A 57,671-nucleotide genomic window follows, 5' to 3' on the forward strand; every position below is an offset into this window, starting at 1 on the left:
CTGACCTGCACGCGGAACATCGCGAACGGGCGGACGGCGGCTGGGGCGACGGCGACGCTCATGCGCCCACCCTAGAGGAAGGTTTGCCTTACCTATCTTCGGGGGGCACGGGGGCTGTCCATCCGGTCTCCGCCGCCCACGCCCGGGCGCGCAGCAGCGCCGCTGCGATCCACGGCTCCTTGGCGTCGGTGTAGTCCTTCCGTGTGGCACCGTCTGCGCCGGGGTGCTGCCGCGCCATCTCGGCCTTCATCGCCGCGTACGCGTCCCGCTCGCCGGCGTTCGCCCGCCACCAGTCGCGCAGCAGCAGCGCGGTCCGGGCGCCCTCGGACGCCGCCGCCCGCACGTGGACGTTGACGACACGTCCGGGGTCCGCGCTGCCGAAGAAGACCTTGCGCCACTGCTCAGGGTCGGGCGCGAACGGATGGACCGTGTCGGTCTCGGGGCCGCGCCGGCCGGTGAAGCCCGCGGCGAGCAGACCGGCGGCGAAGTCGTCGGTCAGCGCGTCGTCCAGCGCCCGCACCCCCACCTGCAGATCGATGACGTCCTTGGCCGCAAGCCCCGGCACGCTCGTCGACCCGATGTGGTCGACCGCCACGACCCGGTCGCCGAGACCGGCCCGCGCGAGCTGGGTCTCGATGCGGCCGACCAGTCGCGCGCCCGTGACCGCCCAGGACGGGTCGGGACCCGTGAGTGAGACGTGGTCCGGGCGGCGCACCCGGCGCTCGGCCGCGAGGTTGTCCGCGTACGGCCGGATCCGGTTGCGCCACAACGCGTCGACGCGCTCCTGCAGCGCCTCGACCGACTCGACGTTGGGCAGCAGCACGTCCGCCGCCGCCCGTCGCTGCTCGTCGGACGCCTGCGCCGCGATGCGCGACCGCGCGTCCTCCTGCGACATGCCACGGTCCGTGACGAGCCGCTGCAGCCGGACGTCCTCCGGTGCGTCGACGATGACGACGAGGTGGTAGTCCACGGTCCGGCCCAGCTCGACCAGGAGCGGGATGTCGTGCAGCACGACCGAGCCCGTCGCGGCCCGGTCCATCTGGCGCTGGGTCTCGGCGAGCACCAACGGGTGCACGATCGCGTTCAGTGCCTCCCGCGCGCCGGTGTCACCGAAGACGAGGCGGCCGAGCGCGGGGCGGTCCAGCTCGCCGCTCGCGGTCAGGACGTCCCGACCGAACCGGTCGACCACCTGCGCGAGCCCGGGCGTGCCGAGGGCGACGACCTCCCGAGCGATCACGTCGGAGTCGATCAGCACCGCTCCTCGCTCGACGAGCCGGCGCGCTGCCGTCGACTTGCCCGAACCGATCCCACCCGAGAGCCCGACGCGCAGCATACGAAGACCTTACGGGCGCTGGACTCTCAGTCGACGAGGCGGGCCGGGAAGCCGCCGGTGGCCACCGGCGACCAGCGGGTCGGCGTCACCCGCAGGATCGACTTGCCCTGGTCGAGCATCGCCTGCCGGTACTCCTCCCAGTCCGGGTGCTCGCCCGAGATGCTGCGGAAGTACTCGACCAGCGGCTCGACCGAGTCGGGCACGTCGATCACCTCGCAGTCGCCGTCGACCTGCACCCACGCGCCGTTGAAGTCGTCCGAGAGCACCAGCACGCTCACCCGCGTGTCGCGGCGGGCGTTGGCGACCTTGGCGCGCTCGGGATAGCTGGAGATCACCAGCCGACCCTCGCCGTCGACGCCCCCGGTGACGGGAGAGGACTGCGGCCGGCCGTCCGACCGGGTGGTGATGAGCACCATGTGGTGCCGGTCGCGGATGAAGTCGAGCAGCTCGCCGCGCTCGACCGCGGTCGTCGTGGCCATCGTCCTGGGCATGAGCCCATGGTCACATGAGCCGGGCACCCTCGGCCGGTCTAGCGTGACCGTCATGTCACGACGCATCGTCATCACCGGAGGCGGCAGCGGCATCGGCCGTGCCGTCGCTCACCGACTCCTCGTCGAAGAACCCCAGCTCGTGCTCGTGGGCCGGCGCGCCGAGGTCCTGGACCGCACCGCCCAGGAGCTGCGCGACGTCGACGAGCTCGCCGACGTCACCACCCACTCGTGCGACCTCACCGATCCCGACGCGGTCCAGCGCCTCGCCGACGACCTGACGGCCGGACCGCCGATCGACGTGCTCGTCGCGAACGCCGGCGGGAACTACGGCCTCGGTGCCGACACGCTCGCCGAGACGGCCCAGGGCTGGCGGCGCGACTTCGACGGCAACGTCCTCACCGCCGTCCTGATCACCCAGGCCCTCCTCCCCCACCTGTCCCGACCCGGTGGCCGCGTGGTGGCCATGAGCTCGATCGCCGCACTGCGCGGCTCCGGCTCGTACGGAGCGGCGAAGGCGGCCGTCAACGCCTGGGTGCTCTCCCTCGCGACCGAGCTGGCGCCGGACGGCATCACGGTCAACGCGGTGGCGCCCGGCTTCGTACCGGACACCGAGTTCTGGGAGGAGCGGCTGCGCGAGAACCCTGGCCTCGAGCAGAGCCGGGTGGCCACGATCCCGATGGGCCGTCCCGGCACGCCGGACGAGGTCGCCGAGGCCGTCGCGCACCTCGCCTCTCCCGACGCCGGCTGGACCACCGGCCAGATCCTGCAGGTCAACGGCGGGACCCTGCTCGGCCGGGGCTGACCACCGACGGCGGCCCATCCAGCCGCAGGCACGACGACGGCCCCGGACCAGCAGGTCCGGGGCCGTCGTCTCGTGCGGCGTGTCAGGCGAGGATCAGTTGCCCGTCAGCTTCTCGCGGAGCGCAGCCAGCGCCTCGTCCGAGGCCAGCGTGCCCTCGGCCGGGGCCGAGGAGCTGCTGCTGGAGGACGAGGAGGAGCCGCCGCCGCCGCCACCGTTGTCGCTCGAGCCCGAGGAGTACGAGGTCGGCGTCGCGTCGCCGGAGGCCACAGCCTCGGCGTCGTCCTTCTTCGCCTGCTCGATCTGGGCCTGGTGCGCCTCGTAGCGGGCGTGCGCGTCGGCGTACTGCTTCTCCCACTTCTCACGCTGCGCCTCGAAGCCCTCGAGCCACTCGTTGGTCTCGGGGTCGAAGCCCTCGGGGTACTTGTAGTTGCCCTGCTCGTCGTACTCCGCGGACATGCCGTAGAGCGTCGGGTCGAACTCGGCAGCACCGGCCGCGGCGTCGTTGGCCTGCTTGAGGCTCAGCGAGATGCGGCGACGCTCGAGGTCGATGTCGATGACCTTGACGAACAGCTCCTGGCCGACCGTGACGACCTGCTCCGGCAGCTCCACGTGGCGCTCGGCCAGCTCGGAGATGTGGACCAGACCCTCGATGCCGTCGTCCACGCGGACGAACGCACCGAACGGGACCAGCTTGGTGACCTTGCCCGGCACGACCTGACCGATCGCGTGGGTGCGGGCGAAGTGCTGCCATGGGTCCTCCTGCGTCGCCTTCAGCGACAGGGAGACACGCTCGCGGTCCATGTCCACGTCGAGCACCTCGACGGTGACCTCCTGGCCCACCTCGACGACCTCGCTCGGGTGGTCGATGTGCTTCCAGGACAGCTCCGAGACGTGCACCAGACCGTCCACGCCACCGAGGTCGACGAACGCACCGAAGTTGACGATGCTGCTGACGACACCGCTGCGGACCTGACCCTTCTGCAGCTCCTTGAGGAACGTCGTACGCACCTCGGACTGCGTCTGCTCCAGCCACGCGCGGCGGGACAGGACCACGTTGTTGCGGTTCTTGTCCAGCTCGATGATCTTGGCCTCGATCTCCTTGCCGACGTACGGCTGGAGGTCGCGGACACGACGCATCTCCACCAGCGAGGCGGGCAGGAAGCCGCGCAGGCCGATGTCCAGGATGAGGCCACCCTTGACGACCTCGATGACGGTGCCGGTGACGACGCCGTCCTCCTCCTTGATCTTCTCGATCGTGCCCCAGGCGCGCTCGTACTGCGCACGCTTCTTGGACAGGATCAGGCGACCTTCCTTGTCCTCCTTCTGGAGGACCAGGGCCTCGACCTCATCGCCCACGGAAACGACCTCACCCGGGTCGACGTCGTGCTTGATGGAGAGCTCGCGGGAGGGGATGACACCCTCGGTCTTGTAGCCGATGTCGAGCAGGACCTCGTCCCGGTCGACCTTGACGATGACACCTTCGACGATGTCTCCGTCATTGAAGTGCTTGATCGTCGCGTCGATCGCGGCGAGCAGCTCCTCCTCAGATCCGATGTCGTTGACAGCGATCTGCGAGGTGGTGGTGGCAGTCATGTAGTGGGTAACTTTCGGTGGACAGTGATGGTCAGGGGATCAGCCCGGGCTCAGACCGCCGGCGGCCTGTTCGGACGACCCACCCGAGGTGGACAGGTAGGACACGTTGTACAGATCTCGCGTGCACACGTCTCGCATGCACACACGGAGCAGACGTCCGCGCTCGTATACCCTACCCAGCCGCCCACAACCGGGTCAAAGCGGGATTCCGGCGTGAGCGACGTGGAGTCCGACCTCTCCTACGGCGTGACCCGCCGGGCCCTCGACCAGGCCGACACCGCCTCGGCCAACCGCCGCTGGTGGGACGAGGAGGCGCACGCCTACTACCTCGAGCACGGCGACTTCCTCGGCGACGACGACCTGGTGTGGGGGCCGGAGGGTCTGCGGGAGGCGGAGCTGGGTCTGCTCGGCGACCCGCGCGGCCGTCGGGTCCTGGAGATCGGCTGCGGCGCGGCGCAGGGCGGACGCTACCTGCGCTCCCAGGGAGCCGACGTCGTGTCGACTGACCTGTCCGCGGCCATGCTGCGTCAGGGCCGGACTCTGAACGCCCGCTCCGCGCACGGCGTCCCGCTGCTGCAGTGCGATGCGATCGCCCTCCCGTTCGCGGCCGCGTCGTTCGACCTGGTGGTCACGGCGTACGGCGCCGTGCCGTTCGTCGCCGACTCCGCCGGGCTGATGCGTGAGGCGGCGCGGGTCCTGCGGCCGGAGGGCCGGCTGGTGTTCTCCACCACCCACCCGATGCGCTGGGCCTTCGCCGACGCGCCCGGGCCGGAGGGCCTGGTCGTGCACCAGTCGTACTTCGACCGCACCCCCTATGTCGAGCAGGACGACTCGGGGCGCGCGACGTACGCCGAGCACCACCGCACGGTCGGCGACCGGGTCCGCGAGATCACCGGCGCCGGACTCGTCCTGGAGGACCTCGTCGAGCCGGAGTGGCCGGAGCGCAACGCCCAGGTGTGGGGCGGATGGAGCCCGCTGCGCGGCCGGCTCATCCCCGGCACGGCCGTCTTCGTGGCCCGACGGCCGTCGGCCGGCTGAGGATCAGCCGGCCGACGAGCGATGGTCGGTCAGACCTCCGAGCGAACCTCCGAACGACGCCGCATCGGCATCGTCGGGTCGTCCTCGGTCGAACGCTCCTCCTGCGAGCGCCGGGACCGCGCGGCGATCGAGACGAACACGCCAGCGATCAGCAGGATCACGCCGAGCGCGCCCAGCGCCAGGGGCGCCCAGAAGCGCAGGATCTTCAGCAGCGTGGCCTTGGAGGCGTACTCGTCGACGTTGTCCTGCACCGTCTTGTCGGTGAAGACGCTGGTGGTCGTCAGCGCGTTGACGGGCTTGGCACCCGGCTCGTCGATCTGCAGCTCCTGGTGCTGCTTCTCCTGCAGCTTGATGATCACGCCGGTCTCGGGCTCGACCCACAGCGTCCGGGTGTTCTGGTAGGAGCGCTTGGCGACCACGCCGCCGGTGTCGGGCAGGCCGAAGATCCCCCGCGGGACCTCCTGGGTGCGGTACTGCTCCAGCGGCAGGACGCCCTCGAACTTGTACGTCTGCAGACCCTTGATGGTCTCGGTGCTGACGTACTTCATCGCCATGGTGCGGTCGGCCGTGCCGTCCCAGTAGTCGTAGGTGCGCCGGGTGGTCTGGAACGGGAACTTGATGAGCTGACCCTTGAACTGGGCGGGCTTGCCGTTCGAGGCCGTGCCGCAGCAGTTGACCGCCACGCCGGTGTGCCGGTCGACGACGATCTTGTCCGTCGAGCCGTCCATCGGCGGGGCCTGGTCGTTGTTGTCGGAGGTCTGGCCCTTGTTGATGACGACCAGGTCCCTGCCCTGCTGCTTCGAGGCGGCCTTGCTCGCGTCCGGGTCGCCGATCACGGTCGCGACCGTGGTCAGCTTGCCCGCACCGGGCGCCACCTTGTCGGCGTCGAAGAAGGTGGCGTGGTCGTCCACCACGGTCTGCCGGGTGTTCTGGTCGAGCGGGATGACCGCGAGCCGGTCGTAGGCGTAGAACTTCAGCATCAGCGCCATGGTGAGGAAGAACGCACCAAGGCCGATGACCACGGATGCCTTGCGCATCGCGGACCTCCAGGTGTGAGCAGGGTGAACCCGCGGGCGACGCGAGCGTCGTCGGCGGTGGGGGTGAGCGGTGGGTCTAACGGTTGTCCGAACCGCCCAGGATCTCCTGGGTGGCTGCCGCGGACAGCGGCTGGGTGCCGATCGGCCGGTCGCGGAACCAGCCGATCGTCCACTTGAGGGCGTCCTCGATCGGGATGCGGGGTTCCCACCCGAGCAAGGTCGACGCCAGTGTGGTGTCCGGACGACGCACGGTGGGGTCGTCGATCGGACGCTCGATGAAGGTGATCGGCGAGCTGGAGGCGGTGAGCCGCACGATCCAGTCCGCCAGGTCCTTCATCGAGATCTCGTGGGGGTTGCCGATGTTCACCGGGCCCGAGTGGTCGCTGTCCATCATCCGCAGGATCGCCTCGACGAGGTCGTCGACGTAGCAGATGGACCGCGTCTGCGATCCGTCACCGCTCACCGTCACGGGGTCGCCGGCCAGCGCCTGACGCACGAAGTTGGGGATCGCGCGACCGTCGTTCGGCCGCATCCGCGGACCGAAGGTGTTGAAGATGCGCACGATGCCGGTGTTGACGCCCCGGGACTGGCGGTACGCCAGGGTGAGCGCCTCGGCGAACCGCTTCGCCTCGTCGTACACACCGCGGGGGCCGACCGGGTTGACGTTGCCCCAGTACGACTCGGGCTGCGGGTGGATCTCCGGGTCGCCGTACACCTCGGAGGTCGAGGCGAGCACCAGGCGCGCTCCCCTGGCCTCGGCGAGGTCGAGCGCGTTCTGCGTACCGGCCGAACCGACCCGCAGGGTCTCGATGGGCATCCGCAGGTAGTCCACCGGGGACGCCGGGCTGGCGAAGTGCAGCACGGCGTCGACCGGGCCGTCGACGGTGAACGGCTCGGAGACGTCCAGGCGGCGCAGCTCGAAGCCGTCCTCGTGGGCCAGGTGGGCGACGTTGGCGGGATCGCCGGTGCAGAAGTTGTCGACCGCGACGACCTCGTCGCCGCGCGCGAGCAGCTTCTCGCACAGGTGCGATCCCAGGAAACCGGCTCCGCCGGTGACGACGACACGCATGATCAGGCCTGACCTCCGGCGGCGCGGCCGCGCCGGGTCTGCAGCACGTCGTCGACGTCGGCGAAGCCCTGCTCATCGGTCCGCTCGGAGCCGCGCCGACCGCCGGCGGCCGACAGGGCCAGCCCGCCGAGGATGAGCAGCACCCCGAGGATGCCCAGGGCCAGCGGCGCCCAGAAGCGCAGGATCTTCAGCTGGGTCGCCTTGTCCTTGTAGTCGTCGACGTTGGTGCTGACGGTCTTGTCGTCGAACGTGCTCGTCGTGGTGATCGCGTTCACCGGCTCCGCGCCGGCGAGCTCCAGGGTGTCGTGCCGCTTCTCCTGGACCTTCACGATCACGCCCGTCTCCGGCTCGACCCAGATGGTCCGGTCGTTGGTGTAGAAGCGCCCCGCGACGACGCCGCCGGTGTCCGGCTGACCGAACACGCCGCGCGGCACCTCCTGGTCGGCGTACTTGGTCTTCGCCACGGTGTCGTGGAAGCGGTAGACCTTCAGGCCCTTGATGGTGTCGGTGCCCTCGTACTTCACGGGCACGGCCTTGGAGAGCCGGTTGTCCCAGAACGGGTAGGTCTTCTGCTGCGTCTGGAACGGGAACTTCACGGTCAGTCCCGAGGGGTGGGCCGACTTGTCGTCCAGACGGTCGCCGTCCCAGCGGACGGCCTGGCCGGTGTGCCGGTCGATGGCGAACCGGTCCTTGTACGCCTCCATGGGCGGGGGCTCGTTGTTGTTGTCGGTGTACCGGCCGAAGTCCAGGACGACGACGTCCTTGCCCGTGGCGTCACTGGCCGACTCGCTCGCCTTCTTGTCCGCGATCGCGGTCAGGCGGGTGGCGATGGGCCCGGAGCCGGGCTTGACGTGGTCGGCGTCGAAGAAGGTCGCCTGCTGGTCACGGGCCACCTGCTGCGTGTTCTGGTCCAGCGGGACCACGGCGAGCCTGTCGTACGCGTAGAACTTCAGCAGGAGCGCCATCGTCAGGAAGAACGCGCCGAGCCCGATGACAATTGCGGCTTTCCGCACGAGCAAAACCTCCAAGGTGGCCAGAAACTTACCGGACCGTAGCATCCGCAGCACGGGCCACGGCAGACATCAACCCCAAGACCTGAGATTCGTGTCACAACTGTGTCAGATGGTGGTCATGAGCAGGGAGTGCACAACCTCTCCGATGCCGCGAGCCGGTCGCGTGACCTGCTCCGCGCGCATGCCGAGCAGCCGGGCCGGCTCCAGGTCGCTGGGCTGGTCGCCGACCATGACGCACCGCTCGGCCTCGGCCCAGGGAGCGCGGTCGAGCGCTCGCCGGAACATGCCCGGCAGTGGCTTGCGGCAGCCGCACTCCCCCGCGTCGTGCGGGCAGACCTCGATGGCGTCCAGCCACGCGCCGGCACGGGCGAGAGCGTCCACGAGGCCCTGGTGGACGCTCGCGAGCTCGTCCTCCCGCAGGGCGCCCGTCGCCAGCCCTCGCTGGTTCGTCACGAGCACCACGCGGCAGCCCGCGTCGTTGAGCCGGCGGACGGCTGCGGGTGCGTCGGCGAGCACGTCCAGGTCCTGCGCACGCGAGACGTACCCGGGGCGGTGCCGGTTGAGCGTGCCGTCCCGGTCCAGGAAGACGATGTCGTACGGCGCCGACGGCTCGGCCGGCCGGATCGGTGCGTCGTCCAGCCCCAGCAGCAGTCGTCGCCGTTCCTGCGTCGAGGTCACCGGCACAGCACGTCGACCGCCTCGCACCACGCGTGGGCCCACAGCATGTGGACCTCCTGGATGCGCGGCGTCTCCTGCGAGGGCACGACCAGGACGTGGTCGGCACGACCACGCAGACCCGCGCCGCGCGCCCCGGTCAGAGCGACGGTGAGGATGCCCCGCTCCCGGGCGGCGTCCAGCGCCGCGAGGACGTTCGGGCTGCTGCCGCTGGTGCTCATGGCCAGCAGCACGTCCCCCGGGCGGCCGAGCGCGGCGAGACCGCGGGTGAAGACGTGCTCGTAGCCGTAGTCGTTGCCGACGGCCGTGATGGACGAGAGCGACTCCGCGAGCGAGACCGCCGGTAGCGGGTCCCGGTCGTGGATGCACTTGCCGATGAACTCGGCCGCGACGTGACTCGCGATGGCGGCGCTGCCGCCGTTCCCGGCCACCAGCAGGGTGCCGCCGTCGACCATGGCCTGCACGAGCGCGGCGCCGGCGGCGTCCACCTCGGCGACGAGCCCCGGCTCCGCCAGCCGTTGCGCCAGTGCGGCCCACGAGGCCACCCCGGCGGCGTGCTGCCCCCGGACGGCTGCCTGCAGTGCCTCGGGCCCAGTGGCCCGCAGCGGGTGCGCGGCGGCCATCAGCCCTGAGCCCTCCACGTCACCACCCCTTCCTTGCTGAACGTGAACTCCGAGACGGTCAGCCCGAGCCGGATGAGCTCCTCGGCGACCACGTGCCGCCGCTCGAACTCGCACACGAAGATCAGGTGGCCGCCACCACCGGCGCCGGTGACCTTGCCACCGAGTGCGCCGAGCTCCAGCGACCGCGCGATGGCCGTGTCGATCAGGGGCGTGGTGATGCGGGAGGACATCTTCCGCTTCTCCGACCAGGCCTGCCCGAGGAGGCGCCCGATCGTGTCGACCTCACCGCGCACCAGCGCGATCTTCATCTGCTCCGCGAGCTCCTTCTGCGCGCGCAGACCCTCCAGTGCGTCGGCGTTGCCGGTCTCGTACCGGCTCACCTGGTCCTCGATGATGTGGTCGCTCACCCGGGTGCGACCGGTGAAGGCGAGGAGCATGTTGTGCTCGAGCTCGTGGACGGTCGCGTCGCGGACCCGCAGCGGGTTGACCACGACCTGGTCCTTGAGGAACTCGATGAAGTTGAACCCGCCGAACGCCGCGGCGTACTGGTCCTGCGACCCGCCGGGGATGCCGAGGTCCTCTCGCTCCAGGCGGTAGGCCAGCTCGGCGACCTCGTACGGCGTGAGGTCCAGCCCGCAGTGCTGGGCGACCAGGCCGATGACCGAGACCATCACCGCGCTGGAGGAGCCGAGGCCGGAGCCGGGCGGGGCGTTGGTGTGCAGGAACAGGTCGAACCCGGTCACCGGCAGCGCGCCGTCGATCTCGCGGATCCGGGCGATCGCGGCCTTCGGCAGGTCCAGGTGGCCGTTCAGCTCGACGTCGTCGTCGACACCGAAGCCGATCGAGGTGCCGTAGTCCAAGGACTGGACGGTGATGCGGCCGTCGGAGCGGGGTCGGAGCGTGGAGTAGCAGTAGCTGGAGATGGTCGCCGACAGCACGGCGCCGCCCTCCCGCTGCGGGAACGGCGCGACGTCGGTACCGCCGCCGGCGAAGGAGATGCGCAGGGGGGCGCGGGCCCGCAGGACGGGTCGCCGGTAGTCGAACCGCGGGGGCTCGGCGGGCGCCTCCTGCGGGCGGGCGGACTGCGGGCGCAGCTGTTCGGTCATGGGCGCACTAGCCTCCAGATCGACGTACGGCGCGTGGAACCTACTAGATAGTAGGTGTGAACTGGAGCACAGATGAAACGGATCCGCCTGATCGACGGCCTGCGGGCCGTCGCGGCCCTGCTCGTGCTGCTCTCGCACGTGGCGTTCTGGACCGGAGCCTCGGGCCAGGACGTGGTCGGCCGGCTGCTCGCCCGCGGTGACAGCGGGGTCGCGATCTTCTTCGCGCTCTCGGCGTTCCTGCTGCTGCGTCCATGGTTCCGGCACGGCCTGCTGGACACGCCCCGACCACGGCCGCGGACGTACGCCGTACGGCGGCTGGCCCGGATCCTGCCGGCGTACTGGCTCGCCCTGGTCGCGGTGCTCGTCGTCGCCGCGCTCGCCTCGTCGACCGGCGGGACCGGCTCGTGGCCGAAGGTGTTCGCGCACGTCCTGGTCCTGCAGGGCCTGACGGGCCAGACCTACCAGTCGTTCACCCAGACCTGGAGCCTCACCACCGAGCTGACGTTCTACCTCGCCGTGCCCTTCCTCGGCGCGGCGGCGTCGCGGGCCCTGCGCTCGGCCGGCGGCGTCCGGACGATCCTCGCCCGGTGCGGCGGGCTCGCGGTCGTCGGCCTGGCGCTGCAGGGCGTCGCGATGGCCTGGACCGGCGCAGGATCGCAGCGCGGGGCCGGTGTGCTGGCCACGAGCATCGTCGGCCACGGGGCGTGGTTCGCGGTCGGAGCGGCGATCGCGGTCACGGCCACGGCTCGGGACGCCGGCCGGCTGCCCTGGCGACCGGACGGCCGAGTCATGGCCTGGCTGAGGTTGCTGCGCTCCGCCGGCACCTGCCTGCTGGCCGCGCTCGCGGTGTACGTCCTCGCGGCCTCGCCACTCGCCGGACCGGTGGACCTCACGGCGCCCACCGTCGCCGAGGGGGTCGCCAAGGAGCTGCTCTACGCGCTGCTGGCCGGACTGCTCCTGGCGGCGGCCCTCGTCCCCACGCCCGCCGGGAGCGTGGCCGAGGCGGTCGGCCGGCACCCGGCGACGCACTGGGCCGGCGACATCTCCTACGGCGTCTTCCTCTGGCACGTGCTCGTGCTGCAGGTGATCTACCTGGCGACCGGGCGGCCGTTGTTCTCCGGCGCCTTCTGGTGGGTGCTGCTCCCGGTGCTGGGCCTCACGACCGCGGTGGCGTCGCTGTCGGCGCAGCTGGTCGAGCAGCCGGTGCTGCGCCGGGCGCACCGCCGCCCAGCGCCCGTGCCAGCAGCGCGAGAGTGAGCGTGCCCAGCAGCTGACCCGCCACGGCACCGACACTCTGCTGCTCGACCACCCCGAGCGTCGCCATCGTGACGCCGGCCAAGGCCATCGCGACGGCTGCGGCGGGGGCGACCCATCGTCGCGGCGTCACCGAGGCGAGGACGCCGACCAGCAGACCCGCCGGGCCGGCGACGACGCCGCCCACCAGGACCGCAGCGACAGCTCCCACCCACCGGGGCCGCGACGCCTCCGCCCGGGGTCCGCCCACAGGCTGTGCCAGCTCGCGAGGGGTACGGCCACGGGTGAGGATCGCCACGACGGCGAGCAGCAGGACGGCGAGCGCGCCCGCCACCAGACCCGCCCGATGCGTCGAGGTCGGCGCGAACTCGATGCGCACACCGGTCGCACGAGGGTCGTCCAGCCGGAACCCCTGCCGCCACCCGTCCACGGTCACCGGCCGCAGCACGGACCCGTCGTCCGTGGTCGCCCGCCAGCCGTCGTTGGCGCCCTCGGTGAGGGCCAGGACGGCCGGAGCACCGGACGCCACCCGGACCGAATGAAGGCCGGGCGCCTGCCGTACCTCGTCGACGCGTCGTGGGGTGTGAGCGGCGGGCTGGGTCGCCGCGCTCGGACGCAGCAGCACGGACTCGGTGCGGACGCCGGTGCCGGGCCCGGCGTCGACGGGCACCCGGCCGGCGGCCACCGTCACCTCCCTGGCCCCGCAGGGCCGCGCCGGCACCGACGCGCCGGTCAGCAGCGCGCTGCGCTCAGCACGAGCGGCCAGGGGTACCGACCGCGGGCCGACCGCCAGCGTGCCGGCGCTTCCGCACGGCAGGTCCACGGCCCCCGAGGTGGGGACGGTCACCCCGTCCAGCACGAGGTCCGGCGCGGTCCAGGTGCCGCGGTGCGCCCCCTTCACCAGCTGGACGGTCAGCCGGTCGCCCCGGACACGTGTCGCGCCGCCGTCGGGGCCGAGCCGCTGGACGGTCCGGCCGGTGAGCACGCGGACGGCCCGCACGGGGTCGCCGCCGGAGACCCGGATTCCCTCGACCCGGGCATCGCGCGGGAGCGTGACGGTGAGGGTGGGCAGCTCGTCGCCGGGGTCGGGTACCCACCGCGTCGACGGGTCGGCGTCCAGGGCCGCGCCGGGGCGGGCCGTCGGGTCGAGGTCACGCCGCGAGCTGCCCCGGACGGGAGTGCCGCCGTCCAGCAGGGCGTCCAGGGCCGGGCCCCACACCGGTCGCACGGAGACGGTCGGCGTCAGCACTCCGCCGGCTGCCACGTCCACGACCCGGCGCAGCGCCGCGGGGTCCTCGCCGTCACGTCCCTGCGCCGAGCGCTCACGCGGGTCCCGGCGCAGCAGCACCGCGTCGCGGGTGGCATCGACACGTCCGGGGAGGCGGAGCCGGGTGCCGAGCTCGGGCACCGCGGACAGGGTGACGTCGGTGATCCCGACCTGGCGGTCGTCGGCGCCCGCGTCGAGGCCGATCGTCACCGAGCGGGCCGCCGTCCGCACGTCGAGCTGCGCGACGCCGTCGCGGACCCGAACGGACTGCCGGGCGCCGTCCACGCTGACGTCGACCGCACCGGGGGTCGTGAGACCCGGACCGGTGGCGAGCCGGATCCGGAGGGTGCCGACCGCACGCGGCCGGGCGAGCCCCAGCGCAAGGGTGGCCGAGCTGCCCTGGTCCGAGACCCACGCCGTCGCCGGGTCGCCGTCCACGGCCGACGCCGGACCGGCTCCCGGCCCGAGGTACCCGCGGGCGAAGGGGTCGGCGGCCGACGAGGAGGCGGTCAGCGAGGCCAGCCCGACCAGCTCGCGGGTCGTCTCGTGCGCCGCGTCCCCGGCCGGGGGCAGGTCGCGAGCACCCACCCGGGTCGGTGCCGGGTCGGAGGCGAGCAGGGTCGGTCCGTATGCGTCGGCGGTCGGCCGACCGTTGTTGTACGCCCTGCGCCGCAGGGAGTCGGTCACGACGCCCGGACCGGCCGCGCTCGCGTCGACGTCGGCCCACTCCGAGCGCCCGAGCAGACCGTCCGCCGTCACGTCGAACAGGCTCTCCGGACCGCCCCTGACCGTGACCCGGTCGCGCGCGTCGTACGCCGTCACGCCGCCCGCCGGAGCTGCGACGCGCCAGATGCTGGTGCTCGGCCCGACGGCCGGCAGCCGGGTGAAGCCCGGTGAGGCGCCGAGGGTGCGTTCGACCAGCCGCCAGGTCTCGGCGTCCACGGACGCGGCGAGGTCGTGCCGGACCACCACCCGGTCGACCCCCGTCCGGGCCAGACCCGCGGCGAGGCCGGGCTGCGACACGCCCGACGCCGCGAGCTGGTCGGCGGTGTCCAGCAGCCGGGTGGACGCGGGCGCGCCGAGCGGCGCCGAGGCGCGGACCACGACCGGTGACTGCGCGAGGGCGGAGAGCGGCTCGTCGGTCGCACTCCCCCACGTGTAGTGCGCGTTGCGCGACGCGGGCAGCAGAAGGGTGGAGCCACCGCGCTCCTGCGCCAGCCGGTCCACCGTGGTCGCGACCCGGTGCCACTCCGCCGGCACCCGCTCGTACCCCTGGGCGTCCGCGGTCCGCCCGACCCACAGCGTGGTCATCGAGGCGAGCAGCACCCCCACGACCGCGAGCACGCCGACCCGCGCCGCCGTCGTCCTCCAGGACCCGAGCCGCCCGAGCAGGTACGCGAGCCCGAGCACGAGCGGGAGCCGCAGCACCGGGTCGGCCTTGTGCACGTTGCGCAGCGGTGCCAGCGGCCCGTCGAGAGCGGACTGCACCTGCGTCGCGAACGGACTGCCGGCGGTCCCGGGATGACCCACCGCCATGAGCACGGTGCCCAGCAGAGCCGCGGCCAGGGCGAACCGCGCCGGGTGCGTGAGGGTTCCGCCTCGGCGACGGAGCAGCACGAGCCCGGCGGCGCCGAGGCCGGCGACGGCACTGGTCGTGACGATCGCGAGCGGGTCCTGGGCCATCACCCAGCCCGCCTGCCAGACCGGGTGGCTCTCGGAGTCGAGGATGTAGGCGACCCAGTGCGACGCGCCGCGCAGCGTGTTCGGCACCGACGTGACGGCGGTGGTGATGCGGGAGGTCTCGATGAAGTCCAGGAACGGGTAGGCGTACCGGCCCAGCACCAGCAGCGGCAGGACCCACCACAGCGCACCGAGGGCCACGCCGGGAACCCACCAGGCCAGCGCCCGCAGCCGGCCGCCGCGGGACGCCGTCACGATCAGCAGCAGCGGGAGGAGCAGCACGACCGCCGACGCCGTGGCGTTGACCCCGCCCAGCGCGGCGGTCAGCAGGCCCGTCACCGCCGCGGCGTGCAGGCGGGTCCGGTGGGTCGCGTCCGGGCCGACCATCGGCAGGGCGGCCAGCACCAGCCAGGGCGCGACCGCCAGTGGCCACGCCTCCGCCGAGATCTCCGACAGCACGGTGAGCACCCGGCAGGACAGCGCGTACGCCAGTCCCGCGACCAGCGCCGGACCCGCGCCGGCGACCCCCGTCCGCCGCACCAGCCGTTCGGCCCCCAGGAACGCCACCAGCAGCAGGAGGGACCACCACACCCGCTGGCAGGCCCACGCCGGCAGCCCGAGGGACTGGCCGATCCCCATCACCGGACCGAACGGGAAGAGGTACCCGTACGCCTGGTTCTGCAGCTCACCGAGCCCGGCGTGGTCGTTCCAGGCCGACAGGGCTCGGGACAGGTACGTCCAGGGCGCGATGGTCAGGTCGACCTTGGTGTCCGGCTGGACCCGGCCGGGGGCGATCAGCCACGGCAGCACGGCGACGGCGACCGCGACCAGGACCCGGTGGACCCGCGTGGGGTCGATCGCCGGGACGTGCCGGGCGGCCGGCGCCGCCGTCATCGGCGACGCAGGATCAGCAGCAGGTTCCAGGTGAGCAGCTCGCGGGCCCCGGGGACCTTCAGCAGGTGCTCGGCCACATCGGGAAGGTAGCGCGGACGCGCGACCAGGACCTCCACCTCCGGCTGGCGTCGGGCCCACCGCAGGCCCTGCGCGACGCTCACCCGGAACAGCGTCCGGTCGACGGTGTTCTTGGGCGGGTGGCCGTGCCGGCGCTCGTAGCGTCGAGCGGCGCGCTTGCCGCCGAGCCAGTGCCACGGCGAGGTCTCGTGGCCGCCCCACGGCGAGAGCCAGTTGGTGTAGGAGAGGAACACCAGGCCGCCCGGGCGCACGACCCGGACCATCTCGTCCGCCACCGCCTCGGGCTCGCGGACGTGCTCCCACAGGTTGCTGGAGAAGACCAGGTCGACGCTGCGGTCCGCCAGCGGCAGCGCGGCGGCGGTCGCGACGACGCCCCCGTCGGCGACCGAGGACACCATCGGGTCGTGGTCGACCGGGACGTACCTCGCCCCGGCCGCGCGGAACGCGTCGGCGAACTGCCGCGGCCCGGCGCCGACGTCCAGGACGACCCGGTCGCGCAGCTCGGTCCAGTCCCGCAGCAGGGCGATCGAGTCGTCGGCCAGAGCGCCGTAGAAGCGGTCCGGCTCGGTCTGCTCGACACGGAAGGCGGAGAAGAGCCGGACGGAGCGGGAGATGCCTCGTCCGGAGCTCATGCGTCTCCCCTCGGCCGCCGCGCGACCAGCTGCAGGGTGGGCCGCATCGGCGGGTACGCCAGCCGTGCCCCGAGCACCGCCGGAGCCGTGGCGAGGCCGAGCGCGAGCACCGGCTTGGAGGCCAGGACGCCGGCCGGTCGGGGCGACCGGGCGGCGACGCGCGCCACGCTCGCGGCGTCGGTCACGACGCTGTCGAGGACGGGACGGCGGACCTCGACGTCGACGAATCCGGCGACGCGCGCCAGCCGGGCCAGGCTGTCGGCGGTGAAGAAGCGGATGTGAGTGGGGTCCTCGAGCATCCACCACGCCTGGCCGTACCAGCGCGGACCGGTGGAGTCGCCGGCGGGCGTGAGGAACTGGGCGACCCCGCCGGGGCGCAGCAGGTCCCGGGCGACGCGCAGGGTCCGCGCGGGATCGAGGACGTGCTCCAGCACGTGGATGCCGTAGACGAGGTCGGCGGTGACGTCCGCCGCCCGCACCTGCTCGACCGGCGCCGGCCACAGCCGCGCGTGCGCCCGCACGACGGGGTCGACCTCGAGCTCGAGCTGGTCGGGGTCGGCGCCCGCGATATTCGCGCCTGCGTCGTGGAAGCGGCGCAGCAGCGCGCCGGTGCCGTACCCGACCTCGAACACCGACTCCGGCGGGCGCGGGAGACCACGCCGCAGGGTCGCGTACGTCAGGGCCAGCCGCGCGCGGTCCAGGGTCGGCTCACCGCCGTACGCATGCTCTCGGTGAGCCGCCGGCGCGGCGGTGAGATCACGGGTCAGATGACCGCAGACCGCACACTCCCGCAGGACCGCTCCCCCGCGCAGCGGCCGCTCACGCAGCCGGTCGCCACAGACCTCGCACACACCGACCATCCTGTTCTGCTACCTCTCAGTAACTATCGGCGTTACTCTAACGGGCGCGTGTGTGACTGCTGTCTCATCCTGCACGCGACCTTGCACCCGAAGGAGGACCGTTTGTCACGGCCCACCGGCAGCCCGTCCGCACCGGCGCACCGCCGACCCCTGCGCGTCCTCTACCTGTCCTGGCGCGACCGGGAGAATCCCGAGGCCGGCGGCTCGGAGACGTTCGTCGAGCGGACCGCCCATGTCCTGACCCAGCTCGGCCACGAGGTCACCCTCTTCACCTCGCGCTTCCCCGGCGCGCAGGCCGAGACGACCCACGACGCCGTGAAGGTCGTCCGCCGCGGCAACCGGTTCAGCTGCTACGCCCACGGCATCGCGCACATCGCCCGGCACCGCGACGACTACGACATCGTCATCGACGTCCAGAACGGCGTGCCCTTCTGGTCCCCGCTCGTCGCCAAGGCGCCGGTCGTCAACGTCGTGCACCACGTCCACCGCGACCAGTGGAAGGTCATCTTCGGCCGGGCCCTCGGACGGGTCGGCTGGTTCCTGGAGTCGCGCATCGCCCCGAAGGTCTACCGACGCTCGCGCTACGTCACCGTCTCGCAGGCGACCCGCTCCGACCTCGGCCGGCTCGGCGTCGCCGCGGACCGCGTGGACCTGATCTACAGCGGCAACGACCACCCCGAGGACCTCGCGTCGTACGCCGACATCCCGCGCACCGAGCACCCCTCGATCTGCGTGCTCGGCCGGCTGGTGCCGCACAAGCAGGTCGAGGCCGCCATCGACATCGTCGCCGACCTCAGCGACCGCTACCCCGACCTCCAGCTGGCCGTCGTGGGTAGCGGGTACTGGGAGGCTCGGCTGCGGGAGCACGCCGCCGCGCGAGGCGTCGGTGAGCGGGTGGCGTTCCACGGCTTCGTCGACGAGGCGACCAAGCACCGGCTGCTCGCCCAGTCGTGGCTCATGCTGATGCCCTCCCACAAGGAGGGCTGGGGTCTGACCATCGTCGAGGCCGGCCTGCACGCGACGCCCGCCGTGGCGTTCGCGCACGCGGGCGGGCCGAGCGAGTCGATCCAGCACGGCCGTACCGGGCTGCTGGCGCGGGACGTCGCCGAGATGACCCACCAGGTCGAGCACCTGCTGCGGCGGACCACCCTGCGCGAGCGTCTCGGCGCCGGTGCCCGTACGCACGCCCGCAGCTTCGACTGGTCGGTGAGCGGCACCCTGCTCTCCCACACGCTGGGATCGGTGCTCGGTCACGTCGACCGGCTGCCGCAGCCGAGCGCGAGCACGCTGACGCTCACCCCGGTCGAGGACCTGGACGGTGACGGCGCGGCGGGCGAGCACGACGAGCTGGACGCGCTGCTGCCGATGGTCGAGGCGGTGCTGCTCACCGAGCAGGTCGACGACGTGATCGACCCGGCGCTGCTGCAGCGCTCCTCCTGACCCAGGAGCACGACGAAGGGCCGCCCCTCGGGGCGGCCCTTCGTCGTGCTGTGCGGCCTGCGCCGCCCGTCGTCAGCTGTCGTAGCTGATGACGTTGTTGTACGTCTGCGGCTGCTTGATGGAGTTCTGCGACTGCACGAGGCCGAAGATCGCCAGTCCTGCCAGCAGGACCCCGACGACTGCGCCGCCGATGTTCCAGGCCGTCTTGTTGCCACTCGTGCCCATAGGTGTGACCTCACTGGTCTCGTCGCGTACGGCGTCTGCACGCCCTCACAAGGCCACGAGCATAGCAATACTGGTCAGTACATGGTGGCGTGCGCCACACTCCGGTCCGACTGATCACCAGACGGACGGCGAAGGCCGGCGACCACCCAGGCGATCGCGACGACGACCAGCGCCGTTCCGCCGGCGGCGAGCCCCGCGTACCGGTAGCCGCCGGGCGCGGCGACCGGCGCGACGCCGCCGGCGCCCAGGTCGTACAGCGCGACGTCCTGCGCCTGGACGATCTGGTCCAAGCGCGAGACATCGGGCACGCCGGGTGCGGGCGGCTGGTCGGTGAGGACCAGGACGTAGCGCACCCCGACCCGGCGCAGCACCGAGGTCACGTCGGTGCCGGTGGCGAGGGCGTCGCCGATCTGACGCGACTCACTGCTCTCGCCCCGGACCGTGCGGCTCGACAGCGGGAGGTCGTCGTTGACCAGGACCTCCCGCGAGATCAGTCGCTGCCACGGGTCCAGCAGCACGATGTCGTCGTTCCAGGCGTAGCGGCGGTAGAGCGTCCACGGAAACACCGCGACCGACCCGGCCGGGAGCCGGTCGATGCGGGCTGCCAGGTCGAGCTGGCTCGCGGGGTACTGGGCCGCGTCCCAGCGACCCGTCGCGCCCCAGGCCATGCTCGGCAGGGTGGCGACCGGCCAGGCCGCGAGCGCGAGGGCCAGCAGCGCGCTACCGGCGCGACCCGCCTGCCGCCGGCTCATCGCGGCGCGGGCGATCTCGGTCAGCGTCCCGACGCACACCGCGAGCAGGATCACCCACAGCGCGACGAACTTCTGCGAGTCGCGCATCAGACCGCCGCCGGGCACCGAGGTCACGATCCAGGTGACCAGGTCCTTGCCGCCGACGACCGAGCTGAGGCCGGCGGTGAGCAGGCCGATCACCCCGGCGATGGCCAGACCGCCCGTCGCGGGATGGCGGCGCCAGCCCGTGCTGCGGACCCAGAACGCGACGGACACCGTGACGCCGACCAGGGCCACGCCGGCCACGACGGTCGACATCCGCTCGTCGAACCAGACGCCCTTGTTCCAGATGCCGCCGCCGGTGAGCAGCGACGGCAGCACGCCGTACGGGGTGTCGGCGCGCGACATGAACGCCTCCACTCCCCCGGAGTCGGCCGGGGTGTCCGCGCTGACGACGAGGAAGGGGTACCACCACGGGGCGTTGGCGAGCAGGGCGACGACCGCGACCCACACCAGGTCGGTCAGCCGCGCCGCCGCACCACGCGCGGCCGCCGCGGCCGACGGGAGCAGCAGCACGCAGGCCGCCACGATCAGCGCCAGGACCGACCCCGTGGACCCGGTGAGGGCCACGAGGACGAGCGCGGTGGCCAGCCGGCACCGGCCGTACGGCCGCCCGTCCCGGCACGCGGCGGCGGCGGACGCGACCCACGGCAGGCAGGCGTACCCGAGCAGGAAGCCCCAGTGCCCGATCGCGAGACGCTCGGCGACGTAGGGGTTCCAGCACGCGGCCACCGCGGCGGCCACGCCACCGACCCGGGTGCGCACCAGCCCGGCGACACCCGCGCCGACGCCGACGAACACCGCGAGCAGCAGCACCTTCTGCACGACCCAGCCGGGTGCGAGCTGGGACAGCAGCGCGACGACCGCGTCGTTGGGGACGGCCCGTGGCACCGAGCCGTCCACGCCGAGCGTGCGCGCGCTGAGCTCCAGCCGCGGCACGAACACCATGTCGTAGACGAGCAGGTAGCCGGGCCGCAGGGCGGGCCCGAGCGCGAGCAGACCGCACAGCAGTCCCGCGAGCGCGCCCCAGGTCCGCCGGTGCGGGCTCACGACGCGTGGATCCGCTCGATGGACGCGAACGCCGCGCCCATCCGGGTCACCTGGGTCGCCAGGTCGTGCTCGGCGACCATCCGGGCGCGGTTCGCGCGGCCGGCCTCGACCCGTCGGGCCGGGTCCTGCAGCCAGCCGAGCAGCGACTCCGCCAGGGCCTGCGCCGAGTCGTCGACCAGGTCGTTGGGTGCGGTGACCGCCTCGTCGTTGGTGCCGCAGCGGGTGGTGACCACGGGCAGGCCGCAGGCCTGCGCCTCCAGGTAGGCCAGGCCGAGCTGCTCGGTCCACTTCCACGTCGGCCGGGGCGCCGTCGTGAACACCGCGGACCCGCGCAGCAGGTCGGCGACGCCGTGGGCGTCCAGGGAGCCCGCGAGCCGGACGCGGCGGCGTGGGTCGGCGGCGGCCTCCTCGACCTGGTCGCGCAGCGGACCGCGGCCGGCCACGACCAGGCTCGCCTCCGGGATCGTGCGCTGCACGATCTGCATGGCCTCGAGCACCCGGTCGATGCCCTTGTTCTCGGCCAGCGGGCTGATGAAGGCGACGACCGGGTCCTGCGTCGGGGTCTCGGCGGGCGAGAAGATCTCGGTGTCGACACCGGGCTTGACGACGCGGATGCGCTCGTCGTCGAAACCGTTGGCCAGCAAGTGGTCTCGTGCGGCGTCGACCATGCACAGCAGCAGGTCCGCGGACCGGCAGGACTCCAGCGCCTGACGGTAGGGCGGCACCTTGTAGATCGGCTGGTTCGGGAGGTTCTCCCAGGTGACGACGGCCTGGAGCGGGCGCCGGCCGGCCGGAGCACGCCGCCGCCAGCGCGAGGCCTGACCGGTCACGAGCGAGCACAGCTCGAGGGAGGCCACCCAGTCGAAGGAGTCCGGGTCCTGCTCGTCCAGGCCCTTCACCCATGCGAACGCCCCCGCCTCGATGAACCGCTTGATCGGTCGGCGGTAGCTGCTCGGCACCCAGGTGAGGTCACCGACCGGCTCCTCGCGGGCCAGGGCGGTCACGTGCGTGCCGGGCATCCGCGACATCCAGTAGAGCTCGCGCCGCGGACGCTGGTCCGGGAGCGACACCCACAGCATCCGCCGGGTCACGAGGCCGCCGCCCGCGCGGCCCGGTCACGCCGGCCGCGACGCGCACCGAGGGTGTACCCGACGACCTCCATGCCCCGCATCACGACCATGCCGGCCGCGTGACCCGGGTCGCGCAGCAGGTTGCCGCGGTGCCGGACGTAGGAGCCGAGCACGGCTCGACCCTGCTCGCCGACCGCGCCGTCGTGCTGCGCGGCGAACGCGGGGATGCTGCGGCCGTAGTAGTACCGCTTGCGCATGACGTCGGTGAGCGTGAGCCGGCCCTCGTCGTGGTCGACGATGATCGGCGCGAGCGCGATGCGGGCGCCCTGGGCGTGCATCCGCATCCGCAGGTCCGCGTCCTCCGGCCCCGACATCTCCAGGTGGAACCCGCCGTCGCCGGTCAGGAAGTCGCGTCGGACCAGCCGTGGGTTGTGCAGCCACGGGTCGTCCAGGTAGCAGGACCGCTCCAGCGCCCGGCAGGCCGTCCAGTACCCGGCGCCGATCGTGCGCTCGGGCAGGGCGACGCCGACGGCGTCCTCCTCGTGGGCGGTCCGGACGGCGATCTCCACCGAGCTCGGCGGCAGCACCATGTCGCTGTCCAGCCACAGCACCCACTCGCCGTGGGCCTCCTGGACACCGCGGTTGCGCTGGGCGCTGCGCTCCGGGCCGGCCGTGATCACCCGGTCGGCGTACTCCGCGGCGACGCCGACGGTCCCGTCGTCGCTGTGGTTGTCGACGACGATCAGCTCCAGGCGGTCGTAGGTCTGCTGCCGGACCGACGCCAGACAGGCCGCGATGGTCCGGATGTTGTTGCGGGTGGGGACGACGACCGTCACCTCGGGTGTGCTGCTCATGGGCGTGCGGCCTCCAGCGTCAGGGTCTCGGTCATGTCCTCGTCCGGGTCGTCGTGATGGTGGTCCTGCGGCAGCAGCACGCCGACCAGCGCGATGACCAGGCCGGCACCGCACAGGTGGTGCGGAAGCATCGAGGAGGCCACGGCGTCGGCCGACACCGTCCCGCGCTGGTCGCCGAGCAGGGCGATGTACACGACGATCGAGGTCATCAGCAGGCCGGCACCGGCGCCGATCAGCCACATCGGGCGTACCGCCCACCGGCGCAGGACGAGGACCACGAGCAGACCGGCGGCCAGGCCCGCCCAGCCGACGGCGAACCAGGCGAGAGCGATCAGCCCGATCTCACGGGTCCAGCGCGGCCACCCGGGCCGGTCGTCGCGGACGTGACGGGCGCGTGCTCGCACCGCTCGGCGTGAGCCGGGCTCGCCGTCCGAGGCCGCTCGGACCCGGCGGGCGGCCGACGCCGTCCGGTCCGGGTCGTCCAGGCGGGCTCCCACGCGACGGCGGCGCCAGCTGGCGAGCAGCACCAGGGCCGCGGCGAGGAGCACGACGGCCACGGAGACGCCGAGGGCGATGTTCGAGGTGCGCTGCGGCGCGAACCGGATCTGGATGGTGTGCGAGCCGCCCTTCGGCAGCACCCAGCCGGCCGAGAACCCGTCCAGGGTGACGGGCGCCCCGAGGTCCTGGCCGTCGGCGGTGGCCTTCCAGCGCGGGTCGATGCTCTGTCCGATCACGACGGCGTACGGTGCGTCGCCCGCCGTGACCTTCAGCGTCTTCGCCGAGCTGGAGTTGCGCACGACCTGCGCGGTGGGCGGCAGCGGCACCTGCTGCGTGGTCGGGCGCTTGTCCTTGAGGTCCATGGTGTCCAGGACAAAGCCCTGGGTCTGCTCGATCCGCCGCTCGCCGCTCTCCAGGGTCACGTCCTGGCAGGCGACCCAGCGGGTGCCCGACTCGTCCGGTCCCGCCAGCAGCGGCGTCACGGGACGCATCTTCAGCGGCTTGCCGTCGACGGTCGCGACGGTGAGGCAGCGCTCGCGGCCGGAGCGGTCGAGGGGTCCGGGCGTGGTCGTCTGCATCCGCACGCCGGCGTCGATCTCGGTGAACCGCGGCGGCGAGGCGTCGAGCCGGCCGGAGAGGCCGGTGATGGTGACGCGGACCGTGCGGCCCTGCACCGGCTCGGGCAGCCGCAGCGTGTTCTTGCCCGGTCGGACGCCGGTGGTGAGCACCGTGCGCCCGTCCACGCTGATCTGCACCCGGCTGACCCACATCGGCGAGGAGGCGCTTCCGGCGACCTGGTCGAGGGTGACGTCGGAGATGTTGCGCTCCGGGCCGGTCACCTGCCAGTGCTCACCCCGGATCGACCCGCCCGGTGCCCAGGCGGTGCTCGGGTCGCCGTCGGCGGCCTGCGAGGCACGCCAGCGCGGGTTGGTGAAGTAGAAGGCGCTGGAGTCGGCCCGGACCGACTGCGCGTAGCCGGCGGCGTCGTCGTACGTCCGCTCCAGCGGCCCGGTGACGCGCACCGTCGCCTCGGCGGTGTAGTCGCGCGTGCTCGGGACGGTGACCACCCGGCGCAGTGCGCGCTCGCTGTCGTCGCTGTCGTCGGGGCTGTTGAGCACCCGCCGCAGCAGGATGTCCATCGGCACCGCGTCCATCCGGGCCCGCTGCTGCGGGGTCATCCGCGCGTACTGGTCGCTGAACGTCGTGGGGGTCCGGGCGGTGCGTGCGGCCTTGGCGCCGGGGAGACCGAGCTCGGCCAGCCCGACCAGGCTGAAGCCCTCGCCGCGAATGCTGTCGATCCGCAGGGTGACCCGGTCGGTCACGGCTCCCCCGAGGTCGAGCGTCGCGCTGCCCTTGTCCGGGAGCCGGACGGTCGAGGACCGGCCTCCACCCGTCAGCGTGACCTTGTCGATCTTCACGCTGCCGATCGGCAGCTGGGACACCGGCACCCGCCCGACCGACGTCGGCGCCGGCAGCCGGACCTGCAGCGTCTGCCCGGTCGCGCGGCGGAAGTCGCCGAACCGCCAGGCCGAGCGCGGGTCGCCGTCGACCGCGAACTCGGGCACGCCGTACGGCAGGTCGAAGAACGTGCCACCGCTGGTGCTGGCCCGCACGATGGCGCCCGAGCGCAGCAGCACCGTCTGGTCGGCGGTGCGGTCGCCGAGCGTGCGGGTGTCGCCGAGCTTCTCCGTCCCGGACAGCAGCGGACCCTGCCCGGCGATGAGGCGGTTCGGGATCACGTCGCGGCGGGCGTTGGTGTCGGTGATGACCATCCGGCCCGTGGTCGGGAGCACCTGCGCGAGCTCGGCGGCGCTGAGGTCCTGGGCGTACCGGACGGTCGGGCTCGCCCCGAGGGTGCCGGCCGCGGTCATCGACGGGAAGGCGAACCCGTCGCCGGCGACGATCACGCCGCCCGTCGCGGCCTGGGCCCGCACGGCCGTCCGCGACTGAGCCACGTCGTACAGCGCGAGCGGCGTGAGCTTCTCCTCGCCCTGGCCCTGGGGGTCGGAGAACTGCCCGACGTTCTCGCTCGGGTAGCCGAACGTCGCGGTCTGCTTCAGGCCGAGGTCGCCCTGCAGCATCCGGGTGGTCACCGACGGACGGGCGCCGCCGTCGTCCTCCCACACCATGTCCCGGCGCAGCAGGACCTGGTCGGAGCCGAGGTAGCGGGCGAACGTCGCCACGGTGCCGGCCGGTGCCGCACCGGACTGGACGGCGTCGTTGAGGGCCGCGAGGAAGTTGGCGCCGGGCCGTGAGGCGTTCGGCGTCGTCTCGGGGATGACCGCGTCGCGCTTGAGAAGCGAGTTGGCCACGTCGTCGGGCCGCTCGACGGTCCACCGGTAGTCGGGCCGCACCTGGCCGGGCAGCATCAGCACGGTGCTCGCGGGGTTCCCGGCGTCGGCCCGTTCGGCCGCCTGCGTCCAGTAGCCCGGGATGTTCATCTTCGAGACGTAGAGCCGCCCGCCGAAGGCCGGCAGCGCCCACGAGGCGAGCAGCGCCACGGCCAGCGCGACCGCGACCGGAGCCACGCCCGGACGCCGCCACACCCGCGGCAGGAACCGCACGACCCCCACGCCGATGGCGACGGCCAGCGCGAGCGCCAGGACCGCGCCGATCTTGTTCGTCGTCCGGAACGCCGACATCAGCGGGATCCGCAGGATGTGCTCCAGCACCCAGCCGAACGGCGAGGCGGGACCGCCCTGCCGGGGGAAGATCCCGACCATGATCACCGCGGCGACGCCGATGGACACCGCGACCATGCGGCGGACCACGCCGGTGCACCAGCGCAGCATCAGCAGCGCGAGCACCGGCCAGGCCATCGTCATCACGATGACGAACGGACTGGCGACGTAGGTCGCGTGCTGGGGCAGCCAGGGGCCCTTGTCGTCGTACCCGTACAACGGCCAGAGGCCGACGCCGCGCAGGACCTCGGGGAAAGAGGAGACCTTGGCGATGCCGGTCAGCGTCTCCGAGCTCTCGACGATCTGGCTGCCGGTCGAGCTGGCGGCCGCCGACGGGATGAGCCAGTAGACCGAGACGCCCAGCACGAACAGCGCGCACTTGGCGGTGACGGCGAGCACCCGGCGCCACGGCAGCGACCGCTCGGACCGGATCGCCAGGGCCACCGGCACCATCGCGAGCAGCTGCAGGAGCGGCACGACGGCGACGTTCATGCCGCTCATGGCGAAGAAGGTCAGGCCGAACGCCGCCGGCCACGCCCAGCTGCGGTCGTCACGCAGCGCCCGGACGTAGCAGAGCAGCTGCCACGGCAGCAGCGACAGCGGCAGCGCGATGGCCAGGGTGGCGCCGGCCTGCACGGTGTACGGGTTGGCGAGGTAGACCACTCCGGCGACAAGTCCGGCCCAGCGTCCGGCCCGCGGCACCAGCGCCCGGACCAGCCGCACGGCACCCCACGCCGCCGCCAGCCACAGCAGCAGGTGGAAGGTCTTGAACGCCATCTCCGGCGACAGGCCGATCCCGCGCAGCGCCGCCAGGATCAGCAGTACCGGGACCAGCCCCACGTTGAAGTTGGGCGAGCCGAGGTACGGCGAGGAAGTCCACGAGGAGAGGTAGCGCCCGATCATGTCCAGGGGCGCGATGTACACCTCTGGCTTGATGTCGGTGTTGAAGTCACCGAGGTCGTTCAGGAAGACGACCACTGCCAGCACCACGACCAGGAGGGCAACCGTCATCCGGTAACGGGTGAGCAGGCGCAAGAGGGAAACTCCACGAGGTGTCTCGGCTGGCGACGCCTCGTCCGGCTGGTCGCATGGGCTCACGCCAATATAACTGGTGAGTAGCCTGGATCACACGCAATCGAGACAGCGAAGGTCAGGCCCAGTGAAACCACGCCATGCGGCGCCGCCGAGTCCCCGGCGCGCCGCCCTGACGGGCGCTCTGCTCGGGATCGCCATGGCCGTCTCGAACGTCCTGTCCTACCTGTTCGTCATCGTGCTGGCGCCCGCGCTCGGACCGGCCGACTTCGGCGGCTACTCGGCGCTGTCGACGTACGGCATCCTCCTGGCGATCCCGGCGGGCGCGTTCCAGGTGGTGGTCGCCCGCCACATCGCCGCCGGTGAGCACACCAGCGGGCTGCGGCCGGCGCTGGTGATCGGCCTCGGTCTCGCCGGCGCCACGGTGCTGCTGGCGCCGCTGCTCCGCTCGGCGTTCCACCTGGACTCGTTGTGGGCGCCCGTGCTGCTCGGGCTGACCCTCGTCCCGATGACGCTGACCGGCGCGTTCCAGGGGACGCTGCTCGGGCTCGAACGGGTCAAGGGGCTCTCCAGCCTGTACATCCTGACCGCCGGCGGCCGGCTCGGGGCCGCCCTCGTCGCAGCACTGGCCGGGAGCTCGGTGACGGAGGTGTTCGGGCTGCTGCTCGCGGCGTCGGCGATCACCAGCGCCTGGGGATGGCTGCTGTGCCGCGACGCCGCCGACCGGCTGCCGAGCTCCCGGGCCGGCCTCGCGGCCGAGCTGCTGCGGTCCAACACCACGCTGGCCGCCTTCATGGCCCTCACCAACGTCGACGTCCTGCTGGCCCGGCACTTCCTGACCGCGCACGAGTCCGGCGGGTACGCGCTCGCCTCCACCTTCGGCCGGGCGGTGTGCTGGGCGACCCAGTTCGTGGCGCTCCTGCTCGTACCGCGGATGCAGTCGCACGGAGCGGCGCGGGTGCGGCTCAAGGCCTCAGGCCTGGTGCTCGCCATCGGACTCGTCACGTTCGCGGTGGTCGCGCTCGCCCCGCGGTTCTGGATCGGTCTGGCCGGTGGCGAGCAGTACACCGACTTCGCCGGCCTGGCCGTGGCCTGCGTCGCCCTCGGCACCGCCTGGGCGCTGGCCCAGGTGTGGCTGTTCTCCGAGATGGGCAGCAACTCCAGCGTCCTCGGCGGCCTGACCTGGGTGGTGCTGGTCGTGCAGGCCGTGACGATCGGCTTCTGGTGGCACGACTCGGCGGGTCAGATCGTGGCGGTGTGCACCGCCGGTGCGCTGACGGTCGCGGTCGCCGGCCTGGCGCTCACCGTGCTCGCGCACCAGGCCGAGCGACCGCTGGACCAGACCTCAGCGCTGGCCGCCACCGATGGCACGCGAACGTGACAGCAGCAGCCTCGCGCCGGACTTGACCACGCCCGGCATGACCCCGGCGGCCTTCCAGGCCACCGCGTTGACCCGGTCCTGGACGGAGACCTGGTAGCGGCGCAGCGCCTCGTCGCGGCGGCTGAGCCGGGACGGGGCCGTACGGCGGAACACCAGGGCGTGCAGGCCGTTGGCCCAGCGCGGGTCGTCGGCCTCGCGCGCGTCCCAGGTCGCCTCGATGCTCCAGCCCGGGTGCGACTTCAGGAACAAGCGGTGCGCGCGCTGGACGACCGGCCAGCTGGCGTCGTCGACCAGCACCAGCGTCTCGTCGGCCAGCAGCGGCTCGGCCACCGCGAGGGCGAGGTAGTGCGACAGCTGCGTGTGCTCGCCGTCGTAGAAGTACACCCCGACCGGACGGTCGACCACGCCCGGCGTCGCCATGAGCCGGAAGCAGTCGCCCTCGAGCAGCTCGACGTCGGCGTCGGCGGCGTAGCGGCCGAGGTTGTCCAGCAGCTCGGCCCGGGCCAGCTCGCCGGCCATGCCGAACTCCATGAAGTTCTCCATGGCGTAGAACTTCCGGCCGGAGACGTCGCGGACGGCGCCGCACAGCGAGCGCCCCTTGAACGTGCCGACCTCGAGGTAGCACTCCTCGGCGGGCAGCAGGCGCGCGGCGAGGTTGAGGACGGCCAGCTCGTTCGGCGAGGTGAACCCGCTGACGTCCTTGGCGATCACGTCCCAGCCGGAGTCGATCGGGTCATGCTCCTGCGGGTCACCGGCGAAGTGTGACGGGAGCTCGGCGAAGAAGCGTGCGGTGTCCATGCGGGATCGTCCATTCTGTGCGGTGTACTCCCGAGTAGCGCAGACATAGTGACATGTGACTCACCGCACAGGGGCATAGCTCGCCTGAATCTGTGGCAGCAGCCACTTCCAGACCATCGGCGCGGCCTCCCGGGAGAAGTGCGCCCGGTCGGCGAAAAGGGTGACGCCGGCCCGGGTGGGCTCGTACCCGCGGGGGCAGGTCGCGGCCTGCAGGTCGATGACGCGCACGGCGCCCGGGTGGCGGGCCGCCCAGCTCTTCAGCACGCCGTTGACCCAGCTCGGGTCCCGGACGACCCGGCGCACCTGAGCGAGGTCCGCCGCACCGGCACCCGATCGGCCGCCCGTCTGGTCCGAGGGCAGGTCGCGGCACGGCAGGGTGACCAGCTGCAGCCGGCCGGCGCTGCCGAGGCGCGCGAGCAGGTCGTCCAGACCGTGGTCGATCACCTGGGCATACCGGGGATCCCCCGGCCGGACGACCGTGCCGTCCGACGCCCGGTGCGGGTAGGCGAGCATCGTCCAGGCGAGGACCACGAGGACCTGGCTGCCGGACGACCGGAAGTCAGCAGGCCAGCGTTCGCGGGTCGTCCGGCAGGGCGCCTGGACGGGGATGTCCTGCTCCCCCGTCGTCGCGGTCGCCGGGAGCAGGTCGCAGCCCTCGCGGGCCTGGTTGTGCAGGCTCACCCCGGGGTAGGTCGCCGCCGGGAAGTCGTCGGCCAGCTGCTGCGCGACCGAGTCTCCCAAGACGGAGATCCGCTGGGGCGCGCTGCCCGGGTCGTACGCCCGCTGGCCCGCGACCAGGTCCGGCTGACGCTCCGACAGAGCCGGCGCGGGCATGCTCCACAGCAGGACCGACCCGGCGAGCACGGCCGCGACCACCGGGCCGAGGGTCCAGCGTCGTGCGCGCCTCGCCAGCGGCAGCCCACGCAGGCCGTGGGCGAGCACCGGCGCCTCCAGGTAGCGGTAGGACGCGGCCGCCGCAGCGAGTGTCAGCACCAGCTGCACCAGGGCGGCGAGCGGTCGCGGGACGCCGTCCAGCGGCACCCACAGGTGGATCGGCCAGTGGTAGAGGTAGATGCCGTAGGAGATCCGGCCCAGGTACGGCAGCGGTCGCAGGCTCATCAGGCGGTTCAGCGGAGAGGGCCGCTCGTCGACCGCCGACCAGGCGACCAGCCCGGCGGCGAGCGCGAACAGCAGCACGCCGCCCTCGGTGTAGACCCACTGCGTCGCCTCGTCCAGCAGGAAGACCGCGCTGAGCGAGGTCGCGAAGCCGACCCAGCCCATCGCCTCGGTCGCCGCCCGTGGCAGCAGCGCCGGCCGCCGCCCGTCGCTGCCGCGCCCGAGCAGGAACCCGACCGCCACACCGACGAGCAGAGCCTGCACGCGGGTGTCGGTGCCGTAGTAGAGCCGCGACGGGCCGGCCGACTGCGCGAGGTGCGCCGTCCACACGGCCGCGCCGACCGCGAGCGCGAGCACGACGCCGGACCGCAGCGCCCGCCGGCGGGCCAGGACGCACAGCCCGAGCAGCAGGAACGGCACGACGAGGTAGAACTGCTCCTCCACCGACAGCGTCCACGCGTGCCGCAGCGGGGACGGCATGCCGAACTGGTCGAAGTAGGCGTCGTTGCGCTGGACGAGCCGCCAGTTGAGGAAGAACCCCAGCGTGGCCGCCGCGTCACCGCCCCACAGCCGGCGCTGCTCCCCCTCACCGATGAGCAGTGTCGCGACGAGGACGGCGGCGACCAGGACCAGCATCGCGGGGAGGACGCGACGCGCTCGGCGGACGTAGAACGCGATCGCGTCGATGCGGCCGGTCCGCGCGTGCTCGCTGAGAAGGATGCGCGTGATCAGGAAGCCGGAGAAGACGAAGAAGTGGTTGATCCCGATCCAGCCGCCGGCGAGGCGGGTCACGCCGAGGTGGTAGAGCACGACCAGGATCACGAAGAGCCCGCGGTAGCCGTCCATCGCGGCGAACCGGACGGGCGGGGCCGACGTCGCCCCGCTGCGTCGGGACCGCCGGGTCGCGAATACGGCGCTCATGAACGGGCTCCGGCGCGCTGCTCGTACGCGGTCCGGATCGACGGGGCCAGCCAGGTCCAGATCATCGGGGTCGCCGGCGCGGAGAAGTGGATGCCGTCGCCGTACAGCGGGACGCCGTGCACGGCGGGCCGGAAGCCGGTGGCGCAGCCGAGCGCGCCGTACAGGTCCAGCACCGGCACCTGGTGCGCGCCGGCCCAGCTGCGGATGATCCGGTTGAGCACGACCGGGTCGGCGCCGGCGTCGGCGAATCTCGGGTGCTGCTCCAGGTAGGCGCGGTAGCTGTCCGGGAGGTAGGCGATGTCGCGGTCGCGGCACGGCACGGTGACGACCTGGACCTGCGCCGCGCCGGCGGAACGCGCGTCGGCGCGCAGCTGCTCCAGGCGTGCGACGACGGCACGCTCGTACCGCGGGTCGTCCAGCCCCACCGGGCGCCCGTCCAGCACGTGCGGCAACGACGCCAGGGTCCCGGTCATCAGGACGAGGACGTCGACCGAGTCCTGGCGCACCCGGGCGCCGACGTCGCGCTTGATCGCCAGGCAGGTGGGCGTGGCGGTCGTCCGCTCGCGGTCCGACCAGCCGAGCGGGACGTCGGTGAGGTCGCAGCCGGGCTCGGCGAGCCCGACGGTGCGCAGGTCGGAGTACGCCGCGGGCTTGCCCTCGAGCAGCTTGAACGGCACCGAGTCCCCGAGCAGACCCACAGTCACGGGGGTGGGTCGCGGCGTGTACGCGGGAGTCCCGGCCACCAGGGCCGGGCCGGTGCCGCTGCCGGATGCGGGACCGGCAGCGGCGACGTTGCCGACCGCGTACGAGGCGGCCAGGACCGCGGTGACGCTGGCGGCGACCGCCATCCGGCCGGCTCCGCGCCCGCCGGGCACGAGCGCGCGGACGCCACCACGCAGGACGCGCCGCTCGACCAGCTCGTACGACGCCGCCGCGACAGCCACCGTGACAGGGATGCCGATCACGACCTGCAGCCAGGTCGGTGCCTGCGGGGCGGCGCGGACGAACCACAGGTGGATCGGCCAGTGCCACAGGTACAGCCCGTAGGAGAGCTTCCCCAGGTAGGCGAGCGGTCGCCAGCCGAGGACGTCGCCGAGGAGAGAGGGACGCGGGTCGGCGCACGCGGTGACCAGCGCGGCGGCGACGAGCGAGCTCAGCAAGATGCCGCCCGACCCGAACATCCAGCCGCTGAACGGTGCCACGGTCAGGTAGGCGACGGCCATCCCCGCCAACCCGCCCCAGCCGAGGACCGCGAGAGCCGGCGGCGACAACCGGTCGGGCAGCCGGCCGCCCCGACGCAGGCCGAGCAGGAGGGCGAGCGCCACCCCCACCAGCAGCGACTGCACGCGCGTGTCGGTGCCGTAGTACGCATGGGCCTGCGCCGAGGTGGAGCCGGTCCCGACCACCGCGGTCCAGACGGCGGACGCGACCGCGAGCCCGAGCACCACGGTCACCTGGGCTCGCCGGCTGCGCAGCACGAACAGCGCCGCGATCAGCAGCGGGACCAGGACGTAGAACTGCTCCTCCACCGACAGGGTCCAGGCGTGCCGCAGGAACGAGGGGTTGCCGAACGCCTCGAAGTACTGGTCGTCGCGCAGGATCAGCCGCCAGTTCATGACGTACCCCAGCGTCGCGAGCACGTCGCCCCGCAGCGCCCGGCGCACGTCGTCGTCCGCGACCAGCAGTCCGTACGCGCACAACGTGCCCAGCAGGAGCAGCAGGCCGGGCAGGAGACGGCGGGCGCGACGCCGGTAGAAACCGAGCACGTCGATGTCGCCGTAGTCGATCCGCTCCTCGATCAGCAGGCGGGCGATGAGGAAGCCCGACAGCACGAAGAACAGGTTGATGCCGACCCAGGCCCCCTGCAGACCGCTGACGCCGAGGTGGAACGCCATGAAGGTGAGCATGGCGATGCCCCGGACGCCGTCCAGGGCAGGTCGGTTGCGGTAGCGCGAGCGGGCCAAGCGAGATCCTCCACGATCCGGGTCCGGGCGGGGCGGGCCCGAGAGATACTACGGACGCGGGGTAGGAGATACCTGCCGATCGGTACAGATCACGCTCAGCCCATCCGGCCGGCCCTCACGCCGGCCGACCTCAGCGGCGCGGGGAGTCGTCGTCGTAGCGGCGGCTGCGGCGGGGGACGTAGCGGTCCGATCCCCCGTCCTCGGAGGAGTGGCGGAACGAGCGCTCCTCGGTGGCGTCGCGGTCCTCGTCGTAACGCTCCTCGTCGACGGAGCGCCGCTCGCGGACGTCACCGTCCTCCAGGCGGTCTCGCGATGCGGACACCGAACGGACCTCGTTGCGGCGGTCGAAGCCGAACAGCGCCGTGCCGATCGCGGCCACCGCGAGAGCGATGAGCCCCGAGAAGATCGCACGCATGCGGTAGACGTCCGGAAGATCGCGGCAGATGTTCTTCGGGAAGGTCTCCGTCGGCGGCGATGACGCGCTCCCGCAGTCGAAGAACTGCCCGTTCGAGCCCAGGAACGTGACCGGCACGAAGTACCAGTAGGCCGCTACACCGAGCAGCGCGAGGCCGATCAGGAGAGACACCTTGGTCCCGGTGCGAGGGCTCAGAACAGTGCGGGATTCGTCTCCGTCATGGGGCATGCCGCGCATACTAGTTGTGACGAGGGCCACGATGTCTACCAATGAGTACGTAGGATCACCGGCAACCTCGGAGCCCGGGGTGCGCTCGTCCGAACCACCGCCGTCCCGTCGTTGAGAGCAGATCGTTGGCCCACCACAAGCACGCGTCACTCCCCTACCGCCCGGCCTTGGACGGGTTGCGGGGTGTCGCCGTCCTCGCGGTCCTCGTCTACCACGTCAACGGGTCATGGGCCCGGGGCGGCTGGCTCGGCGTGGACCTCTTCTTCGTCCTGTCCGGATTCCTGATCACCTCGCTGCTGCTGCAGGAGCACCGGCGCTGGGGCAGCATCGACCTGCTCGGCTTCTGGATGTCCCGAGCGCGTCGGTTGCTCCCGGCGCTGGTGGTCGTGCTCATCGCGGTGCTCGTGGCGGCGTGGTTCTGGACCGTTCAGACCCGCCGGGCGACGGTCGGGTGGGATGTCCTCTCCGCACTGGGCTACGTGGCGAACTGGCGGTTCATCGCCGGCGACGAGAGCTACTTCTCCTCGATCGCCATGCCGTCCCCGGTGCTCCACATGTGGTCCCTGTCCATCGAGGAGCAGTACTACCTCGCGTTCCCGCTCCTGCTCACGGCACTCACGGCTGTGGTGCGCAGCCGCCGCACCTGTGCCGCAGTCCTCGGCGCGCTCGCCCTGCTCTCGGTCTGGTGGATGACCCACCTGTACGTCCCGGGCGCCGACCCCTCCCGCGTCTACTACGGCACCGACACCCGAGCGTTCGAGCTCTTGATCGGCGCCACCGCCGCGTGCCTGCTGAGCGGGCGCGAGCTCCGGCGCGGCCGACCGCGCCGGACGGACTCCGTCCTGGGCATCGCGGCCTGGCCGGCACTGGCGATCTTCATGATCTGCTTCCTGCTCCTCCCCGAAGGTTCCACCGTGCCGTTCGAGGGCGGCCTGGCCCTGCTCGCCGTCGTCGCGGTCGTCCCGATCGCGGCCGCGTCCTCGCGGACACCGAGCGCGTTCCAGCGGGCGCTGGCTTTCGAGCCGCTGCGGCGGCTGGGTCTCATCAGCTACGCGCTGTACCTCTGGCACTGGCCGGTCATCGTCTTCCTCAACCCGTCGGTCATGCCGGTGGACGGACTCGCCCTCTCGGTCGTGCAGATCGTCACCTCCCTGCTGCTGGCCTCCCTCACGTTCCTGTACGTCGAGCGCCCCATCCGCAGCAGGGGCTTCGCGGCGCTCATCCCGCGCCAGCCGCGGCCGAGCGTCATCGCGGCGTGGTCGGCCGTGCCGTTGATCGTCGTCGGAGCGCTCGCGCTACCGCTCAACACCTCCTCCAGCAGCGCCGACACGCCACACGGCAGCTCGGTGACGCTGCCCCAGCCGAGGTACGTGCCGAGCACCACCACGCGGAGCGTGATCCTGGTCGGTAACTCCATCCCTGTGAGCCTGACCAACTACTTCGACGGATCCAGCTTCTCGGACCTGCAGGTCAGCCGGTCGGCGAACCTCGGCTGCGACCCGTTCCCCGGCCGTCAGTACGTCGGTGACGAGCTCCAGGTGCCCTCCGCCGGCTGCGTGCAGTGGCACACGACCTGGACCGACAAGATCGCCGAGACCCGCCCGGACCTGACCCTCTTCTTCGTGCCTCAGACCCTCGTCAGCGACTACGAGGTCGATGGCCGGCGGATCCGGTACGGCACCGCCGAGCACGACCGGTTCATCACGGCTTCCCTCGAGCACGTCCGGACGCAGATCGCGCAGCACGGGGGCAAGAGGCTGGCGATCTCGACCCTGTCGTGCCACGACCAACCCGACTTCGGCAAGAATCCGGAGGCGGCGAACGTGAGCAACATCGCCAGAGTGCGGCACGTCAACGCCATCGCGACCGCCTGGGCCCGGCAGAAGCAGGTCGGCGTCGTCGACACCTTCTCCGCGGTGTGCGCGGGCGGTTTCCACGAACGCGTCAACGGCGTCCCCCTGTACGCCGACGGGTTGCACTTCACCAAGACCTCGGCGCCGATCATCTGGAACTGGCTCGCACCGCAGCTGCAGCAGCTCGCGGGACGACCGTGAGCCGGCGCGGCCGTCGTGCCGCCGTCGTCCTCGCCGGCGGGCGCGGCACCCGCATGGGTGGTCTCGTCCGGGACGTCCCGAAGCCGCTCCTACCGGTCGCTGGTCGTCCGCTCATCACCTACCAGCTCGAGCGCCTCGCCGCCGCCGACGTCACCGACGTGGTCGTCGCCACGGGCTACCTCGCCGACGCCTTTCCCGCTGCCCTGGGAGACGGGTCGGCCTACGGCGTGACGCTGCGGCTGGTCGTCGAGGACCGACCGCTGGGCACCGGTGGTGGCCTGCGACGCGCTCTCGACGCCGCTGGGCTCGGCTCCGGCGACACCGTGGTCGTGGTCAACGGCGACCTGCTGTCGGGTCACGACCTCGGATCTCAGCTCGCGGCGTTCGAGCAGGACCGTTCCCAGCGCGGTGCCGTGGCGACGCTCCACGTCCGTCGGGTCGACGACGCGAGGCCCTACGGGCTGGTCGAGACCGGTCCGGACGGTCGCATCCACAGCTTCCGTGAGAAGCCGAGCACGCCGTGCGCGGGCCTCATCAACGCCGGCACCTACGTCGTCGATCCGTCCCTGCTGTCCGCGGTCGACCCCGGCACGGTCAGCTCGCTGGAACGGGACGTCCTCCCCGCAGCAATCGCGCGCGGAGCCGTCCTGACCGCGCACCGACAGGACAGCGACTTCCTGGACGTCGGCACACCGGAGGCCCTGCAGCAGGCCGAGAGCTCACAGCTCGTTCGTGCGAGAGCAGGCCACGACCGAGGCGTGTGATCAGACGTTCGGTCAGTGGGCGGCCGCGTGCCAGGAGCCGCCGACGCCGACGCTGACGTCCAGCGGCACGTCCATCTCCACGGCGGCACCCATCTCCTTGCGGACCAGCGCCTCCAGGTCGGACCGCTCACCGGCCGCGACCTCCAGGACCAGCTCGTCGTGGACCTGCAGCAGCATCCGGGAGCGCGCGTCGGCGTCCCGCAGCGCGTGGTCCACCCGCAGCATGGCCAGCTTGATGATGTCGGCGGCCGAGCCCTGGATGGGCGCGTTGAGGGCCATCCGCTCGGCCATCTGCCGGCGCTGCCGGTTGTCGGAGTTGAGGTCCGGCAGGTACCGCCGGCGCCCGAGCATCGTCTCGGTGTACCCCGTCGCGCGTGCGTCGGCAACGATCTCCTGCAGGTAGTCGCGCACCCCGCCGAACCGGCTGAAGTACTCCTCCATCAGCCCGGACGCCTCCTCGGTGCTGATGGTCAGCTGCTTGGACAGGCCGAACGCCGACAGGCCGTAGGCGAGCCCGTACGACATCGCCTTCACCTTGGCGCGCATCTCCAGCGTGACGTCCTCCGGCTCGACGGCGAAGACGCGTGAGCCGACGAAGCGGTGCAGGTCCTCACCGGTGCGGAACGCCTCGATCAGGCCCTCGTCCCCGGACAGGTGGGCCATGATGCGCATCTCGATCTGGCTGTAGTCGGCCGACAGCAGCGACTCATACCCCTGGCCGACGACGAAGACCTCGCGGATCCGGCGCCCGGCCTCGGTGCGGATCGGGATGTTCTGCAGGTTCGGGTCGGTCGAGGAGAGCCGGCCGGTGGCCGCGATCGTCTGCTGGTACGTGGTGTGGATCCGGCCGTCGTCGGCGACGGACTTCTGCAGCCCCTCGACCGTCACCCGCAGCCGCGACCAGTCGCGGTGGCGCAGCAGCGCCTCCAGGAACGGGTGCTCGGTCTTGACGTAGAGGTCGCTCAGCGCGTCCGCGTCCGTGGTGTAGCCGGTCTTGGTGCGCTTGGTCTTGGGCATCCCGAGCGTCTCGAACAGCACGACCTGCAGCTGCTTGGGCGACCCCAGGTTGATCTGGTCGCCACCGATCGCGTCGTACGCGTCCTGCTGGGCCTCGCGCACCCCGCCCGCGTACTCGCTCTCCAGCGACTCCATCGCGTCGACGTCGACCGCGATACCGGCGCGCTCCATCTCGGCGAGGACGCCCACCAGCGGCAGCTCCAGGTCGGCCAGCAGGGCGCTGCCGCCGGTCCGCGCCAGCTCGCCGTCCAGGGCGGTGGCGAGCTCGCCGATCGCCTGCGCGCGCTGCATCGCGACCATGGCCTCCTCACTGGTGCCCGTGTCACCCAGGTCGAGCACTCCCTGACCGTTCGCGGCCTCCACCCCGGTGAGCTCGCGCTTGAGGTAGCGCAGCACGAGGTCGGCCAGGTCGTAGGAACGCTGGTCCGGACGGACGAGGTAGGCCGCCAGGGCCGTGTCGCTGGTCAGCCCGCGCACCGTGAACCCGCGTGCGGCGAGCGCCTGCAGCGGACCCTTGGCGTCGTAGAAGGCCTTCGGCCGGTCCGCGTCGCCGAGCCAGCCGGCCACCGCCGCCTCGGCCTCCGGCGTGAGCGAGGCGAGGTCGATGTACGCGGCCGTGCCGGACGCCGCCGCGACGGCCAGCCCGTGCGCGTCGCCGCTCCCCCGCGACCAGCTGCCGAGGACCTGGACACCGGCGCGCTGGCCGGTCTGGACGTGCTCGGCGAGCCAGCCGGCAACGGCTGCGGCCTCCAGCGTCTCGCCCTCGACCTCGATCGCCTCGTCGGCCTCGGTGTCGACCGCCTCCAGCGTCTGGAACAGCCGGTCGCGCAGCACCCGGAACTCCAGGCCGTCGAACACGGTGTGGACCTCGTCGCGGTCCCAGGTGTGGCGCTCCAGGTCGTCCACCGACGTCTCCAGCGACAGGTCACCGAGCAGCTGGTTGAGCCGGCGGTTGCGCAGCACGCCGTCGAGGTGCTCGCGCAGCGACTCCCCCGCCTTGCCCTTGATCTCGCCGACGTGGTCGACGATGCCCGGCAGGTCGCCGTACAGCCCGATCCACTTCGCGGCGGTCTTCGGACCGACGCCGGGGACGCCGGGCAGGTTGTCCGAGGACTCCCCGACCATCGCGGCCAGGTCGCTGTAGCGCTCCGGCAGCACGCCGTACTTCTCCTCGACCGCGGCCGGCGTCATCCGCGCGAGGTCGGAGACCCCCTTGCGCGGGTAGAGCAGGGTCACCTTGTCGTTGACCAGCTGGATGGCGTCCCGGTCGCCCGAGCAGATCAGCACCTCGTCGAAGCCCTGGGCGACGGCCTGCGTGGTCAGCGTCGCGATGATGTCGTCGGCCTCGTAGCCGGGCAGCTCGATGTACCGGATCCGCAGCGCGTCCAGCACCTCGTGGACCAGGGACACCTGACCCTTGAACTCCTCCGGCGTCGCCGACCGCCCCGCCTTGTACTCGGCGTACTGCTCGGTGCGGAAGGTCTTGCGGGAGACGTCGAAGGCGACCCCGACGTGCGTCGGCTCCTCGTCGCGCAGGACGTTGATGAGCATCGAGGTGAACCCGTACACCGCGTTGGTCGACTGACCGGTGGTCGTCGAGAAGTTCTCCACCGGGAGGGCGAAGAACGCACGGTAGGCAAGGGAATGACCGTCGAGGAGGAGGAGCCGCTTCACGCATGAAAGCCTATGGCCTGGCACCGACGTGCCGCCGACCGGAGAGGACGACCCGATGACCGAGGCACCCACGCCCGCACCCGAGCCCGCCGAGCAGTCCGAGGCGGAGCTCACCGCGCTCTTCGAGAGCATGAACGCCGGCACGCTGGGTGAGCGCATGGGCATCGAGTTCCTCGAGGTGTCCCCCGGCCGGGTCGTCGCCCGGATGCCGGTGGAGGGCAACACCCAGCCGTACGGGCTGCTGCACGGCGGCGCGAGCGTCGTGCTGGCCGAGACCGTCGGATCGATCGCCGCCGCGCTGCACGCCGGCCGGGACCGGATCGCCGTCGGGCTGGACATCAGCTCCACGCACCACCGCGGGGTGCGCTCAGGTCACGTCACCGCGACGACGACCCCGCTGTCCCAGGGGCGGTCGGTCGCGACGTACGACGTCGCGATCGTGGACGACGAGGGCAACCGGGTCAACACCTCACGGATCACCTGCATGCTGCGCGACGCCCCGCCCCGGGCTCGCTGAGCTCAGACGCCGGTGCCGCGGGCGAGGCCGACCCGGGCGGCCCGCGCCCGCAGTGAGCGTCGCCGGCGCACGACCAGGTCGGAGAGGGACTCCTGCTCGTCGCCCGCCAGCCGACGCCGCAGCGCGCCGGGCGTAGTGGTGCGACTGGTCACCGCCGGCGTGAAGCCGAGCCGGGCGAAGTACCGGTTGGTCTCCTTCTCCTGCGTCGGCACGCAGGAGATCAGCTGGTTGGCGCCGGCGAACTCGGCGTACCGCGCGACCATTCTCAGCAGCTCCTGGGCGATGCCGGTGCGCCGGTGCGCGGGCTCGACCCAGATCTGGTCGATCCAGGCCGCGGTGTCCTCCGACAGCCCCGACAGCGGGCTGTGCGTCACCACCACGAAGCCGACCTGCTCACCACCGACGGCGGCCACGTAGATGCGAACGTCCTGACGCCGCAACGCCTCTCGGATGCGTCCGGCAGCGACGGCGCGCCACGCCCAGTCGCTGGTCTGTCCCGCGGCAACGCGCGAGGCCACCCACAGGGGGGCGAAGGTGCTCTCGTCGGCAGCGACGACACGGCTGACCGAGACACCAGAACGAGACACGGCTCCTCCTCGTCACGTGCGGTGACGCCTGGGGAGGGAGCGGCCGCACCACGCGTCACAGTACGCCTGAGCCGGTCGGTGCGCGCCGGAACGCGCCGACTCGTCACGGGCCGCCGGAAACGACCGGTGGCGGTGGTCCGGACCGGACCACCGCCACCGCGTCGTACCGCTCGGCCGATCAGGCAGCGCCGAGGTAGGCCTCCTTGATCGCCGGGTTGGCGAGGAGCTCCTTGCCGGTGCCGCTGTGCGTGATGCGTCCCGTCTCCAGGACGTACGCGCGGTGTGCCGTGGCCAGCGCCTGGTTGGCGTTCTGCTCCACCAGCAGCACCGTGGTGCCCTGCTCGTTGACCTGCCGGATGATCGAGAAGATCTGCCGGATGAACTGCGGGGCCAGGCCCATCGACGGCTCGTCGAGCAGCAGCACCTTCGGGTGCGCCATGAGCGCGCGGCCGATCGCGAGCATCTGCTGCTCACCGCCGGAGAGGGTGCCGCCGAGCTGCTTGCGCCGCTCCTTCATCCGGGGGAACAGGTCGAAGACGCGGTCGAAGTCCGCGGCCATCTGCGACTTGTCCTTGAGCGCGTACGCGCCCATGTCGAGGTTCTCCATGACCGTCATGGCCGGGAAGATGCCCCGGCCCTCGGGCGTCAGGGAGATGCCCTTCACCACGCGGATGTGGCCCTTGGTCCGCGAGATGTCCTCGCCGTCGAAGGTGATCTTGCCCGCGGACAGGTTGAGCAGACCCGCGAGCGTGCGCATCGTCGTCGTCTTGCCGGCGCCGTTGGCGCCGATCAGGCTGACGACCTCACCCTCCTCGACCGTCAGCGACATGTCGTGGATGGCCTGGATGCGGCCGTAGTGAACCGAGATGTTGTCGACCTCAAGCAGCGCCATCGTCCGACTCCTCTCCGAGGTAGGCGGCGATCACCTTCGGGTCCTCACGGATCTCCTGCGGTGTCCCTTCCGCGATCTTCTTGCCGAACTCCAGGACGACGATGCGGTCGGTCACGCCCATGACCAGCCGCATGTCGTGCTCGATGAGCAGGATGGTGTAGCCGTCGTCCCGGATGGTCCGGATGAGCTGCATGAGCTCGTCCTTCTCCGCCGGGTTGAAGCCGGCGGCCGGCTCGTCCAGGCACAGCAGCTTCGGCTCGGTCGCCAGCGCGCGGGCGATCTCCAGCCGTCGCTGGTAGCCGTACGGCAGGTTGCGCGCCAGCACGTCGGACTTGTCGACGATGCCGACGAACTCCAGCAGCGCCATCCCGTGCTCGATGGAGGACTTCTCCTCGCGTCGCAGCCGCGGCGTGCGGAAGACGGCGCCGGGGACGCTCGTCTTGTGCCGGGCGTCCAGACCCACGACGACGTTCTCCAGGGCGGTCATCTGGCCGAACAGCCGGATGTTCTGGAACGTGCGGGCCAGGCCGAGCCGGGTGATCGCGTGCTTCTTGCGACCGCCCAGGCTGTTGCCCTCCAGCTCGACCGTGCCGTCGCTCGGCTTGTAGACGCCGGTCATCGCGTTGAAGCAGGTCGTCTTGCCGGCGCCGTTGGGTCCGATCAGGCCGAGGATCTCGCCACGGCGGATGTCGAACGTCACGTGGTCGAGCGCGGTCAGACCGCCGAACGTGACGGTCAGGTCGCGGATCTCGACCAGGTTGTCACCGACCGCGACCTCGATGTCGCGGTCGGGGGCGACGACCTGCGCCACCTCCGACTCCAGCGACGGCGGCGCGTCCGGCTGCTCGACGCCGAGCCGGTCGGCACCCTCCGCCGTGCTCGCCTCCGGGGTCCGCACCTCGGGCTGGTCGCTCGCGGGGCTGCTCATGACGATGACTCCTCGGTCGCGGGGACGGCGGTGGCTCCGGAGCCACTGGTCTTCTCACCCAGCCAGCGGCGTGCTCTGCTGGCGTACGTCAGCAGGTGGTTGCGCGCGCCGAACAGGCCCTGCGGCCGGAAGATCATCAGCACCACGAGGATCACGCCGAAGATCAGGAACTTGTACTCCGCCAGACCGGTGAAGCGCAGCGGCAGGTACGCCACCAGCGCGCCGCCGATGACCGCACCGAACTTGTTGCCGGCACCACCGAGGACGACGGCCGCCAGGAACAGCATCGAGGTCTGCACGTCGAACTTCTGGTTGTTCACGAAGCCGTTGAGGCCGCCGAACAGCGCACCGGACAGACCGCCCAGCGCCGCGCCGATCGCGAACGCCCACAGCTTGAACTTGAACGTGGGCACACCCATGATCTCGGCGGCGTCCTCGTCCTCGCGGATCGCGATCCAGGCCCGCCCGGCGCGCGACCGCTCGATGTTCCCGAGCAGGACCATCAGCAGGATGATGATGGTCACCGTCAGCCAGTACCACGGCGTGCCGCTGCTGTTGGCGAACACCGGGTTGCCGTCGGACTTGGTCCCGGGAGGGGCGCCGACGTTCTGGAAGCCGACCTGACCGCGCAGCGCCGGGATGATCGTCGCCAGGAGGCGGATGATCTCTCCGAAGCCGAGCGTGACGATGGCCAGGTAGTCACCACGCAGCCGCAGCGTCGGCAGGCCCAGGATGATCCCGAAGAACACCGTGACGATCATCGCCAGCGGCAGCGTCCAGAGGTACGGGATCTTGACGAAGGTCGAGTCCGTGCTGGTCCACAGGGCCGTGACGTACGCACCGACGGCGAAGAACCCGATGTAGCCGAGGTCGAGCAGGCCGGCCTGGCCGACCACGGCGTTCAGACCGAGCGCGGCGAGGGCGTAGATCGCCATGTTCGCGCAGGTGATCGGGAAGTCGTTGCTCGGCTCGCTGGTGATCAGCGGCGGGTTCAGGACCGGGAGCAGGTAGACCAGGGCGGCGACGAGGGCGAGGACGCCCCACTGCTGCCACCGCTCCAGGTGGTCCCACCGCCGGGCGAGACCGTCGAACGGACCGCGCTTGGGCCGCTCGGACTGCTCGTCCAGGTGGGACTGCGTTGCTGCTGCGTCTTCGATGGGGCTGGTCATGCGCGCACCTTTGCCAAGTTGCTGCCGAGGATGCCCTCGGGACGGACCATCAGGACGAGCACCAGGACGATGAAGCTCACCACGTCGGTCCACTGGCCGTTGCCGAGCAGGACCTGGCCGTAGTTGCCGATGACGCCGAGCAGCAGACCGCCGAGCAGTGCGCCGCGGACGTTGCCGATGCCACCGAGCACGGCCGCCGTGAACGCCTTGATGCCGAGGATGAATCCGCCGTTGTAGATCGCGCCGGACGGCACCTTCATGATGTAGAACAGCGCCGCGGCGCCGGCGAGGACACCGCCGATGACGAACGTGGAGATGATGATCCGCTCGCGGTTGACGCCCATCAGGGTCGCGGTGTCGGGGTCCTGCGCGACGGCGCGGATGCCGCGACCGAGGCGGGTGCGACGGATCAGCTGGTCGACGCCCACCATCATCACGATCGCCGCGATGACGATGATGAGGGTGTCCATGTAGATCAGGTTGCCGCCGAGGTCGAAGACCGCCTTGTTCTGGAACATCGTCACGGACGGCTCGGCCGTCGCGCCGCGCCAGACGAAGAACAGGTTCTGGATGACGAACGACATGCCGATCGCGGTGATCAGGAAGACCAGGCGCGGGGCGTTGCGGCGCCGTAGTGGTCGGTAGGCGATGCGCTCGAGCAGGAAGGCGACCAGGGCCGCAGCCGCCATACCGGCGAGACCCGCGAGGATCAGGTTGAGGACGATCTCCGGCCCGCTGAGGTTGGGTGGCGAGGCGCCGAAGCCCAGCGAGGTGAGGGTGAAGACCACGGCGTACGCGCCGGTGATGAACACCTCCGAGTGGGCGAAGTTCATCAGGTTGAGCACGCCGTAGACGAGCGTGTAACCGAGGGCGACGAGCGCGTAGATGGCGCCGAAGGTGAGGCCGTCGAACGTCGACGGCCAGAAGGTGGAGCCGAGCGATGCCCAGTCGAGAGTGATCCACTGGTCATCGGCAGCGGCAGCAAGCAGGGTGTGCACGAGAGCTGAAGCCTCCTGAGGGGTACGGACCGGCGGGAGGCCCGCCCGGACGAAGCCGGGCGAGCCTCCCGTCAATGGTGGAGCGTCAGCCGATCGTCCCGACCGAGACGATCTTGCCGTTGTCCACGCGGTAGCCGTAGACGGCCAGCTCGGCGAGCTCGCCCTTGTCGTCCCACTTGAACTTCTTGGACAGGCCCTGACCGTCGTAGGTCTTGACGTAGTCCTTCAGCGCCGGGCGGGTCGCCTTGCCCTTGTCGATGCCGCTGAGCAGCACGGTGGCGGCGTCGTAGCCCTCGACCGAGTAGGTGCCCGGGTCCTTGCCACCCGAGACCGCTTTGTAGCCGGTCGCGAACTCCTTGATGAGCTCACCCGGGATGCAGGGGCAGGTGAAGTAGGCGTTCTTGGAGGAGCTGCCGGCCAGCTTGATGAACTGGTCGTCCTTCACGCCGTCCGGACCGATGAAGGTGCCCTTGAAGCCCTTGCCGACCAGCTGCTGGTCCAGCGGGGCGCCCTCGGCGAAGTACCCGGCGTAGAACACCGCGTCCGCCTTGGAGTTCAGGATCTTCTGGATGGTCGCCGAGAAGTCCTTCTGCTTGGTGACGACCTTGTCGGAGCCGGCGACCTTGTCACCCAGCGCCGCGGTGGCCGTCTTGGCCAGGCCGATGCCGTAGTCGGAGTCGTCCTGCACGACGAAGACCTTCTTGGCACCGATCTTCTCGGCGAGCTTGGGGACGGCCGGGCCCTGCACGTTGTCGTTGCCGAGCGCCCGGAAGAAGGTGGTCCACTTGTTCTTGGTCAGGTCGGGGTTGGTCGCCGACGGCGTGATGTGGACCAGGCCGGCCTGCTCGAAGATCTTGCCGGTCGCCTTGGACTCACCGGAGAACGGCAGACCGATGACGCCGACGACGTTCTTGGTGTTGGTCACCTGCGTCACCGGACCGGTGGCCTTGTCGGGCGAGCCCTCGGTGTCGACCTTGCTGAACTTGACCTGGCAGCCGGGGTTGGCCTTGTTGTGCTCGTTGATGGCCTGCTGCACACCGTTGTAGATGTTGATGCCGAGCTGGGCGTTGTCACCGGTCATCGCGCCGACGTACGCGATGGTCGTGCCGGCGGCGCACTTGCCCTTGCCGTCGCCGGCGGCCTTCACGGCGCCGGCCGGGGTCTCGATGCTGGACTGGGCGGGCAGCACCTTCGCGCTCCCACCGCCGCCACCGCCGTCGCTGGTGGCGCCGCCGTCGCTGCTGTCGTTGGCGCAGCCCGCGAGGAGCAGCGCCAGTGCGGCGACTGCCGCAGATGCCTTGAATGACCGGGACACGATCAGCCTCCGTGTGTGTTGAGCATTGATGACTCCCGGGCCGATCGCTCGTCCGGGCGCACTCCCTTATGCAGGGTCGCTCGAAAGTAGCCGCCAGGGTCACCGCGTCGAAGGCATTCCGCGGAACTGCGCTGCGTCGTGATCAATCTGCGGCCTGGGACGGAGGTCACCGGGCCTTTGACCCTTACGCGCCGGAGTCGGACATCCCGTCGATGACCGCGTCGGCGACCTCCCGCATCCCGAGCCGGCGGTCCATCGCCGTCTTCTGGATCCAGCGGAACGCCTCGGCCTCGTCGACGTCCAGCCGCTTCATCAGGATGCCCTTGGCGCGGTCCAGGCGCTTGCGGGTCTCCAGCCGCTCGCCCAGGTCGGTGACCTCCTGCCGCAGCGCCTGGCGCTCGGCCCACCGGGACGTGGCCACGGAGATGGCGGGCCGCAGGTCGTCGATCGTGAACGGCTTGAGCACGTACGCCATCACGCCGGCGTCGCTCGCCCGCTCCACCAGGTCCTTGTCGCTGAACGCGGTGAGCATCACGATGGGCGCGATGCCGTCCTCGCCGATCTGGGCGGCTGCTGAGATCCCGTCCAGCACCGGCATCTTCACGTCCATGACGACCAGGTCGGGCCGCAGCTCCTTGGTCTGCGCGACGGCCTGCTCGCCGTCGCCGACGGCGGCCACGACGTCGTACCCCGCCTCGCCCAGCATCTCGGCGAGGTCCATCCGGATCAGGGCCTCGTCCTCGGCCACGACCACCTTGAGCCGCTGGGCCGGGGTGGTGCTGTCCACGGGGATGTCGCTGGTCTCGCTCACCCGGTCACCCTACCGACGCGTAGGGCCCGAGACCCCGCCGCGCGGTGGCCTCGTCGGCCGGCGTGCGTGTGAGGATGACCACCGTGCCGACCGCCTTCGACCGCCTGTTCGCCTCCGCCGCTGCCCGTGTCACGACCGGTGACCACAGCCGCGAGGTCGTGCCGGAGGAGGGCGGGCGGTGGCCCATCAGCCTTCTGCTGTACCCACCGGCCGCGCTGGCGGAGGCCCTGGCTCCCCTCACCTGCGAGGCGCTGCGCCTCGCAGGGCCGGGCCAGGTCGTCTCCGGTCATCCGGAGGCGGCGCACATCACCGTGCGCGCCCTCGAGCCGCGCCGGGAGGCCGCCCGCAAGGACGAGCCGTTCGTCCAGCGCTGCACGGCTGCGCTCGACCGGACGACCGCCGCGCTGCCCGCCCCGCGGTTCACCCTGACCGGGGTGACGCTGACTCCCGGCACGGTCATGGCGCAGCTGGAGACGACCGACGGCTGGGAGGTGATGCACCGGCTGGACGCCGAGCTGGGTGCGGACGGCTGGTACGAGCGGGAGTGGGCCGAGGAGCTCGGTCGGCCGGCGGGTGCCGTGGCGCGGGACATCCACTACGTCAACCTCGTGCACTTCGCTGACGACCTCGCCGATCCGACCGGACTGGTGCAGTGGGTGCGGGCTCACCGGGCGATCGAGCCGGTCACGTTCACTGTGCCGACAGCCGGCCTCGTCGCCTTCCGCCACGAGACCCGCGGCGACCACCAGCTGATCCGGATGGAGCCCTGGCACCAGTCGATCTTCACCGGCTGAGCCGTGCTCGGTCGGTTGGGTGACCTCCTGCCGACTCCGTTACGGTGTCCCTCGACCAGCCCCGGTATTCCAATTGGCAGAGAAGGCGGCCTCAAACTCCGCACAGTGTGGGTTCGAATCCCACCCGGGGCACCCGTCATCGGACGCCGTAAGGGAAAGTGCGCGACGGCGCACCTTCCCTTACGGCTTCGCACGCGCTAGAGCTCGTCGAGGTCGTGATAGGCCGGGGCGACCTTGTTCTTGGCGTCGCCCATCTGGTGCACGCGCAGCGCATTCGTCGACCCGGCGATGCCGGGGGGCGAGCCGGCCACGATCACCACGGTCTCGCCCTCGGCGCACCGCTTGGAGGACAGCAGCGTCTCGTCGACCTGCGCGGCCATCTGGTCGGTGTGCTTCACCTGCGGCATCAGGAACGTCTCGATCCCCCACACCAGCGCCAGCTGGGAGCGGGTCGCAGCGTTCGGGGTGAAGGCCAGCATCGGCCGCTTGCTGCGGATCCGGGCCATCCGCAGGGCCGAGTCACCGGTCGTGGTGAAGGTGACGAGATACCGCACGTCCAGCAGGTCGCCGATCTCGGCGGCGGCCGCGGTGACGGCGCCGCCCTTGGTGTGCGGCCGCGTCCCCAGCTCGGCGATCCGCTCCAGGCCGTGCTCCTCGGTGCTCTCGATGATGCGGGCCATCGTCTGCACCGCGTCGATCGGCCACGCCCCCACGCTGGTCTCACCGGAGAGCATGATCGCGTCGGCGCCGTCGAGCACGGCGTTGGCGCAGTCGGAGGCCTCCGCGCGCGTCGGTCGTGGGTTCTCGATCATCGACTCCAGCACCTGGGTCGCGACGATCACCGGCTTGGCCGCCCGGCGGGCCAGCTCGACCGCGCGCTTCTGCACGATCGGCACGTCCTCCAGCGGCAGCTCCACGCCCAGGTCGCCGCGGGCGACCATGATCCCGTCGAACGCATCGACGATCTCGGCGAGGTTGTCGACCGCCTGCGGCTTCTCGATCTTGGCGATCACCGGCAGCCGTCCGCCACCGACCTCGTCCATGATCTCGTGCACCCGCTGCACGTCGGAGGCGGAGCGGACGAAGGACAGCGCGATCAGGTCGGCCCGCAGCGTGAGTGCCCAGCGCAGGTCCTGCTCGTCCTTGTCCGACAGCGCCGGGACGCTCACCGCGACGCCGGGCAGGTTGATGCCCTTGTGGTTGGAGACCATGCCGCCCTCGACGACCTCGGTGACCACGTCGGTCGCGGTGACCTCGACCGCGCGCAGCTCCACCTTGCCGTCGTCGATCAGCAGCCGGTCGCCGGGCCGCACGTCACCGGGCAGGCCCTTGTACGTGGTCGACACCCGCTCGCCGTCGCCGTCCACGTCCTCGACGGTGATGGCGAACCGCTGACCCGCCTCCAGCCGGACGGGGCCGTCGGCGAACGTACCCGTCCGGATCTTGGGGCCCTGCAGGTCGACCAGGACGCCGACCGCACGCTCGGTCTGGTCGCTCGCTTCCCGGACGTGCTCGTACACCTTCTCGTGGTCGGCGTACGAGCCGTGGGAGAGATTCAGCCGGGCGACATCCATGCCTGCCGCGACGAGGTCGCGGACACGCTGGGGGGTGTCGGTGGCGGGACCGAGTGTGGCAACGATCTTGGCGCGGCGCATAAACCAACACTATCGAACAGAACCGCCCGTACGCCGGTCACATCCGGCGTACGGGCGGGTAGCTGTGTCGGGGTGGTCGCTGCGCGGCTCCGGTCAGACGGTGAGCGGCCGATCGGTCGGTCGGACCGGGGACGGCAGCGTCGAGGCACCGGTCAGGAAGGCGTCGACCCCGCGTGCGGCCGAACGCCCCTCGGCGATCGCCCAGACGATCAGCGACTGACCACGTCCGGCGTCACCGGCGACGAACACACCGGGCACCGAGGTCATGTACGAGCCGTCGCGCGCGATGGTGGACCGCTCGTCGGTCTCGACCCCGAGCTGCTCGACCAGACCCTGCGGCGCCGGGCCGAGGAAGCCCATGGCGAGCAGCACCAGCTGCGCCGGGATCTCCCGCTCGGAGCCCTCGACCTCCTCGAAGCCGTTCTCGCCCCGCCGCACCTCGACCAGGCGCAGCGCGCGCACCGCGCCGTCCTCGTCGCCGAGGACCTCCTTGGTGCTGGTGGCGTACACCCGGTCGCCGCCCTCCTCGTGCGCGCTCGCGACGCGGAAGAGCATCGGGTACGTCGGCCAGGGCTGACCGTCGGCGCGCTCCTCCCCCGGTCGCGGCATGATCTCCAGCTGGGTGATCGACCGGGCGCCCTGCCGGATCGCGGTGCCGAGGCAGTCGGCGCCGGTGTCGCCGCCACCGATGATGACGACGTCCTTGTCGGTGGCCACCACCTGGTCCTGGACCGACTCCCCCAGCGCGACCCGGTTCGCGTCCGGCAGGTAGTCCATCGCCTGCACGATGCCGCTGAGCTCGCGCCCGGGAACCGGCAGGTCCCGCGGGACGGTCGCGCCGACGGCCAGCACCACGGCGTCGTACCGCTCGCGCAGCTGGGCCCCGGTGATGTCCTCACCGACCGTGCGGTTGCACCGGAACCGGGTGCCCTCGGCGGTCATCTGCGCCAGGCGCCGGTCCAGGACGGACTTCTCCATCTTGAACTCGGGGATGCCGTACCGCAGCAGGCCGCCCGGCTTGTCGGCCCGCTCGTACACCGCGACGGTGTGGCCCGCCCGCGTCAGCTGCTGCGCGGCGGCCAGCCCCGCCGGGCCCGAACCCACCACGGCCACGGTCTTGTTCGTCAGGCGCGCGGGCGGCAGCGGGTCGACCCCGCCGTGCTCGAAGGCCTGCTCGATCGTGGTGAGCTCGACCTGCTTGATCGTCACCGCCGGCTGGCTGATGCCGAGCACGCACGCGGACTCGCACGGAGCCGGGCAGAGCCGACCGGTGAACTCGGGGAAGTTGTTGGTCGCGTGCAGCCGCTCGATCGCGTCCGGCCAGTCACCACGCCGGGCGAGGTCGTTCCACTCCGGGATGAGGTTCCCGAGGGGACAACCGCTGTGGCAGAACGGAATACCGCAGTCCATGCACCGGCCGGCCTGCCGCTGCAGCTGGCCGAGCTCCTGCTCCTCGTACACCTCGCGCCAGTCCTTGATGCGGACCGGTACGGGGCGGCGGCCGGGCAGCTCGCGCTGCTGCGTCGTCAGAAATCCACGGGGGTCAGCCACGGTTGGCCTCCATGATCCGCTCCCACACCTGGGGGCTGTCGGGGTCGAGGCCCTCGTCGGCGGCCTCGGTTCGGACGTCGAGCACCTTCTGGTACGTGCGCGGCAGTACGAGCGAGAACCGCTCGACCGCCGCCGGCCACTCCTCGAGCAGCCGCCCGGCCACGCTGGAGTCGGTCCACTCGTGGTGGGCCCGGACCAGGTCGTGCACCAGGGAGATGTCGGCCTCGCGCAGGCCGATCACGTCGACCAGCTCGGGGTTGACCTGGCTTTCGTCCAGGTCCAGGACGTACGCCTGGCCACCGGACATCCCGGCCGCGAGGTTGCGCCCCGTCGGGCCGAGCACCAGGACGGTGCCGCCGGTCATGTACTCGCAGGCGTGGTCGCCCACGCCCTCGACGACGGCGGTCGCGCCGGAGTTGCGGACGCAGAAGCGCTCGCCCACCACGCCGCGCAGGAAGATCTGCCCGCTCGTCGCGCCGTAGGCGATGACGTTGCCGGCGATGGCGTTGCGCTCGGCCACCAGCGACGCCTCGCGCAGGGGACGGACCACGAGCCGGCCGCCGGACAGACCCTTGCCGACGTAGTCGTTCGCCTCGCCGTACAGGCGCAGCGTGATGCCCGCCGGGACGAACGCGCCGAACGACTGGCCGGCCGAGCCGGTGAAGGAGATGTCGATCGTGTCGTCGGCCAGGCCGTCCGGATGACGCTTGGTCACCTCGTGGCCGAGCATCGTGCCGACCGTGCGGTTGACGTTGCCGATCGGGACCTCGATGCGTACGGGCGCCTGGTTCTCCAGCGCGTCCTTGCTCATGGCGATGAGCTGCTGGTCCAGGGCCTTCTCCAGGCCGTGGTCCTGCCCGACGACCTGGTGGCGGGGGGCGCCCTCCGGCAGGTCGACGTCGGCGAGGATCGGCGCGAGGTCCAGGCCGCTGGCCTTCCAGTGGTCGACCGCCCGGGAGGTGTCGAGCGTGCGCACCTGGCCGATCGCCTCCTCCAGGCTGCGGAACCCGAGCTCGGCGAGCAGCTCGCGCACCTCCTCCGCGACGTACTCGAAGAAGGTCTGCACGAACTCCGGCTTGCCGGAGAAGCGGGCGCGCAGGTCGGGGTTCTGGGTGGCGATGCCGACCGGACAGGTGTCCAGGTGACAGACGCGCATCATGATGCAGCCGCTGACGACCAGCGGCGCCGTGGCGAAGCCGTACTCCTCGGCGCCGAGCAGCGCGGCGATCATGACGTCGCGGCCGGTCTTGAGCTGACCGTCGGTCTGCACCACGATCCGGTCGCGCAGGCCGTTCAGCAGCAGCGTCTGCTGCGTCTCGGCGAGCCCGAGCTCCCACGGACCTCCGGCGTGCTTGAGCGAGGTGAGCGGCGAGGCGCCCGTACCGCCGTCGTGGCCGGAGACCAGGACGACGTCGGCGTGCGCCTTGGACACCCCGGCGGCCACGGTGCCGACCCCGATCTCGCTCACGAGCTTCACGTGGATGCGCGCACTCGGGTTGGCGTTCTTGAGGTCATGGATGAGCTGGGCGAGGTCCTCGATCGAGTAGATGTCGTGGTGCGGCGGCGGCGAGATCAGGCCGACGCCGGGCGTGGAGTGCCGCGTCTTGGCCACCCACGGGTACACCTTGTGGCCGGGCAGCTGACCGCCCTCGCCGGGCTTGGCGCCCTGGGCCATCTTGATCTGGATGTCGTCGGCCTGCGTGAGGTAGTGCGAGGTCACGCCGAAGCGGCCGCTGGCCACCTGCTTGATCGCCGAGCGCCGCTCGGGATCGACCAGCCGGTCGGCGTCCTCACCGCCCTCGCCGGTGTTGGACCGCGCACCGAGCCGGTTCATCGCGATCGCGAGGGTCTCGTGCGCCTCCTTGCTGATCGAGCCGTAGCTCATCGCGCCGGTGTTGAACCGCTTGACGATCTCGCTGACCGGCTCGACCTCCTCGACCGGCACCGACGGGCGGCCGGAAGCGAAGGAGAACAGGCCGCGCAGCGTCATCAGCCGCTCGGACTGGTCGTCCACCGCCTTCGTGTACTGCTTGAAGATGTCGTAGCGACGCGAGCGGGTGGAGTGCTGGAGCCGGAACACCGTCTCCGGGTCGAACAGGTGCGGCTCGCCCTCCCGGCGCCACTGGTACTCCCCGCCCACCTCGAGCGTGCGGTGCGAGGGTGCGAGCCCGTCCTTCGGGTAGGCCGTCGCGTGCCGCTCGGCGACCTCCTGGGTGAGCACGTCCAGGCCGATGCCGCCGAGCCGCGACACGGTGCCGGTGAAGTAGGAGTCGACCAGCTCCTGGGACAGGCCGGTCGCCTCGAACACCTGGGCGCCCCGGTAGGACGCCACCGTCGAGATGCCCATCTTGGACATGACCTTCAGGACGCCCTTGCCGAGCGCCTTGATGAGGTTCTTCACCGCCTGCTCGGGCGTGATGTCGGAGATCACGCCGCGCCGAACGAGGTCCTCGACGGACTCCATCGCCAGGTAGGGGTTGATCGCGGCCGCGCCGTACCCGATGAGCAGCGCGACGTGGTGCACCTCGCGGACGTCGCCCGCCTCGATCAGCAGACCGACCTGGGTGCGGGTCTTCTCCCGGATCAGGTGGTGGTGCACGGCCGCGGTCAGCAGCAGCGAGGGGATCGGGGCGAACGCCGGACCGGAGTCGCGGTCGGACAGCACCACGAAGCGGTGACCGTCGGCGATCGCCTGGGACACCTCGGCGAAGATGCCCTGCAGCCGCGCGCGCATCGCGCTCACGCCGCCGGCCACGCGGTAGGTGCCGCGGATGACGTACGTCGCGTAGCCCGGCATGTCGCCGCGGGAGTTGAGGTGGACGATCTTGGCCAACTCGTCGTTGTCGATGACCGGGAACGGCAGCTCGACCTGACGCGCGTGGGCAGGCGAGGCCTCCAGGGCGTTGCTCTCCGGACCCATCAGGGTGCCGAGCGAGGTGACCAGCTCCTCGCGGATCGCGTCCAGCGGCGGGTTCGTCACCTGGGCGAACAGCTGGCTGAAGTAGTCGAACAGCAGGCGCGGGCGCTGCGAGAGCACCGCGATCGGGGTGTCGGTGCCCATCGAGCCGAGCGCCTCACCGCCCGTGCGCGCCATCGGGGCGAGCAGGATCCGCAGCTCCTCCTGGGTGTAGCCGAACGTCTGCTGGCGGCGCACCACCGACGCGGGCGTGTGCCAGACGTGCTCGCGCTCGGGCAGGTCCTCGAACCGGACGATCCCCGCGTGCAGCCACTCCTCGTACGGGTTCTGCGCGGCCAGCGAGGACTTCACCTCGTCGTCGCCGACGATCCGGCCGTGCTCGGTGTCGACCAGGAACATCTTGCCCGGCTGCATCCGGCCCTTGCGGACGACGGTCGCCGGGTCGAGGTCCAGGACGCCGCCCTCGGAGGCCAGGACGACCAGGCCGTCGCTGGTGACGGCGTACCGGCCCGGACGCAGGCCGTTGCGGTCCAGCACCGCGCCGACGAGCGTGCCGTCGGTGAAGGTCACGCAGGCAGGGCCGTCCCACGGCTCCATGATCGTGGAGTGGAACTCGTAGAACGCCCGGCGGGCCGGGTCCATGGTGTCGTGGTTCTCCCACGCCTCCGGGATCATCATCAGCACCGCGTGCGGGAGGCTGCGACCGCCCAGGTGCAGCAGCTCCAGGACCTCGTCGAAGGTCGCCGAGTCCGACGCCTCCGGGGTGCAGACCGGGAAGATGCGCGACAGGTCGCCGGGGATGACGTCGCTGGCGAGCGTGGACTCGCGGGCGCTCATCCAGTTGCGGTTGCCGCGGACGGTGTTGATCTCACCGTTGTGCGCGATGAACCGGAACGGGTGTGCGAGCGGCCAGGACGGGAAGGTGTTGGTCGAGAACCGCGAGTGGACCAGCGCGAGCTCGGTGGCGAACCGACGGTCGGACAGGTCAGGGAAGAACGGCTCGAGCTGCTCGGTGGTCAGCATCCCCTTGTAGACCAGGGTCCGGGCCGACAGCGAGGCGAAGTAGACGGCCAGCTCACGCTCGGCCCGCTTGCGCAGGCAGAACGCGAGCCGGTCCAGCTCGACGCCGCCGCGCTCCCCCGTCGCGTCCGCGACGAACACCTGACGGAACACCGGCATGGTAGCCAGCGACTGCCGGCCCACCAGGGACGGGTCGGTCGGCACGTCGCGCCAGCCGACGACGCGCAGCCCCTCCTGGGCGGCGAGGACGTCCAGCTGTTCACCGATGTGCCACTGGGCGTCGGGGTCGGTCGGCATGAAGGCGAGGCCGACGGCATAACGACCGGCTTCGGGCAGGTCGAAGTCGACGACCGCGCGCAGGAACTCGTCCGGGACCTGGGTCAGGATTCCGGCGCCGTCACCGACGGCCGGGTCGGCGCCGGTCGCGCCGCGGTGCTCCAGGTTGCGCAGCGCGGTCAGCGCGTGGTCCACGATGTCGTGCCCGGCGCTGCCGCGCATGGTGGCCACCATCGCCACGCCGCAGGCGTCGTGCTCCTGAGCGGGGTCGTACAGGCCCTGGGCCTGCGGGTGGGCGGAGAAATGGGCGATACCCATCGTCGACTCACCGTCCTGTCGTCGTCGGGACGCCAGTGCGGACACCGGCGTCGGGCAGGGAGACCCATGCAGGACGACGTTGGCCGGCGTGGTCAGTCACAGCACTTTATCGGCGGCCGCCTCAGTTCACAACATGGACATCATGTCTCAGATAGCGAGACGTCGTCCCGGGTCCCGCCGGTGTTCTGCGCACGACGGCCCCGGGCCACGAAGAGCGCCAGACCGCCGAGGAAGACCGCGATGCAGACCCACACGTTCACCCGCAGGCCGAGCACGTGGTTCGCCGGGTCGCTGCGCATCAGCTCGAAGACGATCCGGCCGACCGGGTAGAGCATCACGTAGAGCGCGAACGAGCGACCGCGCGCGAGCCCCACCCGGCGGTCCAGCGCGACCACGACGAACGCGATCAGCAGGCACCAGATCGCCTCGTACAGGAACATCGGGTGGAACGGGCCGCCGGGGACGAGGACGGGGTCACCCGTGGCGTTGCGGACCGCCTCGCCGTTGTCCCACTCGTACACCTTCAGCCCCCAGGGCAGGTCGGTGTGCCGGCCGTACAGCTCGTTGTTGAAGTAGTTGCCCCACCGGCCCATCGCCTGGGCGACCGCCACGCCAGGGGCGGCGGAGTCGGCGAGGTCCCAGAAGTCGATGCCGTTCTTGCGGCAGCCGATCCAGGCGCCCAGCGCCCCGAGCGCCACGGCGCCCCAGATGCCGAGGCCGCCGTGCCAGATCTTCAGCGCGTCGAGTGGTCGGCCGTTCTCGCCGAAGTACGGCTGCGGCGTGGTGATGACGTGGTAGAGCCGACCGCCGACGATGCCGAACGGGACGGCCCAGTACGCGACCGTCAGCGCGTCGTCGTCGACGTAGCCGCGCTGCTCCAGGCGGCGGCCGCAGATCCAGATCGCGACGACGATGCCGGCGAGGATGCACAGCGCGTACGCCCGCAGGGGCAGCGGACCGAGCTGCCAGACGCCCGTCGTCGGGCTGGGGATGGCCGCGATCATGAGCCGGTGGCCTGCTTCAGGACCGTCGGGAACGAGCCCGACTCGGTCAGCAGCTGCTGCAGCTGCTTGTCGCTGACGGCCTTGCCGTTGATCTTCACGGTGGGAGTGCCGTTGACTCCGTCGTCGTTCGAGCGCTTCTCGGTGTCGGTGACGTAGTCGTCGTAGGTGCCCTGGTCGACGCAGCGGGTGAAGGTGCTCAGCGCCGAGCCGGTGATCCCGGCCCCAGCGGCGAAGGTCTGCTTCAGCTGCTGGTCGGTGTAGCCCTGACCCTCCTGCGCCGGCTGCCCGGCGAACACCGCGTCGTGGTACTCGGGGAACTTCCCGGCATCGGCCGCGCAGAAGGCGGCGTTGGCCGACTTCTTGGACCAGTCGTTGCCCAGGTTGTCGTCCAGGAAGGACATCATGTGCGAGACGAGCTTGATGTCACCGCTGGCGGCCAGCTGCCGGATCGACGCGCCGTTGGTGGTCTCCATCTTCTTGCAGACCGGGCACTGGAAGTCCTCGTAGACCTCGACCGTGGGAGCACCGGCCTTGGCCCGGCCCGGGTGGACCACGACACCGTTGCCCTCGCTCTGCGAGGCCTTCGGGCCGGCTGCGTCGAGCTTGCCGAACGGGTTGCTGGTGATGAAGAACACGGCGCCGGCGACGATGACCACGACGACGGCGATGACGGCGGCGATCAGGGCCTTCGGCGGCCCGGACCGAGGTGCGGTCGCAGCGAGCTTGGCCGAGGCATCAGGACGAGGCATGGCCCCAGTCTCCCCTGATCCGTGGACGCAGCGCGATCGGGGCTGCGTCCCGGCTCAGCCCCACCAGCGACGGTCCAGACTCCACCGGCTCTGCGGCCGCACGACCAGCCAGGCCGCGCACAGCGCGAGGCCCGCGTCGCGCAGGATCTCCTGCAGGTACTTCGTCTGGTTCTCCCCCACGCTGCCGCCGCCGCCGAAGCAGCCGCAGTCGATGGTGAGCCCGCGAGCCCACGCCGAGGTGATGCCGCCGATGAAGGCCAGCATGAGCAGTCCGCCGAGCAGCGCCGCGCCCCGCGTCAGCAGACCCGCGATGAGGAGCACACCCAGGACGATCTCGAGCATCGGTAGCAGGGTGCCGATGAAGTTGGCGACGTCGACCGGCATCAGGTCGTACGCCCGGGTGGCCGTGCGCGAGGTGCCCAGGGCGGTGATCTTCAGCAGGCCGGCGACCAGCAGGACGCCCCCGAGCAGCAGCCGCGCGACCAGACCGACCCAGTCGCGGGCGTCGGAACGCGGAGGGGCCGCGACCGTCACCGCCGGACGCCCTGGGCCAGGTCGGCGGCCAGGGCGCCGAGGTCCTTCAGGCCGGTGTCCGGGTCCGGCGCGTCGACCAGGCACCGCACCAGCGCCGACCCGACGATCACGCCGTCGGCGAAACGAGCGACCTCGGCGACCTGCTCGCGGGTCGAGACGCCGAGACCGACGCAGACCGGCAGGTCGGTGACCTCGCGGACCCGGCCGACCAGGACGGA

46 protein-coding genes and 1 tRNA gene (2 of these 47 running past the window's edge) are annotated in these 57,671 nt (G+C 71.7%); 10 read left to right on the forward strand and 37 right to left on the reverse strand.

Going from position 1 to position 57,671, the window contains the following annotated elements:
* The 3 genes in view from P4R38_RS07445 to P4R38_RS07455 are tightly spaced (at most 26 nt apart) and all read right to left on the reverse strand, a layout consistent with a single transcriptional unit that may run on beyond the window.
* On the reverse strand, positions 1 to 62 hold the 5' portion of the coding sequence (locus tag P4R38_RS07445; RefSeq protein WP_277191668.1) for a siderophore-interacting protein. Its footprint begins 859 nt before the window's first position; only the first 62 of its 921 coding nucleotides appear in the window; it begins with the start codon at positions 60 to 62; its stop codon lies beyond the left edge, outside the window.
* A 26-nt stretch (positions 63 to 88) separates the two neighbouring features.
* Positions 89 to 1,333 (reverse strand): dephospho-CoA kinase, encoded by a 1,245-nt coding sequence (coaE, locus tag P4R38_RS07450; RefSeq protein WP_277191669.1) that lies wholly within the window; start codon positions 1,331 to 1,333, stop codon positions 89 to 91.
* Between the two features lie 26 nt (positions 1,334 to 1,359).
* Positions 1,360 to 1,824 (reverse strand): PPOX class F420-dependent oxidoreductase, encoded by a 465-nt coding sequence (locus tag P4R38_RS07455; RefSeq protein ID WP_277191670.1) that lies wholly within the window; start codon positions 1,822 to 1,824, stop codon positions 1,360 to 1,362.
* A gap of 52 nt (positions 1,825 to 1,876) precedes the next feature.
* Here P4R38_RS07455 and P4R38_RS07460 point away from each other — a divergent pair, with 52 nt between their 5' ends.
* The gene (locus P4R38_RS07460) at positions 1,877 to 2,626 is read left to right on the forward strand and encodes an SDR family NAD(P)-dependent oxidoreductase (RefSeq protein ID WP_277191671.1); all 750 of its coding nucleotides are present in this window, start codon (positions 1,877 to 1,879) and stop codon (positions 2,624 to 2,626) included.
* A gap of 93 nt (positions 2,627 to 2,719) precedes the next feature.
* On the opposite strand, the gene rpsA is transcribed toward P4R38_RS07460, so the two are convergent.
* The gene (rpsA, locus tag P4R38_RS07465; protein ID WP_277191672.1) at positions 2,720 to 4,219 is read right to left on the reverse strand and encodes a 30S ribosomal protein S1; all 1,500 of its coding nucleotides are present in this window, start codon (positions 4,217 to 4,219) and stop codon (positions 2,720 to 2,722) included.
* Positions 4,220 to 4,432: 213 nt separating this feature from the next.
* Here rpsA and P4R38_RS07470 point away from each other — a divergent pair, with 213 nt between their 5' ends.
* A complete protein-coding gene (locus P4R38_RS07470) occupies positions 4,433 to 5,257 on the forward strand; it encodes a class I SAM-dependent methyltransferase (protein ID WP_409201245.1) in 825 nt (274 codons plus the stop codon).
* A gap of 29 nt (positions 5,258 to 5,286) precedes the next feature.
* Here P4R38_RS07470 and P4R38_RS07475 read toward each other — a convergent pair whose 3' ends face one another.
* The 6 genes from P4R38_RS07475 to P4R38_RS07500 all read right to left on the reverse strand — a co-directional run bounded on the left by P4R38_RS07475 (position 5,287) and on the right by P4R38_RS07500 (position 10,780).
* The gene (locus tag P4R38_RS07475; protein ID WP_275236990.1) at positions 5,287 to 6,294 is read right to left on the reverse strand and encodes a DUF3068 domain-containing protein; all 1,008 of its coding nucleotides are present in this window, start codon (positions 6,292 to 6,294) and stop codon (positions 5,287 to 5,289) included.
* Positions 6,295 to 6,370: 76 nt separating this feature from the next.
* Positions 6,371 to 7,363, reverse strand: a complete 993-nt coding sequence (locus tag P4R38_RS07480; protein WP_277191674.1) for a UDP-glucuronic acid decarboxylase family protein — start codon at positions 7,361 to 7,363, stop codon at positions 6,371 to 6,373.
* Between the two features lie 2 nt (positions 7,364 to 7,365).
* Positions 7,366 to 8,376, reverse strand: a complete 1,011-nt coding sequence (locus tag P4R38_RS07485; protein ID WP_277191676.1) for a DUF3068 domain-containing protein — start codon at positions 8,374 to 8,376, stop codon at positions 7,366 to 7,368.
* A 105-nt stretch (positions 8,377 to 8,481) separates the two neighbouring features.
* A complete protein-coding gene (locus P4R38_RS07490) occupies positions 8,482 to 9,054 on the reverse strand; it encodes a D-glycero-alpha-D-manno-heptose-1,7-bisphosphate 7-phosphatase (RefSeq protein ID WP_277191677.1) in 573 nt (190 codons plus the stop codon).
* On the reverse strand, positions 9,051 to 9,692 hold the full coding sequence (locus P4R38_RS07495) for a D-sedoheptulose-7-phosphate isomerase (protein ID WP_275236994.1): 642 nt from the start codon (positions 9,690 to 9,692) through the stop codon (positions 9,051 to 9,053). Before P4R38_RS07495 ends, P4R38_RS07490 begins: the two co-directional genes overlap by 4 nt.
* Positions 9,674 to 10,780, reverse strand: coding sequence for a GHMP family kinase ATP-binding protein (locus P4R38_RS07500; RefSeq protein WP_277191678.1), 1,107 nt, complete (start codon positions 10,778 to 10,780; stop codon positions 9,674 to 9,676). Before P4R38_RS07500 ends, P4R38_RS07495 begins: the two co-directional genes overlap by 19 nt.
* A gap of 72 nt (positions 10,781 to 10,852) precedes the next feature.
* Here P4R38_RS07500 and P4R38_RS07505 point away from each other — a divergent pair, with 72 nt between their 5' ends.
* Entirely contained in the window at positions 10,853 to 12,037 is a 1,185-nt protein-coding gene (locus P4R38_RS07505) for an acyltransferase family protein (RefSeq protein WP_277191680.1), read from the forward strand.
* Here the strand turns inward: P4R38_RS07505 and P4R38_RS07510 are convergent.
* The 3 genes from P4R38_RS07510 to P4R38_RS07520 are packed head-to-tail and all read right to left on the reverse strand — an operon-like array spanning position 11,937 to position 17,436.
* Entirely contained in the window at positions 11,937 to 15,875 is a 3,939-nt protein-coding gene (locus P4R38_RS07510) for an alpha-(1->3)-arabinofuranosyltransferase domain-containing protein (RefSeq protein ID WP_277191681.1), read from the reverse strand. The two genes, P4R38_RS07505 and P4R38_RS07510, sit on opposite strands and share 101 nt — an antisense overlap.
* Positions 15,872 to 16,585 carry a methyltransferase domain-containing protein gene (locus tag P4R38_RS07515; protein WP_277191683.1) on the reverse strand — a complete coding sequence of 238 codons (714 nt, stop codon included), beginning with the start codon at positions 16,583 to 16,585 and terminating at the stop codon, positions 15,872 to 15,874. The genes P4R38_RS07510 and P4R38_RS07515 overlap by 4 nt, the downstream gene beginning before the upstream one ends.
* Positions 16,582 to 17,436 carry a class I SAM-dependent methyltransferase gene (locus P4R38_RS07520; protein ID WP_277191685.1) on the reverse strand — a complete coding sequence of 285 codons (855 nt, stop codon included), beginning with the start codon at positions 17,434 to 17,436 and terminating at the stop codon, positions 16,582 to 16,584. Before P4R38_RS07520 ends, P4R38_RS07515 begins: the two co-directional genes overlap by 4 nt.
* A gap of 111 nt (positions 17,437 to 17,547) precedes the next feature.
* On the opposite strand from P4R38_RS07520, the gene P4R38_RS07525 reads away from it, so the two are divergent.
* Positions 17,548 to 18,885 carry a glycosyltransferase family 4 protein gene (locus tag P4R38_RS07525; protein ID WP_277191687.1) on the forward strand — a complete coding sequence of 446 codons (1,338 nt, stop codon included), beginning with the start codon at positions 17,548 to 17,550 and terminating at the stop codon, positions 18,883 to 18,885.
* A gap of 72 nt (positions 18,886 to 18,957) precedes the next feature.
* On the opposite strand, the gene P4R38_RS07530 is transcribed toward P4R38_RS07525, so the two are convergent.
* From P4R38_RS07530 to P4R38_RS07550, 5 genes are all read right to left on the reverse strand, one after another.
* Positions 18,958 to 19,110, reverse strand: coding sequence for a hypothetical protein (locus P4R38_RS07530; protein ID WP_275238511.1), 153 nt, complete (start codon positions 19,108 to 19,110; stop codon positions 18,958 to 18,960).
* 74 nt (positions 19,111 to 19,184) lie between these two features.
* Positions 19,185 to 20,951, reverse strand: coding sequence for a hypothetical protein (locus P4R38_RS07535; protein WP_277191688.1), 1,767 nt, complete (start codon positions 20,949 to 20,951; stop codon positions 19,185 to 19,187).
* Positions 20,948 to 22,030 carry a glycosyltransferase family 4 protein gene (locus P4R38_RS07540; protein WP_277191822.1) on the reverse strand — a complete coding sequence of 361 codons (1,083 nt, stop codon included), beginning with the start codon at positions 22,028 to 22,030 and terminating at the stop codon, positions 20,948 to 20,950. Before P4R38_RS07540 ends, P4R38_RS07535 begins: the two co-directional genes overlap by 4 nt.
* Before the next feature lie 8 nt (positions 22,031 to 22,038).
* Entirely contained in the window at positions 22,039 to 22,875 is an 837-nt protein-coding gene (locus P4R38_RS07545) for a glycosyltransferase family 2 protein (RefSeq protein WP_277191689.1), read from the reverse strand.
* A complete protein-coding gene (locus P4R38_RS07550) occupies positions 22,872 to 27,065 on the reverse strand; it encodes an alpha-(1->3)-arabinofuranosyltransferase domain-containing protein (protein ID WP_277191691.1) in 4,194 nt (1,397 codons plus the stop codon). The genes P4R38_RS07545 and P4R38_RS07550 overlap by 4 nt, the downstream gene beginning before the upstream one ends.
* 220 nt (positions 27,066 to 27,285) lie before the next feature.
* On the opposite strand from P4R38_RS07550, the gene P4R38_RS07555 reads away from it, so the two are divergent.
* Complete coding sequence (locus tag P4R38_RS07555) at positions 27,286 to 28,467, forward strand: MATE family efflux transporter (RefSeq protein WP_277191693.1); 1,182 nt, start codon at positions 27,286 to 27,288, stop codon at positions 28,465 to 28,467.
* Here the strand turns inward: P4R38_RS07555 and P4R38_RS07560 are convergent.
* The 4 genes from P4R38_RS07560 to P4R38_RS07575 all read right to left on the reverse strand — a co-directional run bounded on the left by P4R38_RS07560 (position 28,432) and on the right by P4R38_RS07575 (position 33,909).
* Positions 28,432 to 29,265 carry a class I SAM-dependent methyltransferase gene (locus P4R38_RS07560; protein WP_277191694.1) on the reverse strand — a complete coding sequence of 278 codons (834 nt, stop codon included), beginning with the start codon at positions 29,263 to 29,265 and terminating at the stop codon, positions 28,432 to 28,434. The genes P4R38_RS07555 and P4R38_RS07560 overlap by 36 nt on opposite strands.
* A 60-nt stretch (positions 29,266 to 29,325) precedes the next feature.
* Positions 29,326 to 31,302 carry an acyltransferase family protein gene (locus P4R38_RS07565; RefSeq protein WP_277191696.1) on the reverse strand — a complete coding sequence of 659 codons (1,977 nt, stop codon included), beginning with the start codon at positions 31,300 to 31,302 and terminating at the stop codon, positions 29,326 to 29,328.
* A complete protein-coding gene (locus P4R38_RS07570; RefSeq protein WP_277191697.1) occupies positions 31,299 to 33,266 on the reverse strand; it encodes an acyltransferase family protein in 1,968 nt (655 codons plus the stop codon). Before P4R38_RS07570 ends, P4R38_RS07565 begins: the two co-directional genes overlap by 4 nt.
* 130 nt (positions 33,267 to 33,396) lie before the next feature.
* Positions 33,397 to 33,909: a hypothetical protein gene (locus P4R38_RS07575; RefSeq protein WP_277191699.1), complete on the reverse strand. Its 513-nt coding sequence runs from the start codon at positions 33,907 to 33,909 to the stop codon at positions 33,397 to 33,399.
* Between the two features lie 167 nt (positions 33,910 to 34,076).
* Between P4R38_RS07575 and P4R38_RS07580 the strand changes: the two genes are divergently transcribed.
* Both P4R38_RS07580 and P4R38_RS07585 read left to right on the forward strand, forming a co-directional pair.
* On the forward strand, positions 34,077 to 35,963 hold the full coding sequence (locus tag P4R38_RS07580) for an acyltransferase family protein (RefSeq protein WP_277191700.1): 1,887 nt from the start codon (positions 34,077 to 34,079) through the stop codon (positions 35,961 to 35,963).
* Positions 35,960 to 36,727, forward strand: a complete 768-nt coding sequence (locus P4R38_RS07585) for a nucleotidyltransferase family protein (RefSeq protein WP_277191702.1) — start codon at positions 35,960 to 35,962, stop codon at positions 36,725 to 36,727. The genes P4R38_RS07580 and P4R38_RS07585 overlap by 4 nt, the downstream gene beginning before the upstream one ends.
* 12 nt (positions 36,728 to 36,739) lie before the next feature.
* Here the strand turns inward: P4R38_RS07585 and polA are convergent, their stop codons facing one another.
* Positions 36,740 to 39,418: a DNA polymerase I gene (gene polA, locus P4R38_RS07590; protein WP_277191704.1), complete on the reverse strand. Its 2,679-nt coding sequence runs from the start codon at positions 39,416 to 39,418 to the stop codon at positions 36,740 to 36,742.
* A 55-nt stretch (positions 39,419 to 39,473) separates the two neighbouring features.
* On the opposite strand from polA, the gene P4R38_RS07595 reads away from it, so the two are divergent.
* Complete coding sequence (locus P4R38_RS07595; RefSeq protein ID WP_275238524.1) at positions 39,474 to 39,935, forward strand: PaaI family thioesterase; 462 nt, start codon at positions 39,474 to 39,476, stop codon at positions 39,933 to 39,935.
* A 2-nt stretch (positions 39,936 to 39,937) separates the two neighbouring features.
* Here the strand turns inward: P4R38_RS07595 and P4R38_RS07600 are convergent, their stop codons facing one another.
* The 7 genes from P4R38_RS07600 to P4R38_RS07630 all read right to left on the reverse strand — a co-directional run bounded on the left by P4R38_RS07600 (position 39,938) and on the right by P4R38_RS07630 (position 46,635).
* Positions 39,938 to 40,522: a GNAT family N-acetyltransferase gene (locus P4R38_RS07600; RefSeq protein WP_277191707.1), complete on the reverse strand. Its 585-nt coding sequence runs from the start codon at positions 40,520 to 40,522 to the stop codon at positions 39,938 to 39,940.
* A 178-nt stretch (positions 40,523 to 40,700) separates the two neighbouring features.
* Positions 40,701 to 41,414, reverse strand: coding sequence for an ABC transporter ATP-binding protein (locus P4R38_RS07605; RefSeq protein ID WP_275238526.1), 714 nt, complete (start codon positions 41,412 to 41,414; stop codon positions 40,701 to 40,703).
* Positions 41,401 to 42,342 (reverse strand): ABC transporter ATP-binding protein, encoded by a 942-nt coding sequence (locus P4R38_RS07610; protein WP_277191708.1) that lies wholly within the window; start codon positions 42,340 to 42,342, stop codon positions 41,401 to 41,403. The genes P4R38_RS07605 and P4R38_RS07610 overlap by 14 nt, the downstream gene beginning before the upstream one ends.
* Entirely contained in the window at positions 42,339 to 43,511 is a 1,173-nt protein-coding gene (locus P4R38_RS07615; RefSeq protein WP_275238529.1) for a branched-chain amino acid ABC transporter permease, read from the reverse strand. The genes P4R38_RS07610 and P4R38_RS07615 overlap by 4 nt, the downstream gene beginning before the upstream one ends.
* Positions 43,508 to 44,509 (reverse strand): branched-chain amino acid ABC transporter permease, encoded by a 1,002-nt coding sequence (locus P4R38_RS07620; protein WP_275238530.1) that lies wholly within the window; start codon positions 44,507 to 44,509, stop codon positions 43,508 to 43,510. The genes P4R38_RS07615 and P4R38_RS07620 overlap by 4 nt, the downstream gene beginning before the upstream one ends.
* A gap of 85 nt (positions 44,510 to 44,594) precedes the next feature.
* Positions 44,595 to 45,824, reverse strand: coding sequence for a branched-chain amino acid ABC transporter substrate-binding protein (locus P4R38_RS07625; protein ID WP_277191709.1), 1,230 nt, complete (start codon positions 45,822 to 45,824; stop codon positions 44,595 to 44,597).
* A 184-nt stretch (positions 45,825 to 46,008) separates the two neighbouring features.
* Positions 46,009 to 46,635 carry an ANTAR domain-containing response regulator gene (locus P4R38_RS07630; protein WP_277191711.1) on the reverse strand — a complete coding sequence of 209 codons (627 nt, stop codon included), beginning with the start codon at positions 46,633 to 46,635 and terminating at the stop codon, positions 46,009 to 46,011.
* Positions 46,636 to 46,718: 83 nt separating this feature from the next.
* Between P4R38_RS07630 and P4R38_RS07635 the strand changes: the two genes are divergently transcribed.
* Positions 46,719 to 47,429, forward strand: a complete 711-nt coding sequence (locus tag P4R38_RS07635; protein WP_277191713.1) for a hypothetical protein — start codon at positions 46,719 to 46,721, stop codon at positions 47,427 to 47,429.
* 58 nt (positions 47,430 to 47,487) lie between these two features.
* Positions 47,488 to 47,561 (forward strand) — tRNA-Leu (locus P4R38_RS07640).
* A 65-nt stretch (positions 47,562 to 47,626) separates the two neighbouring features.
* Here P4R38_RS07640 and pyk read toward each other — a convergent pair.
* The 7 genes from pyk to trpA all read right to left on the reverse strand — a co-directional run.
* Positions 47,627 to 49,084: a pyruvate kinase gene (gene pyk, locus P4R38_RS07645; RefSeq protein WP_277191714.1), complete on the reverse strand. Its 1,458-nt coding sequence runs from the start codon at positions 49,082 to 49,084 to the stop codon at positions 47,627 to 47,629.
* Between the two features lie 93 nt (positions 49,085 to 49,177).
* Entirely contained in the window at positions 49,178 to 50,635 is a 1,458-nt protein-coding gene (locus P4R38_RS07650) for a glutamate synthase subunit beta (protein WP_277191716.1), read from the reverse strand.
* Positions 50,628 to 55,166 carry a glutamate synthase large subunit gene (gene gltB, locus P4R38_RS07655; protein WP_277191718.1) on the reverse strand — a complete coding sequence of 1,513 codons (4,539 nt, stop codon included), beginning with the start codon at positions 55,164 to 55,166 and terminating at the stop codon, positions 50,628 to 50,630. Before gltB ends, P4R38_RS07650 begins: the two co-directional genes overlap by 8 nt.
* A gap of 140 nt (positions 55,167 to 55,306) precedes the next feature.
* Positions 55,307 to 56,170, reverse strand: coding sequence for a prolipoprotein diacylglyceryl transferase (gene lgt / locus P4R38_RS07660; protein ID WP_277191720.1), 864 nt, complete (start codon positions 56,168 to 56,170; stop codon positions 55,307 to 55,309).
* The gene (locus P4R38_RS07665) at positions 56,167 to 56,919 is read right to left on the reverse strand and encodes a DsbA family protein (RefSeq protein ID WP_275238539.1); all 753 of its coding nucleotides are present in this window, start codon (positions 56,917 to 56,919) and stop codon (positions 56,167 to 56,169) included. Before P4R38_RS07665 ends, lgt begins: the two co-directional genes overlap by 4 nt.
* A gap of 54 nt (positions 56,920 to 56,973) precedes the next feature.
* Complete coding sequence (locus P4R38_RS07670; protein WP_277191721.1) at positions 56,974 to 57,453, reverse strand: MauE/DoxX family redox-associated membrane protein; 480 nt, start codon at positions 57,451 to 57,453, stop codon at positions 56,974 to 56,976.
* Positions 57,450 to 57,671, reverse strand: the 3' portion of a protein-coding gene (gene trpA, locus P4R38_RS07675; RefSeq protein ID WP_275238542.1) for a tryptophan synthase subunit alpha. Its footprint extends 579 nt past the window's final position; the window shows 222 of its 801 coding nt (coding positions 580–801); its start codon lies off the right edge, out of view; it ends in the stop codon at positions 57,450 to 57,452. Before trpA ends, P4R38_RS07670 begins: the two co-directional genes overlap by 4 nt.

The organism is Luteipulveratus flavus, from assembly GCF_029439465.1.
Taxonomy (GTDB): Bacteria; Actinomycetota; Actinomycetes; order Actinomycetales; family Dermatophilaceae; genus Luteipulveratus; species Luteipulveratus flavus.

Coding starts and splice junctions, on each gene's coding strand:
- P4R38_RS07460 (WP_277191671.1), top strand. CDS start 1,877: ATGTCACGACGCATCGTCATCACCGGAGGCGGCAGCGGCATCGGCCGT.
- P4R38_RS07480 (WP_277191674.1), bottom strand. CDS start 7,363: ATGCGTGTCGTCGTCACCGGCGGAGCCGGTTTCCTGGGATCGCACCTG.
- P4R38_RS07565 (WP_277191696.1), bottom strand. CDS start 31,302: ATGAGCGCCGTATTCGCGACCCGGCGGTCCCGACGCAGCGGGGCGACG.
- P4R38_RS07540 (WP_277191822.1), bottom strand. CDS start 22,030: ATGCTGTGGGTGTCGCTCCCGGACCAGCGTCCGCGGCGCGAGCTCTAC.
- P4R38_RS07610 (WP_277191708.1), bottom strand. CDS start 42,342: ATGAGCAGCCCCGCGAGCGACCAGCCCGAGGTGCGGACCCCGGAGGCG.
- P4R38_RS07455 (WP_277191670.1), bottom strand. CDS start 1,824: ATGCCCAGGACGATGGCCACGACGACCGCGGTCGAGCGCGGCGAGCTG.
- P4R38_RS07550 (WP_277191691.1), bottom strand. CDS start 27,065: ATGACGGTTGCCCTCCTGGTCGTGGTGCTGGCAGTGGTCGTCTTCCTG.
- gltB (WP_277191718.1), bottom strand. CDS start 55,166: ATGGGTATCGCCCATTTCTCCGCCCACCCGCAGGCCCAGGGCCTGTAC.
- rpsA (WP_277191672.1), bottom strand. CDS start 4,219: ATGACTGCCACCACCACCTCGCAGATCGCTGTCAACGACATCGGATCT.
- P4R38_RS07500 (WP_277191678.1), bottom strand. CDS start 10,780: ATGACCGAACAGCTGCGCCCGCAGTCCGCCCGCCCGCAGGAGGCGCCC.
- P4R38_RS07595 (WP_275238524.1), top strand. CDS start 39,474: ATGACCGAGGCACCCACGCCCGCACCCGAGCCCGCCGAGCAGTCCGAG.
- P4R38_RS07605 (WP_275238526.1), bottom strand. CDS start 41,414: ATGGCGCTGCTTGAGGTCGACAACATCTCGGTTCACTACGGCCGCATC.
- P4R38_RS07515 (WP_277191683.1), bottom strand. CDS start 16,585: ATGAGCTCCGGACGAGGCATCTCCCGCTCCGTCCGGCTCTTCTCCGCC.
- P4R38_RS07505 (WP_277191680.1), top strand. CDS start 10,853: ATGAAACGGATCCGCCTGATCGACGGCCTGCGGGCCGTCGCGGCCCTG.
- P4R38_RS07575 (WP_277191699.1), bottom strand. CDS start 33,909: ATGCCCCATGACGGAGACGAATCCCGCACTGTTCTGAGCCCTCGCACC.
- P4R38_RS07545 (WP_277191689.1), bottom strand. CDS start 22,875: ATGAGCAGCACACCCGAGGTGACGGTCGTCGTCCCCACCCGCAACAAC.
- P4R38_RS07555 (WP_277191693.1), top strand. CDS start 27,286: ATGGCCGTCTCGAACGTCCTGTCCTACCTGTTCGTCATCGTGCTGGCG.
- P4R38_RS07475 (WP_275236990.1), bottom strand. CDS start 6,294: ATGCGCAAGGCATCCGTGGTCATCGGCCTTGGTGCGTTCTTCCTCACC.
- P4R38_RS07530 (WP_275238511.1), bottom strand. CDS start 19,110: ATGGGCACGAGTGGCAACAAGACGGCCTGGAACATCGGCGGCGCAGTC.
- lgt (WP_277191720.1), bottom strand. CDS start 56,170: ATGATCGCGGCCATCCCCAGCCCGACGACGGGCGTCTGGCAGCTCGGT.
- P4R38_RS07510 (WP_277191681.1), bottom strand. CDS start 15,875: ATGACGGCGGCGCCGGCCGCCCGGCACGTCCCGGCGATCGACCCCACG.
- P4R38_RS07665 (WP_275238539.1), bottom strand. CDS start 56,919: ATGCCTCGTCCTGATGCCTCGGCCAAGCTCGCTGCGACCGCACCTCGG.
- coaE (WP_277191669.1), bottom strand. CDS start 1,333: ATGCTGCGCGTCGGGCTCTCGGGTGGGATCGGTTCGGGCAAGTCGACG.
- P4R38_RS07615 (WP_275238529.1), bottom strand. CDS start 43,511: ATGACCAGCCCCATCGAAGACGCAGCAGCAACGCAGTCCCACCTGGAC.
- pyk (WP_277191714.1), bottom strand. CDS start 49,084: ATGCGCCGCGCCAAGATCGTTGCCACACTCGGTCCCGCCACCGACACC.
- P4R38_RS07560 (WP_277191694.1), bottom strand. CDS start 29,265: ATGGACACCGCACGCTTCTTCGCCGAGCTCCCGTCACACTTCGCCGGT.